This window comes from Psychrobacter sp., assembly GCF_049295055.1.
Lineage (GTDB): Bacteria > Pseudomonadota > Gammaproteobacteria > Pseudomonadales > Moraxellaceae > Psychrobacter.
In genome coordinates this window covers 1-40,421 of record NZ_JBAQQF010000069.1, presented here as the reverse complement: position 1 = coordinate 40,421, position 40,421 = coordinate 1, and the positions used below count along the sequence as shown (strand labels likewise).

Sequence of the window (40,421 nt, the reverse complement as noted above, 5' to 3'; positions counted from 1 at the left end):
CTGATTTAAACCCTATTGAAAAAAAATGGGCACAGGCTAAGTTTCTACGACAAGGGTGGATGGAGAATAATTTACCTAAACTGTTTCATGATATGGGTTGTACCAATTTTATTTTGGATTGACTATACTGGTATCAATTTTTCTTGCTTACTGTGCCTACGCAGACAGAGGCTGCGAATAATTAATCCCAGTAGCACTGTATTCTTTTAAAAGTGGATCAATTATATCCAGAAACATACTATCGAAAATTATGCTATAAAAATTATTAATAAAAACTATTGATTAACATCAGTTGCAAAAGCTGACGTTACGTTACAAAGTAGTTATAGAGGGTAAGTTACTTTGCACCCTATACTGTCCACAGTAAACAATAGACGGTACTGCAGAGATACTCTTGAGTTCAGATCTTAAGTTCAGTTGTCATTAGGATTTAAGTCTTATTTATGATCGACAGCGGTATCGTTATAAATGCCTACTGTATTTTGAGCCTCGATAATCGAATAAAACCGGTTCAAAAGGTTAGCAATCAACACTACTATAATTAATATTAATACACTGAGGATTAGATAATGAAAAAATTAGCACTTGCAGCATTGATGGCGACTTTTGTTTTATCAGGTTGTTCTACTATGGACGTGGATAATGAACGTACTATGGTAGTGGAAGGTGAAGCTATGAATGTTAAAGTTGTCAACATTCCAAGTTTTAAAATAGAAATAGCACCACTCAAAGCAGTCTGTGAGCTTCAAGCGTCTAATGGCACGATGGTCGAATCAGAATGCCTACAGTATCGTCAAACTTATCAGAAAAACTACACACCTTTGAACGGTAATATCCAAGGCTTCACGTATGAGCCAAATTACCGCTATATTCTAGATGTTCGTCAAGAAGTGGTCATGAATGAACTCACTAACGTCGCTAAGCCAGTTTGGATTTTAAATGAAGTTGTGTCAAAAACAGCTGAATAAATTGTTAATTGATTACTGATTAATGACATTTAGCGCAAACAAAAAAGACCTCTAATTCGTTAGAGGTCTTTTTTATGGATAGCTATATTATTAAAGGCTATATCAATAAAGGCTATATCAACCAACACTATATTAGCACTGACTATATTTTACACTGACACCATGAGTCGCGGTTGGTATACGGTTATCCGCATAAACTGCCAATCCACCACGTGAGGTTTCTTTATATTTATCCAGCATATCAGCACCCGTCACTTTCATGGTTTCAATAACTTTATCCAAAGAGACAAAGTGTTGTCCGTTACCACGGCAAGCAAGTCGTGCTGCATTGACGGCTTTCACAGCGCCCATCGCATTGCGTTCGATACAGGGTACTTGTACCAAGCCGCCAACAGGATCGCAGGTAAGGCCTAAGTTGTGCTCAATACCAATCTCGGCAGCATTGAGGCATTTAGCAGGATCGCCACCTAATATTTCCGCCAATGCAGAAGCTGCCATCGCGCAAGCAGAACCAACTTCACCTTGGCAGCCAACTTCAGCACCAGAGATAGAGGCATTTTGTTTGATGAGACTACCGATAGCAGTGGCATTTAACAAAAATTTGCGCGCACCATCGATGCTGTAGCTTGATAAAAAATCACGATAATAATGCATGACTGCAGGAATAATGCCTGCCGCGCCATTAGTAGGCGCGGTTACCACATTACCGCCATTGGCATTTTCTTCATTGACTGCCAAGGCGTATAGATCAATCCAATCCATCGCGGCAAGTTTATCATTCTTGGTACTAGGTTGGTTTTTCTCAGCGCACAGTTGCAAATGTAAGGCTTGGGCACGACGCTTAACATCTAAACCACCGGGTAATATGCCACTGTTTTGGCAGCCTCTGGTCACACAATCTTGCATTGACTCCCAAATAGAGTCTAAATAGGCAAATACTTCTGCTTGTTTGCGATAATGGCATTCATTAGCCAGTACCAATTCGCTGACGCTTAAATGGTGTTGACGGCATTGCTCTAGCAGCTCTGCGGCACTATTAAAGGGATAAGGAATAATATCAATCGTTGGCGCGGCATGATCTTCATCCGGATTTGTCGCATCTTCTTCATTGATAACAAAACCACCGCCAACGGAATAGTAGGTTTGCTGATAATGACTGTCGTCAGTCAATAATACGCGGATGGTTAAAGCGTTTGGGTGATAGGGTAGGACGGTCTCATCATACCAGTGAATATCACGCTCAATATCAAAAGCAATAACATGCTCACCTGCTATATGGAGCTGTTTTTCTGAAAAAATCGGTGACAGATATTGACTGGTCAAACGTGTATCGATAGTACTGGGAGCATGCCCAAGTAAGCCTAGTAGTATGGCCGTATCGGTTGCATGACCTTTGCCTGTTGCAGCTAGGGAGCCGTATAGCTCAACTTCTAAAGCTTTTATATTTTTTATGTCAGTTTGTTTAAGTAGTGACTCTACAAACAAGTTAGCCGCTATCATTGGACCAACAGTATGAGAGCTTGAAGGGCCAATGCCGATTTTAAATAAATCAAATACACTAATCATAATTAATTACCAAAAAAGTGAGATAGAGTCAACATAACCGCATAGCAGAACTATAGCGCCCACATAAAAACATGATAGGCAGCAGAAAATCACAGGTACCGTTAATCGGTAAATTTAGAGCGTTGTCTATGGGAATGTGGCAGTTCGAGTGACGGGTAAATAATAGCTGTTGTTTATTATTAAATTCCGTTATGATGCTTGGCATCAACGCTTATGTAACATCCTGTAAGTTAGCCGTCGCTGTAGCATACAGTAAGGTGCGAGCAGCTGCAGCAGTGTATTTAGTAGAACATATCTACCTGCGTACATCTAGCAAAATATAGCTTTTTTATAAAACAACCTACTTTATCTGCTTTTTTCCAAACAAGTGATTGGACGAAGCACAATATCTCGAATAATTGAGTATAAGTATTATGAATTTTACTATTTATAGATAAACAGTGCTGTTTGTTATAAATGCTTCTATTTGTGATAGGTCTTGTTTGAATTATCCTTTTTTAAAATAGTCCTATTTATTATCTTTTATTTATCCTAGCTAGTATCAGGCTGTTACTATTAGCTTAGGCCTCATAGGACAATCGCGCATGGCAAACCCTCCAGAGAACTCTTTCCAATCAGAGAAAAACAGTCAAGCAGAACCTCTAGTGCCAACAGCGCTAGACGCTGCGTCTATCGATTCAGCTACGATGAGCTTACCTTATGATCCAGACTTTGAAAATGGGCGCTGGTTCCCTACATGGCGACCATTTAAAGGCGACTTAGATCGCATGCCAGTCGGTATAAATGAGTATTTGCCGCCATCGAAAAGTATGCTGCTGGGTGTACAACATACCTTTGCCATGTTTGGCTCGACCGTACTTGCGCCTTTACTCATGGGTTTTGATCCTAACTTAGCTATTTTGATGTCCGGTATCTGTACGGTGATGTTTTTTATCATCACTGGTGGGCGTATGCCAAGTTATTTGGGTTCAAGCTTTGCCTTTATCGGCCCAGTTATCGCTGTGACGGCTTATGCTGGCGTAGGGTTTAATGCGAATCTGAATGTTGCTTTGGGCGGTATCATGGCATGCGGTATTATTTATGCTTTGATAGGATTATTGGTGATGAAAACCGGTACAGGATGGATTGAGCGTCTGATGCCGCCTATTGTTACCGGTGCTATTGTGATGATTATCGGTCTTAACTTAGCGCCAGTGACTATCCAAGGGGTATCTGCCAATCAGTTTGATGCGTGGATGGCAGCCTTAACGGTACTGTTAATCAGCGGCGTAGCTGTATTTACGCGCGGTATGCTACGTCGTTTGTTGTTGCTAGTTGGCTTGATACTGTCTTATGTCGCCTATTATGTGATGACTAATATCATAGGTTTTGGTATTCCCATTGATTTTAGTGGCGTGTCTACCGCTTCATGGTTTGGTCTACCGAGCACTCATGCGCCAAAATTTGAGCTAAGTGCGATTATTTTGATTGCGCCGGTAGCATTTATTTTGGTCGCCGAAAACTTAGGGCATTTTAAAGCGGTCGAAGGTATGACGAAAGCTCGCGTGACGCCTTATATGGGGCGTGCATTCTTTGCTGATGGCTTGGCAACGACTTTTTCAGCGGGCTTTGGTGGCACCGGTGTCACTACTTATGCTGAAAATATTGGCGTCATGGCAGTGACTAAAGTTTATAGCACGACTATATTCGTCATCGCTGGCTTGGTCGCCATCATACTTGGATTGTCACCGAAGTTTGGTGCGATCATTCAAACCATTCCACCAGCTTTATTAGGTGGCGCGTCTATCGTCGTCTTTGGTTTGATTGCCATTGCTGGTGCGAAAATCTGGATAGACAGTCATATCGACTTTAGCAAAAACAGCAATCTGATCATTGCTGCTGTGACAATTATTATGGGTACTGGTAACTTTAGCCTGCACTTAGGTGGCTTTGATTTGGGCGGTATTGGTACCGCTACCTTGACAGCAATTGTCCTTAACGCTCTGTTTAACCGTCAAAAAGATTAAATTTTTAATCATCATAAGATTAAAGAATTTAATATATCAATCAATAAAAGCCACAATAATTATTGTGGCTTTTATCTGTTATGATATTTACTTATAGCTGCTGTTAGTCTATGCGAGCTTTATTTATAATCGCGCTTATAAAATCTTGCAAAAAACCGATAACGTCGTAGGGCGCGCGGCTTAGGTTTGAGTGAACCTAAGTAGATGGCAAACATAGTCAGTAGCGCGCCGCTCCATTGCAGGGTATTAATGGGTTTATCCAGCCAGCTATAGTCAATCACCAATGCGGCAATAGGTTCAGTCAATAACAGCAGTCCAGTTAATGCGAGCGACAGTTTTGGAATAGAGTAGGCGATTAGACCCCAAGCTAAGCACTGCATCACCGTCCCGTAAATCAATATCCAGCCAATCTCAGACCAAGTATTGGGTAGAATATTACCCATATCAAAGACGAACATCGGTACAATCATTGCCAGTACGCCGCCGATACTGATTAGCTGCATCAATACAAATATTGGTGTTGGTTCAGTATCGTGTGTTTTGCGTATAAAAGTCATCGACGCGGCAAGCATCGCCCCTGATATAATACCAGTGACAAAACCCCAAGTAGCCGCCTTGTTTTGCGCAAACTCGGGACTGCCAATCATCGCCACGCCTAACATTGCTAAAACTAAACTGACCAATTGTAGGATAGATTGACGCTCGTTAAAATATAAAAATCCGATGGCCGCTAAAAAGAAAATCTGCAAACTGTTGAGTAAGGTTGAAATACCGGGGCCAACCGCATAGATACTCTCGTGCCACAGTGCTAAATCCAATCCTAAAAATACGCCGGATAATAAACCGTAAACAATAGCCCGCCTTGACTGCGGCAAGCGTTGCCCCATTATTTTAGCCAGTATCGTAAAGATAATACCTGAAATAGCCAAACGCCAAAAAGCCATTGCCCAACCGCCAATAGCGACATGAGCCACAATTAGGCTACCCAAGCCAAAGATAACACAACCAATGACCAAGCCAGTTGCTGCGGAGCGTGAGGAGGCAATAGCCATGGATTATCCTTATATCATTACTATTTTATTTTTTAAATCGTCGTATGCTAAATAGTTCGCTAAAACAAGCCACATTGTCGATGTTCTGAGCTTAAATTGGAATGGCTTAGTCTTATTTATTTTACGGTCACAGAGTATGTGGCTATAGCTTATCCAATTTAAAAGCGGTAGCTGATAGTCATACGATATAAAAGATGACCTTTTGCTATTTTAAACAGACTATATATAAGCAAGTCACACTCTTACAGGAATGGCATTGGCGCAAACGCTGCTATTTGTTACTCTGTTTGCCAGTTATATGGTTAAATATCATCATCTTAAAAAATATACGCTGTTAAAATACTTAAATAGCTGTTACTACTTTTAGCCTAGGTTTGTTTATGCTTCAACGTTCCTTATCAAAACGAAATGTGTCATTAATATCAGCATCTGGAATATCAGCATCTTGGTTAAAGCCACAGTTGATGCGCTGCTGTTTTATTGCCAGCACTTTAGTAACGGCACTATTTATTGTACCAAGCGCACAAGCAGCCAGCTGTAAAATTCCAAAAAGTTATTATAAAAACGTCTCTTGTACGGCGAGTAGCAGTTATTTTCTGGCAGTAAAAGACTTTGGTGCACCAGTAGCGCTCATCAATAATCAAGGTAAGAGTCTCGTCGATTTATCGCGCTATCAAAAAGTCGATGCTGATAGAATATCGAGCGGCTTATTGCCTGTCATGCGTAATGGTCATGTCGGCTATCTCAATATGCAGGGTCGTGAAGTGATTCCTGTGATGTACGATGCGCTAAGTGATGGTCAAGGCTGGGCGCGCCCTGTATCTGAAGGTCGCATTGTGGTCAAACAGGGTGGTCATTATGGCGTTATCGACACTGCTAATAAGACTATTGTGCCGTTTTCAGCATCCATTAGTGACATTGATAATTATCGTGGCGGTATGGCTCGTGTGCGTAAAAATAAAGCGATCAGCTGGTTAGATAAAAACGGCAACACCAAGAGCGACGCAAACAGCAGCGTTAATAATCAGTCGCATGTCAAAAAATCAGCTGTTAATAATGTTGATAAAATCAATTCATTAGAGCAGAAATCGGCGCCAGCAAGTCTTTTTACCACTCTACAGCCGCGTCAGCAAGACGGTAAATGGGGCTTTATTGACGATAATAACGTCACTATGATTACCTATTCATTCGATGAGGCACGTGAGTTTTCAGAAGGATTGGCTGGCGTACTTATCAATGGGGAATGGGGTTTTATTAATCTGGGCGGCGAGCTTGTAATTCCTTTTAGCTTTGATAGTAATGGTGCAAACACTGACGATAACTATCAAGACAAACCCTCATTTGTATTTGTAAATGGCAAAGCTTGGATTGGCAGTTTAAAAAATGGCGATAAAATGTGTATTGATAAAGAAAGTGCTGCTGTTGGTTGTGACTAGATTTTATCAGCAGGCTTTAGCTTCCGTATAAAAATAATCATAAAAACGATCATAAAAATGAGCAACAAAAAAGAGTGGCTAGCCTATAAATTAACGATAGGTTTGCCACTCTTTTTTTATTATTAGTTAGCTAATAAGTTTGGAATATAAAACCTATTTGTCTAATAAGTGATTGCTAATCAGATCGACCATGTAAGGCTGATAATATTCAGGAATATCGTGAGCCATGCCTTCTATTAAATGAAATTTAGCATTAGGAATAGTCTTGGCAACGACTCTTCCTTGTGAGGAAGGCAGCAACCCATCTGCACTGCCATGCAGCACAATCGTTGGTGCTTTGACTTGCTTACTAAATCGGCTGATAGAGCCTGACGCCAAAATAGCATTCAGCTGTTGTACAGTACCGAGCGGATGGAAGTTACGTTGATAGCGTAGTTTGGCAATATCACGCACCATTTTTACATTCACGTGTCCTGGCGTGCCAACGGTTTTCATAAACCAGACGCTATGACGTACAATATCGCGCTCAGAATGGCTCTCAGGACGATTGATAAGCGTATACAACTGTTTGGGCTTGGGCGGTTTCAAAAAAGCACGGTTGGTGGTGGTAAACATCAATGCCATCCGCTGCACCAAACTTGGATAGCGCGCCGCTACGATTTGCGCAATCATACCGCCCATAGAAGCGCCAAGTAAGTGAGTTTTGCCAAGTTGTAATGCTTTAATTAAACGCGATGTATCTTCTGCCATATCGGTTAAGTTATAAGCAACCTGTGTACTCTTATTGGATAATCCAGTTTGCATACGCATCATCATTTTGATCTGGCTGATACGAGGCAGCCCATCAATTTGTACTTTAGAGGACAAACCAATATCACGATTGTCAAAACGAATCACAAAAAAACCGGCATCAATAAGGCGCTTAATAAAATGGTTTGGCCAGAATATCATTTGCGAGCCAAGGCCCATAATCATGAGTAATGGCGGATTATTAGGATTGCCACCAGCCTCAACGCAGAGCTCGATGCCATCACCAATATCTATCATTGCTTGATAAAGATGCTCGCTGAGGTCTGAGGCGCTCCACTGGTGCTCGCCAAATTGTTGCCATTCAGGAGTAGGGTAGCTGCCTAGACTTCCAACTGACGTTTCAGGTAAGTCAGCACTACTGTTGATGTCGTTTGATTCTGTCATGAATTGTCCTATTTAAAAGGTCATTGGCTTAAAATTCAAGCATCTCAAAATCAAGTTTGCCAACGCCGCATTCTGGGCACGTCCAGTCATCAGGGATATCTTCCCATTTGGTGCCCGGTGCGATACCTTCTTCAGGACAGCCGAGCGCTTCGTCATATATCCAGCCGCAGACAATACATTCATAACGTTTCATAAATAGTCCTATCGATTATTACCAGTGTTACCGTACGTTTTTAAGCTGATATTAATGGTATATCAAGAATGACTACCGTCAATATTTAGACCGTAAAAACGCAGCTAGTTTAGCATATAATCGTTATTTTCATAGTTAAGTTTACACTTGTATATTGAGATTAACCAGCTTTTATCAAGTCATTACACCAAACTTTATTTATCTAAGCAGTGGTATTTTTGCCCATCGCAGCGGACTGTTAAAATCGATTATGATATAATTGTCGCCGCTAATTTTATAGATTTATACATCGTTGATTACGGTTATATCATTATCTACGTCATACAAGCTAAGGGTCATTATGAGCGCTAACACCGCCGCTACATCAGTCAATACCGCAACCGAATCATCTAATACACTCAATATGGATCATCCATTTTGGCAAATCATTCGTACAGTAGCAGACTTCCCAAAAGCTGGCATTGATTTTTATGATATTACACCGTTACTGCGCAGTCATATTAATGAAGTGATTGATGCGTTGCTTGCTGTACTACCTAAAGGGCTAATGGACGAGGTAGATTGTTTGGGTGCTGTTGAAGCGCGTGGGTTTGTCTTTGCAAGTTTGTTGGCGGGTCGACTGGGGAAAGGGATGATTTTGCTACGTAAACCCGGTAAGCTGCCACCACCAGTCGCTAATAAAGCCTATGCTCTCGAATATGGTAAAGACACTCTTGAGATGCAAAACAATCTGCCACCTGAGCGCGTTTTATTGGTTGATGATATCTTGGCGACGGGCGGTACACTGACCACCGCTTATGAGCTGTGTCAATCAGCTGGGCATACGGTAGTGGGTGCGTTGATGTTATTGGATTTGGTCGCTTTACATGGCGAGTTTCCAGTACCCGTTTATACGGTATTAAAGGCGTAAATGACGGGCATTTTTACTTATAGTCAGTGAAAAGTAATAAAGTAATATCGATACATTATATACTGCTGCTATTAATTTTTCTTGCTGTGCCTACACAGGAAGAGGCTGCAAAAAAACCATACCAGCAGTACCGTAGCGTTTTAGGGTATTTTGACTATAAGTCATGCGTGATAAAAGCCAGTTTTCTATGGCTTTAAAATGATATAACTAACGCGCTTTTTTATGCCAGTCAATTTTAAACCGTTTACTTAGCTTGTTCGTAAGTTTTACAAGACTGTTCAACTAGTAGACGATTAATTGTTTTTGGCGTCGTGACTTTGAAATCTTTGGTAGTCAGTATCGGCTTTTCTGACTGCCAAGATTTTATGACCTTACCATCAGCAGCGTAGTTGACGTAGGCGCGCCTATAGTAGCTGGCGTCCTTACAAGAGATGAGTAATTGCTGATCGCTATGATGAATAGCCGCTTCTTTGCTTTCTTTCGTCACGCCCTTAGTTGCATTAGCCACAGTTGCATTAGCCACATTTTTTTGTGCAGGATACGTTCTGCGAATAGACACGATGATATTATCGACATGTTTTTCATCGATGATATTGATATCGGAGCTTTCAATAGAATCCAAATCTAAGCTAAAAATAGATCCAGTCTGACTTTCTGATACTTTTGACCAGTTCACTGCATGGGCACTAAGCGCAAGCGTACTACCTGCTAATATCACTGCTAGCCGTTTCATAATTCAGCCTTATTTCTTATCCTATTTGGGCGCTTATAATAGCCAACTTAACATTAGCAGGCAAATTTCTTTTATGACCTGCTGTTTACAGTATTATAAAATTAATGATATTAATGATCGTTTATATTGATTAACACTCAAGCTAGCTATGCGCTCAGATCAACATTTAGTCTATTAAATCTGGTTTCTATTAGGTCCAGTCTCTATTAGGCTTAGTCACGCATAGTTGCTAACATTGCCGCCAGCTCATCACGGGCACTGATAAAGCCATCAATACCTTTTGGTAATAAATCTTGGGTCACTGTATCTTGCTGATAGGCTGTACTGAACTCTTCTTGAGTCAAGCTCACACGAGTCATGCTGTCCATGTCCATTGACAGGCTTGGTGATAGCTGACGAATCACCTCTACATCCATCGCCGCCAGCTCATCAATAAGGTTGGGCGCTATGGTCAATAAATCGCAGCCTGCTAATGCCAGTATCTGTTCAACAGAACGAAAGCTTGCACCCATCACCTGCGTCTTATAGCCATGCTGCTTAAAATACTGATAAATGAGCTTCACTGATTGCACGCCCATATCATCAGACACTGGCACGTTTTGGCGATTCTGTTGGCGTTTTTGCCAATCTAATATGCGTCCAACAAAAGGTGAGATCAGGGTCACGCCAGCATCAGCACAGGCGATGGCTTGATGCTGACCGAATAACAAGGTCAAATTACAGTGGATATTCTGAGTTTCCAGATAGCGTGCGGCCTCAATGCCTTGCCACGTTGCTGCCATCTTAATCAATACGCGCTCTGAGTCGATACCTGCTTTTTGATAAGCGTCCATAAATGCTAAGGCTTTATCAATCGTCGCTTGCGTGTCATAAGACAAACGCGCATCGACTTCCGTTGAGACGCGGCCTTCAATTAGAGCTAGAATATCGCAGCCAATCTGAATGGTCAGCTCATCAATCACCGCATCGATGTCATCTCGATGGCGACTCATGGCTTCTGACAGCAATGCTTCATTATCAGGATTAATGAGGGCTTTGGTTATTAGGCTAGGATTGGTGGTAGCATCGATAGGTTTTAGGCGAGCAATGGCGGTAAGGTCGCCCGTGTCAGCGACAATGGTAGTCATGGTACGAAGCTGTTGTAATGCGCTCATCAGGTATCCTTGATATAGTCAATTAACGTTATTATTTTCTTATTAATGGTCGTACTGGTGCATAAAATTAAGGATGCTATTAAACTGTAACATAGATTTGAGCCTATGTTAGCCGATAGTTTTAGGGTGCTAAGCCATCATAATGTTGAATTGTGCTCAGTTTTATAGCGATTTATAGATTTACGCGCATTTACAAATGGGCACTGTGCATAGTTTTTGCTATAGTAGAGCGGGCAAGTTATATGGCTGCTTCATTTACTTATTAAAGTAGTGTCAGATCGTTTCAATCAATTATACTATTGATTACCATAGCACTCTTACTAGCAGCGTCGAAATATAACGTAGTGATTTAATATAGCAATTATAAAATTCAGTAATAATATAAAAAAAGGATGGGCGGTAATGAGTGAGCAGTCAGCAGAGCAAAACGTGGACAATCTAAATCAAAGCAGCGTAGGCACTAGCGATACCGCAAACGAAAAAGAGTTTTTGGATAATATCCGCCAAAATATTGACGCAGTAGACTGTGAAATTCAGACGCTTATTAATAACCGTGCCAAGCTGGCTCAGCAAGTAGCAGTGGTAAAGAAAAGCCATATTGCCAATAATCCAACTGCTGATAATAGCAATCCTATTTTTTATCGTCCTGAGCGTGAAGCGCAAGTTTTAAAGGCAGTAATGGCGCGTAATACTGGACCAATCGCCGATGAAAAAATGGCGCGCCTATTCCGTGAGATTATGTCGGTCTGTTTAGATTTAGAAGCACCGCAACGTATTGCTTTCTTGGGCCCAGTCGGCACCTTTACTCATGCGGCTGCACTTAAGCATTTTGGTAAAGCTGCCGATACCGTACCATTGACGACCATCACAGACGTATTCCGTGAAGTCGAAGCGGGTACAGCGATGTATGGTGTGGTGCCCGTTGAAAACTCATCAGAAGGCGTTGTCAATCATACGTTAGATGGCTTTTTATCTTCGACCTTAAAAATAATTGGTGAAGTTGAGCTACCTATTCATCAAAATTTCTTAGTTGCTGAACATACCAAAATTGACGGTCTCAGCCGTATTTATTCGCATCAGCAATCGTTGGCGCAGTGTCGTCATTGGCTTGATGTGAATTATCCTAATGTTGAGCGTGTGGCGGTATCAAGCAACGGTGAAGCGGCGCGTCGCTTGAAAAACGAGTGGCATTCGGCGGCGATTGCAGGTGATGTAGCGGCTGCAGAATATGATCTGCATAAGCTTTATTCAAATATCGAAGACAATCCAAGCAATACCACGCGTTTCTTAATTATTGGTCACGAAGCGGTTGCGCCATCAGGTCAAGATAAAACCTCGATTATGGTTTCAGCTCATGACAAAGCTGGCGCACTGATCGAGATATTAAAACCATTATCATATCACGGCGTATCAATGACCAGTATTGAAACGCGACCAGAGCGTCCTAATAAGTGGGCGTATGTATTCTTTATTGATATGGACGGGCATATTGAAGATCCCAATGTGAGCGCCGCTATCGCTGATATCCGTCCATTGGTCAAGGATTTGCGGATATTAGGTTCTTATCCAAAAGCAGTATTATAGGTACAAGATACAGATACAGATACAGATATAGATATAGATATCGTAAATAGTAATGCTGACTAAGTTCATCATCTGAGCCAATAATAGATGCGTCAACTCATCTAAGGATAAAATATGCCGTCTATACCATCGACAGAGTTAGATTTATCGCCGCTCGTGCCTGCCTATGACAGTATTTTAGAGTTGGCGCCTTATCAGACGGGAAAGCCGGTTGAGGAGTTAACGCGTGAGTATGGTGTCTCAGATGTGGTCATGCTTGCCAGTAATGAAAATCCGATAGGCTGCTCACCAAAAGTAACGCTGGCGATTACTGAACAGTTGGGTCAGCTGGCACGCTATCCTGATGGTAATGGTTGTTATCTTAAACAAGCATTGGCGGACTTTAATGAGGTCAACGTCGATCAGATTACCTTGGGTAATGGCTCTAATGATTTGCTTGATATTTTAGCGCGTAGCTTTGCTAGTGCTGATGATGCGATTGTTTATAGCCAGTATGGGTTTATTATTTATCCGATGCTCGCTAAAATGCAAGGCGCAATGGCTATTGAGGTACCTGCCAATCGCTTTGGTCATGATCTAAGTGCTATGAGTGACGCAGTTCAAAACAATCCTGATACTAAGGTAGTGTTTATCGCCAACCCTAATAATCCAACGGGCACACAGCTTGAGCAGGAAGAGCTGCGTGAGTTTGTCGCCAGTATTCCAAGTTCAGTTTTAGTCGTGTTAGATGAGGCTTATATCGAATACAGCCCTGAGAGTAATAATCGGGCACTATTAGATGAGTTTGACAATGTGGTCATTGTACGTACTTTCTCAAAAGCTTATGGGCTGGCAGGTCTGCGTATTGGTTATGCGCTAAGCTCAGTGCCAGTAGCCGATTTACTCAATCGCATCCGTCAGCCATTTAACGTTAGTAGAATAGCTTTAGCTGCGGCAACAGCCGCACTTGCTGACCAAGATTTTATTGAAAAAGTTAGGCTCATTAACCAAGGACAAATGCGCTGGTTAGAGAAGCAATTTGATGCGTTAGGCTTGGGCTTTGTTAAATCACATGCCAACTTTATGATGGTCGAAATCGAAGTTGAGATGGAAGACGTAACCGCTGCTTCTATTTATCAAGCATTACTTGAGCAAGGCGTGATAGTGCGTCCGCTGGATAATTACGGTTTACCTAACTGGTTAAGAATGACTGTTGGGGTCGCAGAAGACAATACACGTCTCATTGATACGCTGCGCTCTATATTAACGGATGATTAAGACCATACTTTTTACGTGAAATGATAATTAAAATAATATGCAAAAAATAAGTCGAACGGCAAGTCGCCAAGCAGCCATGCCAAACACATCTACTCTACAACCACTATTCAATCAAGTTTGTATCATTGGTCTGGGGTTGATTGGTGCTAGCTTAGCGCAAGCGATTAAAGACAATGGTTTGAGTGAACGTTTGGTTGCGGTAGACAGACATCTGCCCAGTATAGAAGAAGCGATTGCGCAAGGCTTACTTGATGCGGGCAGCGCTGTGCTTAAGGATGTTATATCCGGTAGTGATTTAATCGTCATCGCCGTACCAGTACAAGCGGTGCAAGCCGTATTTGCCGATATCAAAACGGTGATGGATAATGGACAGCTTGCTACTGATTGCATCATTACTGATGTTTGCAGTACCAAGGTTAATATCATTGAAGCCGCCAAAAACGTATTCAGCTCGTTGCCGGTCGGGCTAGTGCCGGCACATCCGATTGCTGGTGCTGAAAATTCAGGCTATCATGCTCGCCGTGCTGAATTATTTGTTAATCATAGCGTCATTATTTGTGAGTTGCCTACTACCAATTATATGGCAATTATCAAGTTGCGTCAGCTATGGGAAGCCGTGGGCGCGAGTGTCATGACAATGGAAGCTAGTCATCATGATTCAATACTGGCGCATACTAGCCATTTGCCACATCTATTAGCGTTCAATTTGGTTGAGCAATTGGCCAGCCACGATGATAATTTAGATATGTTTCGTTATGCTGCTGGCGGGTTTCGGGATTTTACCCGTATTGCCGCCAGCGATCCGAAAATGTGGCACGATATATTTTTTGCCAATCAGAGCGCGATTGTGAGCGCCCTTGATGAGTATAGCGTTTACTTACAAGACATCCGCCAACTTATTATTGATAAAGATTCAACCGCCCTGATGGGAATTTTGGGCCGCGCGCAAGCCGCACGGCGACATTTTGGCCATATGTTAGCCAGCACTCCTTATACGGATACCTCTGCTATGTCAGCTTCTTATAATATTTCACCTAGCAACACCGTTGTCGGCACTATCTCTATTCCTGGTGATAAATCAATCTCTCACCGTAGTATCATGCTTGGTAGTCTTGCTGAAGGCGTGACGCAGGTTACTGGATTTTTGGAAGGAGAAGATGCGTTAGCAACCTTGCAAGCTTTTCGTGATATGGGCGTGACTATTGAAGGCCCTGATAACGGTAAGCTAACCATTCACGGTGTTGGTATGAATGGTCTAAAGCCCAGTAAAACGCCTCTATATATGGGCAACTCTGGTACTAGTATGCGTCTGTTGGCGGGTATCTTAGCCGCGCAAGCATTTGATAGTGTATTAATAGGTGATGCCAGTCTCAATAAACGTCCAATGGAACGCGTTGCTGCGCCACTTCGCGCCATGGGTGCCGTCATTCAAAGCACCGGTCATAACGGTACATCACCGCTTAGCATTACGGGTCGTGATAATGTCGGCAAGCCATTACATGGTATTGATTATAATATGCCTGTCGCTTCAGCACAGATTAAATCTTGCTTATTGCTAGCTGGACTATGGGCAGAGGGAACCACAACGGTCACTCAGCCAGAAGTGAGTCGCGACCATACTGAGCGTATGTTATCTGCCTTTGGCTATCCTGTTACAGTTGAGGGTAATCGCATCAGCGTTGAAGGCGGCGGTAAGCTAACAGGTGGTAATATTGCGGTACCAGCTGATATCTCATCGGCGGCATTTTTTATGGTGGCCGCTGCCATTAGTCAGGATAGTGAGCTGACCTTAACGCAAGTCGGCGTTAATCCTACGCGTACTGGCATTATTGATATTTTAAAACTGATGAATGCTGATATCAGCTTGAGTAATGAGACGCATGTTGGTGGTGAGCCAGTCGCTGATGTTACTATCCGTTCTTCTAACTTAGTTGGTATTGAGATCCCAGAAGCATTAGTGCCTTTAGCGATTGATGAGTTTCCAGTACTGTTTATCGCAGCTAGCTGTGCACAAGGTCGCACGGTTCTAACCGGCGCTAAAGAGCTACGCGTTAAAGAGTCAGATCGCATTGCGGTAATGGCAGAAGGATTACAAGAACTTGGTATCGATTGTACTGTCACTGATGATGGTTTGATTATTGAAGGCAAGGGCAGTAGAGGCGATAACAGTGAAGTGAACAACAGCCAACCTGTATTTGGTGGCGGACATATCGTCTCACATCATGATCACCGTATTGCGATGAGTTTTGCTGTTGCCAGTCTGCGTGCATCTAAGCAAATTAGCATTGAAGGCGTTGAAACGGTTAATACCAGTTTCCCAGGGTTTGCTGAGCTTGCTAATCAAATCGGTATGGCTATCCAAGTTGATAAAGGTGCTGATAATAGTATCGATAACGCTTAACTTTTATTAAAGAGGGGTTATAATAAGCCCTTACTTTAAATTTGTTTTTGAAATTGTTTTTAGCAATGTATGAGTGTCGCTGTTGGCATTGATACATTGCTTTTCTATTTTAATTTCACTTAATCTTTTCACCTAGTGAACCTAACATCTTTACCATTTTTTATTGTTGAGTAAAAAATGGCAAGGGTGTACTTTGCTCCAAAAAGTTGTTTTATCTTATGACCACTCAGAACGTCGTCAAAAAACAAGTAACCCCTATCAAAACAACCAGACGTGGCATTGTTACCGCGCTGATCGCTTTTTCTATTTGGGGTATATTCCCATTATACTTTAAGCAGCTGTCTGCCTATGACGCGACTGAGATTATTGGTCACCGTATTATCTGGACATTTTTATGCCTGCTTGTTGTACTTATTGTTAGTAAGCGCTGGCAATGGATTAATACACTTAGACAAAATCCAAAATGGATAGCAATCACCTTTGTATCGGGTATCATTATTGCAATTAACTGGCTGACCTACGTTTGGGCGGTTAATGATGATCGTATCCTTGAAGCCAGTTTAGGATATTTTATCGGGCCACTGGTCGGTGTGGCATTATCGATGATTTTGTTTAAAGAGCGCTTACGTACCCTACAATGGGTAGCAATTGGTTTTGCACTATTATCTGTTGTTATCCAAGTGGTCATGATTGGTAGCTTGCCGTGGATATCTTTAATACTGGCGTTTAGCTTTAGTACTTACGGCACTATTCAACGGCAAACACCTTTGACCGCTGTCGATGCAATGTTTGTCGAAACGGCGATGCTCGTACCTATTTGTTTTTGGTGGTTTTGGCAGGCGGATGTCGTGAGTAGTCAGCTTAGTTTTTGGTTCACCCCTAATATCTGGCTACTGATGCTCGCAGGTCCGATCACTTTGATACCGTTATTGCTATTTAATAAATCTACCAAAATGGTCGCTTATAGTATTCTGAGCTTTATGAACTACTTAACGCCGACCTTTATTTTCTTCTTAGCCATATTTTATTATAAAGAGCCGTTTGATTTACACCGTTTAGCAGTATTTGGTTTAATTTGGTTTGGCCTGCTATTATTCAGTATTGACTTGTGGCGTCATCGTCCAAGTAAGCAGCTAAAAGCAGCACACTTGCGTGATGAAGCTTTGTAGAGTCGTTAAGTGTAATAGAGTCATTGAGTGTAAAGTCTAATTATAAAATGTAGTCAACAAGGATAAAATGATGTTGCATACTGAGTCTGATGTGGTATTTGTAAAAGGTTTAAAAGTAGAGGCAGTGATTGGCGTTTACGAGTGGGAGCGCGCGATTACCCAGCCAATATTGATTGATATTGCGCTTGAAACAGATATTAGTAAGGCTGCTGCGTCTGATGACGTGAATGACGCGCTTAATTATAAAGCCGTCTGCGATGATGTTAGTGCCTGGTGTCAAGAAATCAAAGCAGAGTTGCTTGAGCATTTAGCGGGGCAAATTGCAGATAGATTGCTAACAAACTATGCTTGTCATAAATTGACGTTGAGCGTTGCTAAACCGACCGCTATTAAACAGGCTGATGCGGTTGGTGTCCAAATTACTCGCTATGCTAAAACAGCTGACAATGAAGTTGTTGATAGTCAGTCTACTGATGCATAAAGGTTCACTAAATATGAATCTGGAGACGTTAAAAAAAATTGCTCCTGAACAATTGCAACAGCAACCGGTGACGGCAGTACTATTGGCTTTGGGTAGTAATTACCAAGCTGAATATTATTTATCTCACGTGCGTAAAAACTTACAAGGGCTTGGTAATACACAGCTATCTACGGCTTTTAAAAATCCAGATTTTACAGCCACTTTAGAGCACCCAAAGCCTGATTATATCAATCAATGTGTTTATCTATCCTTGACCACGCCAATAATACTACGACAGCTACAACAAACATTTAAAGGGTTTGAGAGTGATTGTGATAGACAGCGGCTAGCAGAATTGCAGACGGCTATTAAACAAGTGACAATGGATATCGATATTTTGCTGATAAAGTTATCTAATAATAAGAATAGCCTAAGCAATAAATATATATCAGAATGGATAGTGATGGTAGATCGTTATCCGTTTAAGGCGCATGAGAAAGCAGGGATAGAGGAATTGATAGAAGGAAGTGGAACTAATTGTTAGAAAATAAGCTAGGCAAATGCTTAGCTTATATATCGCCACTTTTAAAGCTCCGAAGAGCGTACATAGATAAAGTAAAAACTCAGCTTGAGAAACATAATGTCACCTTTATTTATGGCGCAAAAGATGAAAAACATAATCAAGTAGTGGTATTAAAAGCATGGGTTGAAGAAAAATTAAATGAATAAAGATGTTTTTCTATTAAAAAGACGCTTCTATTATCATTAAAAAAATCCCTAAGCCATTACATCAATTGGCTTCGGGATTTTTAGTTTTATTAAGGGTAAGGTTGCATGTAAGTGCAACTCATTAACTATACGCCTATTTCTGCTCAGCACCTGCTTGATCCATATCCTTTTGGCCAATCACATCCAAATCCTCTAAGCAAAGTTTGTCATATTCTTTTTTACAAAAATCAGGATCGATTTTGCACATTGCTGCCTGTAGTTGATCCAAACGGTTTTCTGATTGCTGAATATGCTCGAGCATTTTAGCAAAGGCTTCAGCGACCGGATCTTGTGAGTAGGGGTCGATACCATAGGCCTGAAAAGCAGTGTCACGGGCTGAGCTTGATGTGCTTGTCTTTGACTCGTTTTTAGATATGTTGCTTTGCTCTTGATTATCATTTGAAGCAGCTGCGTTTATGGTGCTTTCTTGTTGTTTGGCATCATTTGCTTTAGTGACGATTGGGTTGCCTTTTTCATCATGATGATCGGATATCATGCGAGCAGCACTGCCGACCATGGTTGCGCCTGCTGGTACAGGTTTAACAACTACCGCATTTGAACCGATTTTAGCGCCTTTACCGACAGTGAATGGCCCCAATACTTTTGCACCCGCACCGACGATGACGCCATCTTCCAAAGTAGGGTGGCGTTTGCCATTATTCCAAGAGACGCCGCCAAGCGTGACACCATGATAAAGGGTCACATCATTGCCAATCTCTGCCGTTTCACCAATAACAATCCCCATACCATGGTCAATAAAAAAGCGTCTGCCGATCTTCGCAGCTGGATGAATCTCAATGCCAGTGATGATACGCGAACCATAAGAGATAACACGGGCAGCAAGTTTTTGTTCGTTTTGCCAAAGACAATGGGCGCCGCGATGCAAAATAAGGGCGTGGATACCAGGGTAGGTCAAGATAACTTCTAGACTATTACGCGCAGCAGGATCGCGAGTAAACACCGCATCGATATCTTCTTTTAGGTCTTTTTTAATACTGGCAAGCGATTTTAAAAACTTGGTTGGCAATGACATAAATCATCCTATCGTATTTTTGATTACAATCTCTTTAGTTATAGCAGTTTTGCAGTACAAAATATAGCCATGCGCTATAAATAAAAAATCGCCTGTAGATAAAACGCCAATAATTAGCGCTTCATCTACAGGCGATTACCATTATCCTTTAGCTATCACTGACAACATATTTGAGCAGTTCAACAACCTGCTCTGGCGTTTGCGCCCACGCCATCGCAGCGGCATCAACTTCTTTTAGCGGATGGATGATATCTTCAGCATGCAACGTGATATAAGGCTTACCCAAGGCGGCGCAGTAACCGGCGTCGAATGCGGCGTTCCACTGCTTGTATTTATCACCAAAACGAATGATAGCAATGTCGCACTTTTGGATCATGTTTTTGGTGCGAATGGCATTTACCTTTGACGATTTATAGTCACGCCAAAATCCATTGTCATCTTTACCGAGGACATCACCGGCGGCGTCGCTAGCTTCGTGCTCAGTCACTGCTGATGTGAATTTGATCGCAAGGCCATGTTCTTTAGCGCCTTGCATGATTTTTTGGCGCCAGTCGCTGTGTATTTCTCCAGATAAATAGACGTTCCAATTCATTGTAAATTCCTTTTTAGTATTAAGTTATATGCGTAGCGTGCAGCAGTATATCAGACACAGCCAATGACACAAAAAAGCTTGGCTTCTTAGTATAAAGTGTATTTTGTAGCGTTCGAGCTGCGCCTTGTAGGTGAGTGTTAGTCTTTTAGAAGTTTGGCAATTAACGCGCTTAGTAGCTGATACTCTTTTTGATCAAGCTGGAGTCGTGAGCCAAGTCGAGACAAACGCGATGGCAATGATTTTAGGTTCTCATTGTCTGCAAGTTTTTGTTGCACCATCAAGGCGGTGGTGCGCTCGGTTAGCTGTTGCAGTTGTTGCTGAGTAATCGCAGGCTCATCCCATTGCTGACGTAGATAGGTATTAAGCATAGGCTGCTCGGTCGTCTCTACGTTGTCATTTACCTTTGCTATATCGTTACTAACTTTGCTATCAGATTGGGTATGTGTTTGGGTATAAGCATAAATAAAGCTCGCAATTACTTGCACGGCTGAGGCGACATTGAGCACCGGATAAGCAGGATTAGCATCTATTTGAATATGATAGTCAGCATAAGCCAATTCTTCATTGGTCAAGCCGCGATCTTCACGCCCAAATAAAATAGCAATATTGGGCGCTGTATTTATACCGTCTTGCCCATTAATCGCGCTTTGTTTATCAATAAAGTCCAGCATGATTTTGGCAGCTTGTGTCGGTGTGACCACGGGACGTGGCAGATGACGACTGCGACTACTAGCAGCAAAGACCAATTGACAGTTTTTGATAGCAGATTCAAGGGTTGGCGCTATGATTGCTGATGATAATAACTCGCTACCACCAGCAGCATGGGAAACGCTGGTCTCATCAATCGGTAGTTTTGGGTCAACGACCGTCAGTTTAGAGAGCCCCATAGTATGCATCGCTCTCGCTGCTGAACCGATATTAGCGGGCAGGGTAGTATTAACCATCACTATTTGTATGCAAGAAAGATAATCTCTAACGGTTGTAGAGGATATATTCACTATTGTCGTTAAAGATGAGGGTGTATCGTTACTCATTATTGCCCCAAGCGCTGGTTGATGTTTTGCTCAGCACTGTCTAATGAAATTGCGATAACTTCAATAAGTTGAGCGCTCTCACTAATACGCTGCTCACGGCATAACTCTTGTAATTGACTGCTAAGATTCATCAGTTGCGTCGTACCCAAATTGGCACTGGCACCTTTTAAAGCATGGGCAAGCTCATAACCATTCGCGTTGTCTTCTTCTTGCTGAGCTTGTCTGAGCTTGGTAATACGTTGCTGAGCGTCAGTAAAGTAGACTTGTACTAAGTCAGCAAAGTCTTCTTCTAGCAAGTTACGCATGTCTTCAAACTGCTCGGTATTGACAATCTCGTCATTATTGTTGGCAGTCATATTGTTATTTGTAGTCTCGGCCATGATTATATGTCCAATAGAGTAAAAGCTAACGCAGAAACGTTAACTATAAAGAATTTTTTGCTACTAATTACGATGGTAACTCTAATCGATTGATCAGCTGTAATGAAAGTGTAAATTATCCTCACTAATCATAGTCTTTAGCTGTTGTAAATTATCATCATTGGGATAAACGCGCCAATGCTCTGATAGTCCTACATTGGCAATACCGTATTCTTCATAAATACTAAGTCCAAGTGGCAAGCAGTTATCGTTAATAGAAGCGTCTGTGTTACTCAGGCTATTATTGGCGTAACTGCTGCCATTTTGATCAAGGGTATCCTGTGCCATATCGTTTTCTAGCGCTAATAAATCATTACCATTTTCATCATACAGGCTGCCGCCAATCGCAGCATCGTAGCCATTATTAGCAGTCGTGTTGAAGTTGCCACTTTGCTCGTCTTGATCATTGTCATAAGACAGTTTTGGTGCCGGAATGATGCTGGCTTGTGCAGACTTGAGTAAAGGTTGCATACGATTAAGCAGGTCTATATCGCTACCATGAATTTTAATACTGATTTTCTTCATCCATCTTAGGCGGGCGTCAACCATACTCATCGCGTTATCAAGACGCGCAAAAAGTCTTCCGTCACGCTCGCGTATACTGCCTTTAATAATCACAACTTCATCAACTTTTAACTGCTCTTTGACACGGTTAAAACGCTCAGCGTAGCAGCTAACTTCCAGTCTAGAAGTACCATCATCTAAGGTAATGACGTTGCGATTGCCAAAGTTAGCCATATCGATAATCAAGCCAGCAAAATAGCAGCTGCCATTGTAGCCAGTATCTGTGAGCTTGTCTAAGCGCGCTCCCGAGGTATAGCGTTTTAGCTCGTCTAAATATTCATTAATTGGATGACCAGTTAAATATAGCCCCAAGGTATTTTTTTCAGCTTTTAGACGGTGCTTATCACCCCAAATCAGCTCTGGGGTCATGACGAGTGGCGGAGCCGCAACCACGCCATCCATCTCGCCAAACAAATCCATCATACCGATTTCTTTGTTTTGACGGTCTTGCTCAGCAGCTTGTACGGCGCTTGGCAACTGACTCATCAGCGCCCCACGAATCTCGTAAGCTTCATCGGCTGGCAAGTCTGGCCGCAGGGTGGCTGCAAAGTCATCAAAACAACCCGCGTTTATCAGTCCTTCAAGCGTGCGCTTATTGACTTTTTTGATATCGACTCGGCGACAAAAGTCATATAAGTCTTTGAAATATCCATCACGGCGGCGTGCTTCAACAATAGACTCAACGGCGCCTTCACCGACACCTTTAATCGCACCCAATCCATAAATAATATTGGTCGGTGTATCGGCAACAAAATGCCATTCACTGCGGTTAACGGATGGGTTAACCACTGTCAAAGCAAAGTTTTCACGGCAATCATTGATAAAGAAAACGACGTTATCCGTGTTGTTCATGTCCGAAGTTAGAACGGCTGCCATAAATTCAGCAGGGTAGTATTGCTTAAGGTAAGCGGTCTGATAAGCCAGTACACCATAAGCAGCAGAATGTGAGCGGTTAAAGCCGTAACCGGCAAATTTTTCCATCAAATCAAACACGCCACCTGATGTCGCTTCATCAATACCTTGCGAAGTTGCACCAGTAATAAAGATATCGCGCTGCTTGGCCATCTCTTCAGGTTTTTTCTTACCCATAGCACGGCGTAGCATATCAGCACCGCCTAAACTATAACCGGCCATAACCTGCGAGATTTGCATGACCTGTTCTTGATAGACGATAACGCCATTGGTATTTTCTAAAATTGGCTCAAGATTGGGATGGTCATAGATAACCTCTTCACGACCATGCTTACGGTCAATATACATCTCGACCATACCAGCATCGAGCGGACCTGGGCGATAGAGTGCGCACATGGCAATCACGTCTTCGATATTGGTGGGTTGCAATTTAGCGAGGTATTTTTTCATGCCCATACTTTCTAACTGAAAAACGGCAGTGGTCTTAGCATCTTGTAATAGCTTATAGGCTTTGCTGTCATCTAATGGCAAGTCTTCTAGTACCAGTGCGTCTTTGCCTTCTTTAGCGCGGCGCTTATTGATGTTTTTAACCGCCGCACTAATCACCGTTAGGTTACGTAGACCCAAAAAGTCAAATTTTACTAGACCGACCGCTTCAACGTCATCTTTATCAAACTGACTGACACGGTGACCTTCATCATCACAATAAATGGCACTAAAATCAGTAATTTTGTGCGGCGCAATCAATACGCCACCAGCATGTTTACCAACGTTCCGGCAAATACCTTCAAGCTTAATGGCCATTTCCCACACTTCGGTGGCGTCTTCATAATCCATGTTGTCAGGATTAGAAATCAAATCTTTCAGCTGAGGCTCTTGCTCAAGCGCCTGACTTAGAGTAATCCCCGGTGTCTTAGGAATAAGTTTCGACATTTTGCTAGCGAGGAAGTAGGATTTACTTTGCGCACGCGCGACATCTCGTACTACCGCTTTTGCTGCCATCGTACCAAAGGTGATAATTTGCGAGACTGCTTCGCGACCATAAGTTTGGGCAACATAATCAATGACCCGATCACGACCTTCAATGCAAAAGTCAATATCAAAATCGGGCATAGATACACGCTCAGGATTTAAGAAGCGCTCAAATAATAAGTCGTAATGTATGGGGTCAAGGTCAGTGATGTTCAGCGCATAGGCGACAAGCGAGCCTGCACCGGAACCACGACCCGGACCAACAGGCACGCCATTAGCTTTTGCCCAGCGGATAAAGTCCATAACGATTAAGAAGTAACCGGGAAAGCCCATTGATAGAATAACTTTAAGTTCATACTCTAGACGATCATCATATCTTTGCCGGATATCACTCCAATTATCACTGCGCGCGTCAACTGGGAAGAGTTTGTCTAAACGATTTTCAAGCCCGCGCTGCGATTCCAATCGAAAGAAAGATTCAGTCGTCTCACCCTCAGGTACTGGAAACTCTGGTAGCACGTTAATACCAAGTGTCAAACTTACATTACAGCGAGTCGCTAAGCGCAAAGTATTGTCGATAACCTGTGGAATATCAGCAAATAGCTGCTGCATTTGCGCTTGGGTTTTGAGATATTGCGCATCTGAGTAAGTCTGCGGGCGATTGAGGTCGGCAAGTACGTACGAGCCAGCGATACAAACGCGTGCTTCGTGAGCATCAAAATCGTCTTGCTCTAAAAATCTCACATCGTTATGCGCAATGATAGGAATATGGTGCTTGGCGCCTGAATGAATAGCAGCTTTAATAAAAGCGTCTTCGCCTGAGCGATTGGTACGTTTAATAGCAAAGTATAAGCGGTCGTCAAACTGTGCTTGCCACTCTAATAGCAATTCATCTGCTTTTTCTGGCATAGAGCCGACTAACGCTTGACCAACATCTGACTTTTCAGTAAATAAGACGATGACACCAGCAGCGTGCTCTAAAATATGGCTGCGCTTTATAACAGGAGTGCCATGATTGCTAGGGTCGGCGCGACCTTCAGTAAAGCCAAGCGATACGATACGGGTAATGTTTTGATAACCTTCGTTATCCATCGCCAAGAGAGTCAACCGCGTGTCTTCATTCTCCATGATGACTTCACTACCGATAATTGGCTTAATACCAGCACCTAAGCAGGCACGATAAAACTTTACGGTGGCATAAAGGTTGGATAAATCGGTCAAGGCAAGCGCGCTTTGATTGTCTGCCGTTGCTGCTTTAATCAACGGCTTAATACGGACGATAGAATCGGTAATGGAATATTCGCTGTGGATGCCAAGGTGTACAAATGCCATAGGAGACTCTTACTGATGCAATCAAAAAGGAGGGTGTGCGAATGAGCGTTAGAGAAAATGCTAAATTATTTAGAATTCATGGCTGATAATATCTACTATATCAATGGCCTACATTTTATTTTTAAAGAATAGGACGTGCATAACCCTATGTCATACTCTTAGTCTCAGCCGGTAATAATAGCATTATTTGCTGATGACAGCCACCGATTAGAGCCTATAAGAATAATTGATAGGGCTTAGATAATGGTTTTTTCTGCGATGAAAATAAAGTAATAAGCCAAGCTTTTTTATATAAAATCTATTAGAAGAAGCTTTGTTATAAACAAACATACTTTAACTCATTGCAGCCATATATATAACCATCCATACCATACTAATAGCGCGGCTGACTGTTGAATAGCCTTGCCGAAGCGTAAACCATGCAAAAATAATGGATACTAGAAAAATGCCTATACCCAGCATGAAGCTGACTTGTTTTTGAATGGATTCAATATCGTATATTGAATGAGAAGGCAGGGGCTTAGAAGGCGGGTTGTTGTTTTGGATAAGCGCAGGTAATATCAGGATATTGACCAGTTATTTGATGCAGCTTGGCAAGATTTAGCCATTTTTAGCCCATTTAATCGCTTTCGTTCAGATTGAGGACACGCCCTAATTAAGATTAATTTTTATTAACTTTATATATCTACTATTTTTGGAGAAGAGTATGTTTTCAATTTGCAAAGCAAGCCAAGAGGATTTTTCGGATATTGCTAATATTCATTTTATAAGTTGGAATGCTGCTTACTTAAAACTTCTCCCTGAATCTTATATAAATAAAGAAAACAACTTATTTGAAAAGGTAGAGATGTGGGAGAAAATAATAGCTCATCCTGACGTCACTGTTTGGGTAGCTTATGAGAGTAGTAATGACGACTATGATAAGCATAATAGTGTAGGATTTATTGGGTATTTCAATAAAGGCAGTGAATACGAAATTACCACTTTATATGTCTTGCCTGAATATCACAGCTTAGGTATTGGTACTCAACTAATGAGCACAGCTTTGACCAGTATATTGGATACTACTCATAAGCCCCGTTTATACTTATGGGTACTAAAGGATAACCTATCGGCCATTCATTTTTATAAAAAGCACGGTTTTACATCTAGTGGAGAAATTAGTGAGACGTTATATGAGGACGCTAAAATAGTCGATATTAAGATGACTATAGAGATGGCTCTTTAAGTCATTTTAAATAACAATTAATGAGGTCGTATTTTTATAAACGATTTATTGGGTATGTGTTAGCACCAAAAAAGCCCTCTACACTATAAAGGATAGAGGGCGTTACTATATGAGTTTAATACTTTTGCTATTAATAACCAACGACCGCTGCATCGACAATACGCGGATCAGACGACCCATAAACACCATTTGGCGTCATCATAATCGACTGTGTCGAACCCATGGCTGATTTTGGAATGATGGTATGTCCCATTGATTCAAGTTTTTTAACGGTATCAATATTCAGTGCTTTTTCAACGCGAATCTCATCAGGTAGCCATTGGTCATGAATACGCGGTGCGTGAGTGGCCTCAGCGATATTCATGTCATGATCGATGACGTTTGAGATGATTTGTGTGACGGTGGTAATGATGCGGCTACCACCTGGGCTACCAGTGACGATATAAGGTTTGCTGTCTTTGAATACCAGTGTTGGACTCATGGAAGATAGTGGCCGCTTATTGGCTGCAACGGCATTTGCTTCACCGCCAAGTAGACCGTAGCCATTAGGGACACCAGGCTTGGCAGAAAAATCGTCCATCTCATTATTGAGCAATATTCCCGTACCTTCAGCGACCAGCCCAGTGCCATAAGAGAAGTTCAAGGTATAAGTATTGGCGACTGCATTGCCGTCTTTATCGACAATAGAGAAGTGCGTGGTTTGATCGCTCTCGTAGGGTAGAGGATTATTAGCCTTAATGGTCGCCGCTGGCGTGGCTTTATTTGGATTGATTAAGGTACGTAATTTATCAGCATAAGCTTGTGACGTTAAGCCACTGGCAGGTACATCGATAAAGTCAGAATCACCCAAATACTCAGCACGATCTGCATAAGCCAATTGCATCGCCTCAGCCATTAAGTGAATGGTTTGCGCGCTATTTTGCCCGTAGTCTTTTAGTGGATAGCCTTCTAAAATATTTAAAATCTGTACGATGTGTATACCACCAGAGGAGGGTGGTGGCATAGAAACAATCTCATAGCCACGATAATTACCCTTTACAGGTTGGCGGGCGATGGCTTCATAATTTTCCAAATCCTTTAAGCTCATACTACCGCCAACTTCATTGACAGCCTTGACCAATTTACGGGCAGTTTCGCCTTTATAAAATCCATCGGCACCTTTTGCCGCAATCAGTTTTAGCGAGTGGGCAAGCTCAGGCTGTTTTAGACGTTCTCCAGGTTGATAAGCGCTGCCGTCAGGTTTAAAAAATATCTTTTTGGTACTTGGCCATTTTTGCATGCGATCGCTCAATGCCGTGAGTGACTCGGACAACCCAGCAGTGACTTCGATACCATTTTCAGCCAGTCCAATCGCTGGTGCCATGACTTGCCCGCGGCTCATGGTGCCGTGATCTTCTAACGCTTTGAGTAAGCCTGCGACCGTACCCGGCACACCAACGGCTAAGCCATGATACTGAGATAAGTCGCTGACGGCATTGCCATCCTTATCGAGATACATGTCACGCGAGGCACTACTTGGTGCTTTTTCGCGGTAATCGAGTGCTACGGTTTTGCCTTGCTTGGCGTCATAAACCATCATAAATCCACCGCCACCGATATTACCTGCGCGCGGCAAAGTAACCGCTAAGGCAAAGCCAACGGCCACAGCGGCATCGACCGCATTACCACCGTCTTTTAAAATTTTAAGTCCGATATCAGAAGCCAGCGCTTCTTGGGTAGCGACCATGCCGTTCTTCGCCCAGATAGGATGATGAATAGCGTCCTCAGAATAGATGGCTTGATCTGTTTTGGCTTGAGCGGTCTTAGCTTGGGTGGTTTTGGGTGTGAGTGTATTGGTTTTCGCTCGTGTCACGCGCTGCGTCTCAGACAATACTGTAGGATTTTCCGCCATGATGGCAAGATTAATCGCACTGGTATTAATTGCACTGATATTAACTGACATTGGATTGATTGAAGTCGAGTTGATGGTGTTTTTTGTATTGCTCATCGGCTCAGCAGCATGAGCGGATAATGATACTAAAAACGTACTACTGATTAATAAGATAGCCGCTTTAATCTTAGCTTTACTTTGAAGGTTGTTATGAAGGACGTCCATTTTATTTTTTAATACTGAGTGTTGCATCGCAAAGTCCTTTTTACGAGTGGGTGAGAAGTAAAATCACATAGTGATAATGTGTGATGAGCCAATTTTGTTGACTGTTTTTCTAAAAACTGTCACATTGCATAAAATAACAAGATAGCATGAGAATCAAGTTATATCACTTACATATGTTTATCATAACGATGGAGATGACTATGAAAAAGTTAATGGCTGTGAGCGTTGGTTTAGCTTTTGCGTTTGGTGCTGCCCAAGTACAAGCTTCGCCGACTATAGAAGAGTTTATGTCTGCTGAAAATGGGTCAGGTTATTTCAATTGTGCCTATAAGCTTAAAATTGCCAGCAAAAAGTGCTTGGTAACAACCTCAAATATTAATTCTTCAAAGGATTCTAGGGCTAGAAAGATTTTTGGTGTTGATGAATACCTACCATTACTAACTATCAAATGGCCGGATGGTGACAGTAGCCGTTATGTAGATATAGGTGGCGATGTAGTGTATGAGCTCATCAATTTAGCAGACCGTAAAAGCTATAACTATAAAACGATTAAAAACGCTCGCCAAAGTATAGATTTTACAAAAGGCTTGGTCATTATCAATGATGACGATAAAGAACATATCCGCCTATGGTAAATGTTTTTAATGCTTAGTTAATAGGAAGCGCTATCTTATTAGATAGCGCTTTTTTATTTTTTTAAATATAAGAGTAATTATAAAAATTTCATGAATTTTACTAAAATATGTCTGTATCCTTCCTAAAATGTAATCTTTTATGTTATAAATAACAGAATAATGACTAAAGTTATCATTGCCTGTTTTTATCAAATAAAGGGATTTTTATGGGGCAGCTTACTTCTCAAAAACGCACCTTAGCGCATGGCTCTCAAGCGTCAGTTGTACAGTCATCGTTTATCTATAAAAATAGTCCTATAAAGCTTGCTATTTATGCGCTTGCTGCTGCTAGTGCCACGACGATTTTGATAGGCTGTCAGACAAATGCAGGCTTATCGCAATCAAACGCTCTATCTGCTACGGCAATGGATTTTAGTATTACAGATAGCAAGAAGAGTCAAAACCAAGCTCAGACCTTTACTGCCAGCTTAAATGCTAATGCTGAACGCTATCAACAGCTGTTTGATCAAACTAAAAATCCCAATATGGAAACGCACGCTAAGACACGGTTGCTTAGTGCTATTCAAAAACATTTAGCCAATGAGCATGTCGCTGTTTCGCAAGCCAATTATCACTCTGTTCCTTATGTTAAAGCTGACAGTATTGATGCAGGCTCAAGTAGTTTTTTTAGAACGCTGCTTGAGCTTTATCTCTCTAAAAATACAGAAACAGAGGATTATAGTGAATACGAAGAAGCGGCTGATGCGGCTGAAGAAGATAGTGAGGTAGATAATGCTACAGATAGCTATTCTGAAGAAGACAGCTATGCAGCGGAATATAGTGCAGTCGAAGTAGAAGAGGCTGCTGCGACTGAAGCATTTGAAGTATTGTCATATGATGAGCTTGGCTATGACCAACATGGTTACGACGAATATGGCTATGATGAAAACGGTTATGATAGAGATGGCTACGATGAATATGGCAATTCTCAAGATAGTGGTGATGACAGCGACGATGACTACAATAACAGAGATTTATCATCGAGAATCCGTAGCATGGACTTTCGCGGTTTACTCAATGATTATGAGAATATGCAAGCCAGCAAAGTGGCAAACGGTACTCAAGATGAGAACGTCACCCGTACTTATCCTGGAATGCTAACCCAGCTGGTTAATATATTTATCCAAACTCCTGAGCAAGTTGAGGCAATGAATGCTTACCAATACCAGTATCTAACTATCAATAGCGTCAGCCACTATAAACCCAAAGAGAAACAGCTACAGAGTGTTTATAGCTATGATTATTTGTCACCAACGATGAGCTCGTCTGTACAGATTCCTCTTGCTCTCGATTTTGACAAAAGCGCAATCACTATCGACCCATCAGCATTGATGCCTATCTTGGCATTGGGCAATCCTGAACATACCCCATTACCAGCACAAATGACCTCACATACAGTAAATTTTGGTTTGCCTGAAGCTATTACTTCGAAAATACCCTCAGCAGTGATTTATGATGCGGTTATTAGTGCTATAGAAAACAGCATGGCAGAGCTACAGCCCGAGTATTTCAGCGCTGTTGATATTCGTGATGATAATTTTGCTAAGCAAGTCGGTGCTGATAGGGCAGTCAAAGTTTACTTTGGTAGTAGGCAAAGTGGTGAGATGATAGGGAAAATGGTTAAAAATATCTCACGCTCACTACAAAAGCATATTGATGAAAATCCTAATAGTTATCCTGATGATACGGTGCTAAAAACAGCAATTGCCAAAATTGAGCTATACAATAAAGGCTATCAAAGTGCCGATATAGGGGCGTTACTACAGCTGATAGAAGCGGTTAGCCCTATCTCTTTTAATCATATCAATTACTATTATTTAGATGGCTCAGATCGTCTACTTGCCAAGCAGCAAAGAGTCAACATTGGTAGTGATTTCTTTGGCTCGCAAAATACAGTTTTGAATCAGACGCGCTACGACAGTGCCAGTTTTAATAAAAATCCGTTAACGCCGTTATTGGCGCAGTCATTTGGCGCAAAAGCACCTGCGGCTATAGATGGTAATACTTGGCTTGCAAAACAGCGCCGGCAAGAAGAGAGGCTTGAGAAGGCGCGTTATGCACGTTATGACTATGTAGAAGAAGATGCAGAGGCAGCAGAAGCAAGTGTTGATTATACAGAAGATGTGGTTAGTTTTAGTCGTGATACGACAGACGTAGCATCAGATATGGACGACTCGGATTACGTGGATGCTGAGGCTTCATCGTTTGAGGGTGACGACTAAAAATACAGTCGTTTCTAACTGCATCTTATATAACGCTATAGTGCCTTTTAAGGATAAAAAATGAAAAATCTGAATGTAGCATTGCCTAATATCAAAACAATAAAATACAGAAGCTCAGCGTCTTCTAAATCTATATTGACGGTCAGCGCGTTGCTAGCAAGTACGTTATTAATCAGTGCCTGCCAATCTACCGGTATTATTCAAGCAAACCATGTAAGTGCCAACACGACGCCGACCGCCGCAAAAACAGCGTTGGCAACAGCGCTACAGCAACAGCGTCGCCAGTCTTTTGCTTATCATAGTAATATTGAGATTGTAAATCAGCAGCAGTTTACAGACATTGATAGCACGCAATTGGTGGTAGCAGAAGAGATTGAAAGCTATTGTGACGACACCCATGACAACGCTTATTCTGGGTTGCTACTCAAAGCAGAAGCAGAAAATAAAGATATTGCAGCGCTTGATTATGATGCACAGCGTGATGCCCTTAAACAGTCTTACTTAGTATGTGCTGACGCTTATCAGGCATGGAGAGACACTCATGATGACAGCACCGCTTATAGCGTTGATGAAGCGGCTGAGGATATTGTAGATGCGATAGCAGCGGAGGCAATGGTAGAATCAGTGCCAGTGTCTGATAGGGACGCCGCTAGCGTTGCTAATGTTTCCGTTAATACCGTCTCGCCCTACTATGAAAAGCTGTTTAATGAATATGACAGCAAGCAAACTAAGTTAGATGTCAAAAAATCACAATTATTAGATGCTTATTTGCTACAGCCATTGTCTATGAATGCTCAGGGCGTTTATCAGCCGCTAGCGGGCAAGTTTACCCTGTTGGGTAGTGTGCAGTATTCAGCGCGCAACCATCATAGCAGTATTAATCAGCCTATTTATGTCGATTTTAAAACGGGTAGCATCTACCTATGGGCAGATAATTTTGCCTTACTGACATCGAAGCTTGCCGATGATAAATTAGGTACCAAATGGCAAAATAAATGGCTAAAAATCCCTCTTGATGACGGTACGTTACCCAAAGGCTTTGGTAAAACAGTGATAAAGAGCCATATTGAGGCAGGAGATAGTGTGTACGCTAAGGCTGCGGTGAGCCAATTTGATTTTATTGCGCCAAACATGCTGACGGCACTTTCACCTAAATTACCTGAACAACAATTAGCCCCTATGCTAAATAGCGCACAAATCATCCGCCGTGTACGAAGTAACGCTGAAGATGAGCAAGCCTATAAAGACTATATGGGTACTTTTTATCAGCTTATTACTCAGCAATATCCTGAGCTCATCACAAAAACCCCTTCAGATACGCCAGAAGATGCTACACCTATGGATAGTAAAATCACCAGTAAACGGTTGGTACAGCAAGGTTTATTAAAAATGAAAGATTTTGCTGATGATAAAATGGCACAAACTCAAGATAGCTCATTAACTGAACTGACGTCACCTGTGCTAAATTCGCGCCTACCTGTGCAAGAGCTATATGGCTTTAGTAAAGGTGGTCAATTGCAATGGCAGCACAGCCGTCATTATCTGCCTACCAAAGAAGGGATTGAAGCCACGGCAAAAAACAGCCTCATCGTCGATGCGCTCAATCAATATATGCCTATCCGAGCGCAAGATAAGACATTTCCTAATTTACCTAGCGACAGTCAGGTGCCAAATGCCAGCAATAGCGTTGATCTAAAAGAATATAGTGCTGAGCTTGCAGAGTATTATCGTCAAGGCAATGGCACGGCGATGGGTAAAATGCTATTTAATATGCTACCAATGTATAAACAGCGATTTGGCTCGATAGAGTGATAAAACAGGTTTTATAAAATAGGTTTGTAATCGTCTTATATATTTGTTCTATACAAGCCATTAAGCCATTAAACCTTTGAAAGACTGAACGATTAAACCACTAGATAAATCAGCAAAAAAGCGCAGCGGTTAACCGATGCGCTTTTTTAAATGCTCATATTTTAATTAAGTAATAACAGTCAATTACAGACTTTGCTCTTGATACTTGCCATGCATCTTACGATTCTTTGAACTATGATGACCTTTTGCTTTTCTTTCTGATTTTAATTGTGCCATCTTCTCACGCTGTTCAACAGTCAATACCTGTGAGATTGCATGTTGCGTTTCGATACGTTCAATAAAGCGCTGCTTGGTTTTAGCAGCTTGTTGATTAGCCAAACGATTGACAGCGGCGTTATTTAAAATTTTTGCATTGGTCAACGCTTGCGTTTGTTCTTGGATTTGCTTGCGTTCTGCTTGATATTTTGTACGGTCAGCTTTACGGTCGCCGTATTGTGCTTGCATGATAGCTTTAATTTGCGCCTGCTGCGTCGCTGTTAGATCCAATTGCGCCATTGGTCCTCTCATGCCGTCTTTGCTCATGCTTTTATGCTGCATTTTGCTAGTCGTTGGCGCAGTATCGGTAGTCGCATTGACACTGGTACAAGCAGTAACTGTAAATACGCTAGATATCGCTAATACTGAGCCCATTAATAATTTTTTCATCATCATTACCTTAATTGATTGTGCAAACGTTATTTGTTTTGCGGAAACTGGATTTATTATCTAACAAGTATGAATGATTAAGTGTTTCTCGATAAGTGTTGAAGAAAGCTACTATTACTCATTACTTGTTGCTGATAGCAGCTATCATACGACAGCTAGAAGTTACGAACATTTATGAAACATTAAGAAAGGTAACGTTTGTGGCTTATCGATGGGTGCTTGGCTGATAATATGAATAATAATGCGATTGAGCTGCAAAGGAATAAGGTGACAAAAATGCCAAATATTTTATTGGGTGACGATGACGAAGAGTTGACCCAGTTATTGCAAGAGTATTTGCATAATCATGGTATTCGCTGTGACTGTGCACACGATGGTGAGGCTGTCATAGAGCGCTTAAAAACAGCGATGCATGATGGGTTACCTTATGATCTATTGGTACTGGATATTATGATGCCAAAAATAGATGGTCTCAGCGTGTTACGTCAGCTGCCAACTATTAGCGATATACCCGTCATTATGTTGACCGCAAAAGGCGAGGAGATTGATCGTATTATCGGGCTAGAGCTTGGTGCTGATGATTATATTACCAAACCTTGTAATCCGCGCGAGCTGCTGGCACGTATTAATGCCGTGATTAAGCGTACCAATGCGGCTGCATCAGAGCATAGTCCGCTACCAGATAGCCGTTTGCGTCTGGACCAAAATCAGCGCTTGTGTGAGATAGATGGCGTAGAGCTACAAGTCACTGGCACAGAGTTTGATTTATTGGTGGCTTTATTGAGACAAAAAGGAGAAGTGGTGAGTAAAGCGTGGTTATCACAACACGTCTTGCAGCGTGAATTACAACCGTTCGACCGTAGCCTCGATGTGCATGTTTCACGCCTACGTAAAAAACTACAACCTTTTCATGATGAGCCAATCAAGGCGATTCGTGGTAAAGGTTATCAGTTGGTACTTTAATGACAGACATAAATGACCAAAATAACATGACCAATATGACAAACTCATCAGTAAAAAAATCAAGATTTAATATACCTATGCCACTGTTTTGGCGACTCTTTTTGAGTTTGCTGTCTATGATTCTTATCACCTCCATATTATCTATTTCGGTTGAGCGCTGGCTTAATGAACAAGAGCTGGCGACACGCATGGATTCTCAAATTGAAAAGCTATTGACTCAGCGTGAGCGGCTAGTGACATCGTTGCAAGCAGGTGACTTATCTACTGTTAAGCAGATTTATAACGAAGACCGCAGGCTAATGAGTCAGATAAGAATATATGATGAGCAAGGCGCTATCATATTTCCTAGATATCGTTTTAGGGAAAATCGGGGAGAGCGAGTTCAAGGCCAAGGCCAAGCAATAGACTCGCAAACATTTGCGTCAGATAATCGTGGCTCTGTGAATGATGCTTTTGATAATAAAGAATCTGATTACAGTAAATACAGTAATAAAGCGCGTGCCGATAGAAACCCTTATAGTCGTTATGGCTTAAACAATGATGGCGTAAACAATGATGGCTTAAATAGTGATAAGTCAGGCGATAAACCTTTTATCTTTAATGATATCTTGCAGCCTATGCCATCTCATAAAGCCATTACTGATGTCGATAGTCGCCCTGAGTTGGCTGAGGTGACAGTGATGATGCCGAATGATGAAAGCGTTATCATACAGCTACGTCCGCACTTATTGTTCAAAGACGTCTTAGAGCTACAACGGGGTAATTTCACACTGCGGCTGCTATTAATTATTATATTTAGTATTTTAGTCTGCTTTTGGCTCAGTCGTACCTTGACTCGCCGTATTGGTCGAGTGCAGGATACGGTACATCGTATGATTGATGGTGATTATCAGGCCAATCCACAATTATCAGACTTGGGGTCTGATGAGTTAGGTTTGCTGGCAAAAGACGTGGCCCAATTATCAACTCGACTAGCGGATAGTGAGCTGGCACGCAGACAGATGTTAAGTGATATCTCCCATGAGTTACGCTCGCCATTGGCACGTCTCGATGTTGCCACTGAATTAACACGAGATTTCGCTCCCAATGCCAGTCGCTATTTAGATCGCATTGATAAAGAATCTACACGAATGAATGAGCTGATTGAGCAAATCATTCATATTCAGTCTCTACAGATGCAGCAATATACTATCGATAATGTAGAAAATGAAACAGTGGATATCTCAGCCATCATTACTGAGATTGGTCAAGATGTTTGTTTCGAGTTTCAGCATAAAAATATCAATTGGCAATGGCAGCTGAGCAATTCTTTATTGGCAGATTCTTGGAGAGTGTCTGGCAATCAAGAGCAGTTGTATAGCGCACTTGAAAACATCATTCGTAATGCTTTTATGCATACGCCAGCCGATTCAAACGTCATAGTTGAAATGATAAAAATACAGATGGCTAACAAGCTACCTGCGATTCAAATCAGTACAACAGATGAGGGTGGCGGCGTAGCCGATAAAGATTTACAGCGTATTTTTCAACCTTTTGTCCGGCTTGATACTGCGCGTCATCGCGAAACCGGTGGATATGGGCTGGGCTTAGCAATCGTGCATGCAGTTATTATGGCGCATAAAGGTCAAATAGCTATTTATAATCACAAAGACGGTATCCAAGGTTTGGTAGTGGAGATGATATTGCCGGTTGAGTAGTTGCTCGATGTTAAATAGGTAATTGCAATTTCTGAAGTTTGAGATGAGTATTGATTATGTGAGTGCTGTCAGAAAATATGAGTTTCTAATTGTTTTTACATACTAAAATCCCTTAGCAAATTTTAAGAGTAATTAATATTTCTGTATGTAAAAAAACAGCTATTTTAGTAAAATCTCTAGATGATATTAGCATGATAATATCAATTTTTAGGAAAGGATTATCAAAAATCCTGCATAAATCAATAACATATTCATATTTTAAAAGCTTTTCGAAACATATCAGACGAACAGTAGTGAATAGCTGATAAACGGTATTGATAAATCTTTTATATCCTTATACATATATATATATATATATACAGTATCAATACGAGATGAAACGAATAGTTTCTTAAAAACTAATAATAGTTACATTATGGTATAAAAACGCTATTTATGTAAGCTAATAGATTATTCCGTTTAAACTTCGCAACACTGCTGTTAATTTTCTCATGAGTTTCTAAAGGAGTATTCATTATGAATCGTAAGCCTAAAACCGTATTGCAATGCTCAATTGACTGTTTTGCCACTTTAGAAGAATATGCCAAGAGTCGGGGTAAGTCCTCAAGCAGCGTAGTGAATGCTAACTCGAGCGCTTCAGCAGCGGTATCGAAAGGCGCACGATTATTGCGCTTAAGCGCACTATGTGCAGGATTAGCAGCGGCTGGTCTAAGTATGCAGGCGACAGCAGCGGATACTTATAATGGGGATGCGGGTGGTCCTGCCTTTGCTGGTGAAGGGGAGAGACTCATCGTTAAGGGTGGTGCAAATATTGGTAACTTAAGCGACAACAATATTGGTGTGATCGTTACTGATACTGTTAAAGCTACTAATCAAGATACTCTAACGATAAAGCTATCTAAAACTCTTACTGGTCTTGAGAGCGCTACTTTTGGTGGCGTTACAATCTCAACTACAGGTATTAATAATGGCGGCCAAAGGATTACCAATGTAGCCGCTGGTGTTACTGATGTAGATGCAGTTAACGTTAGGCAGTTGAATGCTCAAGGCAGCGGTGTAGCAAATATCATTGGCGGCACTACAACCTATAACCCAGCAGCAGGTACTTTTACTAACGCTAATATCGGTGGTACTGGTAAATCTACTATTAACGATGCCATTGGGTTTAACACAACTAACATCGCTGACTTGACTAGTGGTAGAACTGGTGTCGTTCGTGAAGGTACTGCCGCTACTAATAATGAAGGTGCGCTTAGTGTTGGTTCTAATGCAAGTGCAACCAGAAGTAATTCAATTGCAATGGGCGTAGGCGCAATAGCATCCGGTAACTCTAGCATCAGTATCGGTACTGGCAATGACGTCTCCGGCAATAACTCTGGCGCTATCGGCGACCCTTCTACTGTCACAGGAAATAACAGTTACTCGTTAGGCAACAATAACAACATCAGTGGTAATAGAGCCTTTACAGTAGGTAACAACAATAATATTAGCAATAATAATTCCGCTACACTGGGTAACAGCAATATTATCAATGGTAATAGATCGTTTGCATTGGGTAATAATAACGAAATTAATTCCAATAACGCTTTTGCACTAGGCAACGATATCATTATTGATGCTAATCTAAACGGTGCAGTAGGGATTGGTAACGACACTACTGTGGCTGCATCTAATATAGCGAGCTTTGATCCTACTAGCCTAGGTGGCATTGTGGGAACAGGCACAGGTAGTAATGTAGTGAGTATCGGTAGTGTAGATATCAAACGTCGCTTGACCAATGTAGCCGCTGGTGGCGCTGATACAGATGCGGTTAATGTCAGCCAACTTAGAGCGGTTGATGGAAAAGTTAACACTCAAGGTACTAATACTGCAACTGCTTTGGGTGGTGGTTCTACTTATGATGCAAATACTGGTACGATAAGTGCACCAACGTATACACTTAACAATGGGCAGAACGTCTTTAACAACGTTGGTGGTGCACTAGGTAACCTTGATGGTCGTACTATTAGTAACACCAACAATATTGCGATTAATGCTAGCAATATTGCTACCAACGCAACTAATATCACTAACAATAGAAATGCTATCAGTGATTTAACTATTGGTAAGACTGGTATCGTTCAACAAAATCCTGTTGGTAATGACAATATCACGATAGGTGCTGCAACAGGTGGCACTGAAGTTAGCTTTGCTGGTACACAGGGTGATCGTGTATTAACCAATGTCGCTGATGGTATGGCACCGAGGGATGCTGTCAACTTCGGTCAGTTAAATGGCGTGGAGAGAAGACTTGGCAATAGTATTAACGAGCTGGGTTACAGAATTGACGATGTTGAAGATGATGCGAACGCTGGTGTCTCAGCAGCAATGGCAATGTCTTCATTACCACAGTCTAATATGGCAGGTAGATCTATGATAGGTGGCGGTATCGCGACTTATAATGGTGAAAGCGCAGTAGCAGTCGGTATCTCAAGAGTCTCTGATAACGGACGTTGGGCAATGAAGATAAACGGTACTGCGGACACGCAAGGTAACGCTGGTGGTGCCATCGGTGCAGGCTTCCATTTCTAATATAGCTAAATTGTTTTTATGACAACGTCTGTTTTTTAACAGACGTTGTCAAATTATTAATGACGTATTAAGGCTTTTCTAATGAATTTATCAGTATATCGTAATGGGTTACTGGCTGCTACTTTACTATTAACTGTAACTGGCTGTACTTGGCACGTAAGTCCTGGTGCTCAGTATGGATCGGTTAGCGCTAATGATTTAGTATTCCCTGATGAAAGTAAAGCGTGGCAAAAAGAGGGTAAACTCGTTGATCGAAGTGACATGGCCAAAATTAAAGTTAGCACCACTAAAAGCAAGATTTATGAGTTAATTGGTACGCCACATTTCCAAGAAGGGTTTAACGCTCGCGAATGGGATTATATTCTTAAGTTTTCTGATGCAGATAAGAATATAGAAACCTGCCGCTATAAAGTTATTTTTGATAATACCTACGAAGGAAGACTGCTTGGTGATGAATTTTTTGTCACAGAGATCTATTGGCAGCCCGCATCATGCCCAGGCGACTCGATAGTCTGGATTATACTGTAATGTTCTAAATAAAAAAGCAAGGCATCACATGCCTTGCTTTTTTAATGGGTGAGCGCTAAAAATGTACGAGATACTAACTAAATCTATTACTATAGTCAATCCCACTTAAAAGTGTTATAAACTAATTATCAAATCTAATTGTTATTATAAAGACCATGACTTACTCACTAGATTTTCGTAGACAAGTTCTCAAAAGTATAGATGACGGCATGACCTA

At 41.7% G+C, this 40,421-nt stretch carries 32 protein-coding genes; 19 read left to right on the top strand and 13 right to left on the bottom strand.

Translation table 11 applies throughout. From position 1 onward, the window contains the following. The first annotated feature begins 569 nt into the window (after positions 1–569). The gene (locus WAZ74_RS10515) at positions 570–968 is read left to right on the top strand and encodes a DUF4377 domain-containing protein (protein ID WP_422308250.1); all 399 of its coding nucleotides are present in this window, start codon (positions 570–572) and stop codon (positions 966–968) included. Between the two features lie 132 nt (positions 969–1,100). On the opposite strand, the gene WAZ74_RS10510 is transcribed toward WAZ74_RS10515, so the two are convergent. Beyond that, a complete protein-coding gene (locus tag WAZ74_RS10510; protein ID WP_422308249.1) occupies positions 1,101–2,534 on the bottom strand; it encodes an L-serine ammonia-lyase in 1,434 nt (477 codons plus the stop codon). Between the two features lie 584 nt (positions 2,535–3,118). Here WAZ74_RS10510 and WAZ74_RS10505 point away from each other — a divergent pair. Further along, positions 3,119–4,540 carry a solute carrier family 23 protein gene (locus tag WAZ74_RS10505; protein WP_422308248.1) on the top strand — a complete coding sequence of 474 codons (1,422 nt, stop codon included), beginning with the start codon at positions 3,119–3,121 and terminating at the stop codon, positions 4,538–4,540. A 119-nt stretch (positions 4,541–4,659) separates the two neighbouring features. Here WAZ74_RS10505 and WAZ74_RS10500 read toward each other — a convergent pair whose 3' ends face one another. After that, positions 4,660–5,592, bottom strand: coding sequence for a DMT family transporter (locus WAZ74_RS10500; protein ID WP_422308247.1), 933 nt, complete (start codon positions 5,590–5,592; stop codon positions 4,660–4,662). Between the two features lie 380 nt (positions 5,593–5,972). Here WAZ74_RS10500 and WAZ74_RS10495 point away from each other — a divergent pair, with 380 nt between their 5' ends. Beyond that, positions 5,973–7,028 carry a WG repeat-containing protein gene (locus tag WAZ74_RS10495; RefSeq protein ID WP_422308246.1) on the top strand — a complete coding sequence of 352 codons (1,056 nt, stop codon included), beginning with the start codon at positions 5,973–5,975 and terminating at the stop codon, positions 7,026–7,028. A gap of 153 nt (positions 7,029–7,181) precedes the next feature. Here the strand turns inward: WAZ74_RS10495 and WAZ74_RS10490 are convergent, their stop codons facing one another. Continuing rightward, a complete protein-coding gene (locus WAZ74_RS10490; RefSeq protein WP_422308245.1) occupies positions 7,182–8,222 on the bottom strand; it encodes an alpha/beta fold hydrolase in 1,041 nt (346 codons plus the stop codon). 28 nt (positions 8,223–8,250) lie between these two features. Next, the gene (gene rubA / locus WAZ74_RS10485) at positions 8,251–8,415 is read right to left on the bottom strand and encodes a rubredoxin RubA (RefSeq protein WP_201609864.1); all 165 of its coding nucleotides are present in this window, start codon (positions 8,413–8,415) and stop codon (positions 8,251–8,253) included. Between the two features lie 340 nt (positions 8,416–8,755). On the opposite strand from rubA, the gene WAZ74_RS10480 reads away from it, so the two are divergent. Then, positions 8,756–9,325 carry an adenine phosphoribosyltransferase gene (locus tag WAZ74_RS10480; RefSeq protein WP_422308244.1) on the top strand — a complete coding sequence of 190 codons (570 nt, stop codon included), beginning with the start codon at positions 8,756–8,758 and terminating at the stop codon, positions 9,323–9,325. A gap of 244 nt (positions 9,326–9,569) precedes the next feature. Here the strand turns inward: WAZ74_RS10480 and WAZ74_RS10475 are convergent, their stop codons facing one another. Then, on the bottom strand, positions 9,570–10,058 hold the full coding sequence (locus WAZ74_RS10475; RefSeq protein WP_422308243.1) for a hypothetical protein: 489 nt from the start codon (positions 10,056–10,058) through the stop codon (positions 9,570–9,572). A 212-nt stretch (positions 10,059–10,270) separates the two neighbouring features. Continuing rightward, complete coding sequence (locus WAZ74_RS10470) at positions 10,271–11,212, bottom strand: transaldolase (protein ID WP_422308242.1); 942 nt, start codon at positions 11,210–11,212, stop codon at positions 10,271–10,273. A 402-nt stretch (positions 11,213–11,614) separates the two neighbouring features. On the opposite strand from WAZ74_RS10470, the gene pheA reads away from it, so the two are divergent. The 7 genes from pheA (at position 11,615) to WAZ74_RS10435 (ending at position 18,812) form a co-directional block, all read left to right on the top strand. After that, positions 11,615–12,796: a prephenate dehydratase gene (gene pheA / locus WAZ74_RS10465; protein WP_422308241.1), complete on the top strand. Its 1,182-nt coding sequence runs from the start codon at positions 11,615–11,617 to the stop codon at positions 12,794–12,796. A 114-nt stretch (positions 12,797–12,910) separates the two neighbouring features. Beyond that, positions 12,911–14,053: a histidinol-phosphate transaminase gene (hisC, locus tag WAZ74_RS10460; RefSeq protein WP_422308240.1), complete on the top strand. Its 1,143-nt coding sequence runs from the start codon at positions 12,911–12,913 to the stop codon at positions 14,051–14,053. A 76-nt stretch (positions 14,054–14,129) separates the two neighbouring features. After that, positions 14,130–16,454, top strand: a complete 2,325-nt coding sequence (locus tag WAZ74_RS10455) for a bifunctional prephenate dehydrogenase/3-phosphoshikimate 1-carboxyvinyltransferase (RefSeq protein WP_422308254.1) — start codon at positions 14,130–14,132, stop codon at positions 16,452–16,454. A gap of 218 nt (positions 16,455–16,672) precedes the next feature. Beyond that, positions 16,673–17,623: an EamA family transporter RarD gene (rarD, locus tag WAZ74_RS10450; RefSeq protein ID WP_422308239.1), complete on the top strand. Its 951-nt coding sequence runs from the start codon at positions 16,673–16,675 to the stop codon at positions 17,621–17,623. A gap of 70 nt (positions 17,624–17,693) precedes the next feature. Beyond that, on the top strand, positions 17,694–18,104 hold the full coding sequence (gene folB / locus WAZ74_RS10445; RefSeq protein ID WP_422308253.1) for a dihydroneopterin aldolase: 411 nt from the start codon (positions 17,694–17,696) through the stop codon (positions 18,102–18,104). A gap of 13 nt (positions 18,105–18,117) precedes the next feature. Then, entirely contained in the window at positions 18,118–18,627 is a 510-nt protein-coding gene (locus WAZ74_RS10440) for a 2-amino-4-hydroxy-6-hydroxymethyldihydropteridine diphosphokinase (protein WP_422308238.1), read from the top strand. After that, positions 18,621–18,812 carry a DUF488 family protein gene (locus tag WAZ74_RS10435; RefSeq protein WP_422308237.1) on the top strand — a complete coding sequence of 64 codons (192 nt, stop codon included), beginning with the start codon at positions 18,621–18,623 and terminating at the stop codon, positions 18,810–18,812. Before WAZ74_RS10440 ends, WAZ74_RS10435 begins: the two co-directional genes overlap by 7 nt. A gap of 133 nt (positions 18,813–18,945) precedes the next feature. Here the strand turns inward: WAZ74_RS10435 and cysE are convergent, their stop codons facing one another. From cysE to dnaE, 5 genes are all read right to left on the bottom strand, one after another. After that, positions 18,946–19,845 carry a serine O-acetyltransferase gene (gene cysE / locus WAZ74_RS10430; protein WP_422308252.1) on the bottom strand — a complete coding sequence of 300 codons (900 nt, stop codon included), beginning with the start codon at positions 19,843–19,845 and terminating at the stop codon, positions 18,946–18,948. Between the two features lie 187 nt (positions 19,846–20,032). Continuing rightward, positions 20,033–20,476, bottom strand: coding sequence for a YtoQ family protein (locus WAZ74_RS10425; RefSeq protein WP_422308236.1), 444 nt, complete (start codon positions 20,474–20,476; stop codon positions 20,033–20,035). Between the two features lie 137 nt (positions 20,477–20,613). Next, positions 20,614–21,510 carry an RNA methyltransferase gene (locus WAZ74_RS10420; RefSeq protein ID WP_422308235.1) on the bottom strand — a complete coding sequence of 299 codons (897 nt, stop codon included), beginning with the start codon at positions 21,508–21,510 and terminating at the stop codon, positions 20,614–20,616. Then, entirely contained in the window at positions 21,510–21,890 is a 381-nt protein-coding gene (locus WAZ74_RS10415; RefSeq protein WP_422308234.1) for an Hpt domain-containing protein, read from the bottom strand. Before WAZ74_RS10415 ends, WAZ74_RS10420 begins: the two co-directional genes overlap by 1 nt. Positions 21,891–21,983: 93 nt before the next feature. After that, positions 21,984–25,709, bottom strand: coding sequence for a DNA polymerase III subunit alpha (gene dnaE, locus WAZ74_RS10410; protein ID WP_422308233.1), 3,726 nt, complete (start codon positions 25,707–25,709; stop codon positions 21,984–21,986). Positions 25,710–26,415: 706 nt separating this feature from the next. Here dnaE and WAZ74_RS10405 point away from each other — a divergent pair. Then, entirely contained in the window at positions 26,416–26,937 is a 522-nt protein-coding gene (locus WAZ74_RS10405) for a GNAT family N-acetyltransferase (RefSeq protein ID WP_422308232.1), read from the top strand. 130 nt (positions 26,938–27,067) lie between these two features. Here the strand turns inward: WAZ74_RS10405 and ggt are convergent, their stop codons facing one another. Beyond that, positions 27,068–28,924, bottom strand: a complete 1,857-nt coding sequence (ggt, locus tag WAZ74_RS10400) for a gamma-glutamyltransferase (protein ID WP_422308251.1) — start codon at positions 28,922–28,924, stop codon at positions 27,068–27,070. Between the two features lie 308 nt (positions 28,925–29,232). Between ggt and WAZ74_RS10395 the strand changes: the two genes are divergently transcribed. The 3 genes from WAZ74_RS10395 to WAZ74_RS10385 all read left to right on the top strand — a co-directional run bounded on the left by WAZ74_RS10395 (position 29,233) and on the right by WAZ74_RS10385 (position 33,740). Continuing rightward, the gene (locus WAZ74_RS10395) at positions 29,233–29,667 is read left to right on the top strand and encodes a hypothetical protein (protein WP_422308231.1); all 435 of its coding nucleotides are present in this window, start codon (positions 29,233–29,235) and stop codon (positions 29,665–29,667) included. 206 nt (positions 29,668–29,873) lie between these two features. Continuing rightward, positions 29,874–31,928, top strand: coding sequence for a hypothetical protein (locus tag WAZ74_RS10390; protein WP_422308230.1), 2,055 nt, complete (start codon positions 29,874–29,876; stop codon positions 31,926–31,928). Positions 31,929–31,988: 60 nt separating this feature from the next. Beyond that, positions 31,989–33,740, top strand: a complete 1,752-nt coding sequence (locus WAZ74_RS10385; protein WP_422308229.1) for a hypothetical protein — start codon at positions 31,989–31,991, stop codon at positions 33,738–33,740. A gap of 183 nt (positions 33,741–33,923) precedes the next feature. On the opposite strand, the gene WAZ74_RS10380 is transcribed toward WAZ74_RS10385, so the two are convergent. Then, positions 33,924–34,445, bottom strand: a complete 522-nt coding sequence (locus tag WAZ74_RS10380) for a Spy/CpxP family protein refolding chaperone (RefSeq protein ID WP_422308228.1) — start codon at positions 34,443–34,445, stop codon at positions 33,924–33,926. A gap of 276 nt (positions 34,446–34,721) precedes the next feature. Here WAZ74_RS10380 and WAZ74_RS10375 point away from each other — a divergent pair, with 276 nt between their 5' ends. The 4 genes from WAZ74_RS10375 to WAZ74_RS10360 all read left to right on the top strand — a co-directional run bounded on the left by WAZ74_RS10375 (position 34,722) and on the right by WAZ74_RS10360 (position 40,204). Then, complete coding sequence (locus WAZ74_RS10375) at positions 34,722–35,408, top strand: response regulator transcription factor (RefSeq protein WP_422308227.1); 687 nt, start codon at positions 34,722–34,724, stop codon at positions 35,406–35,408. A 26-nt stretch (positions 35,409–35,434) separates the two neighbouring features. Beyond that, the gene (locus WAZ74_RS10370; protein ID WP_422308226.1) at positions 35,435–37,105 is read left to right on the top strand and encodes a sensor histidine kinase; all 1,671 of its coding nucleotides are present in this window, start codon (positions 35,435–35,437) and stop codon (positions 37,103–37,105) included. Between the two features lie 516 nt (positions 37,106–37,621). Continuing rightward, entirely contained in the window at positions 37,622–39,676 is a 2,055-nt protein-coding gene (locus WAZ74_RS10365; RefSeq protein ID WP_422308225.1) for a YadA family autotransporter adhesin, read from the top strand. 81 nt (positions 39,677–39,757) lie between these two features. Continuing rightward, positions 39,758–40,204, top strand: coding sequence for an outer membrane protein assembly factor BamE (locus WAZ74_RS10360; RefSeq protein ID WP_422308224.1), 447 nt, complete (start codon positions 39,758–39,760; stop codon positions 40,202–40,204). Positions 40,205–40,421 lie beyond the last annotated feature (217 nt).

Bases quoted from the DNA above. Each gene is read 5' to 3' on its own strand.
- WAZ74_RS10515 (WP_422308250.1), top strand. From the start codon at position 570: ATGAAAAAATTAGCACTTGCAGCATTGATGGCGACTTTTGTTTTATCA.
- WAZ74_RS10510 (WP_422308249.1), bottom strand. From the start codon at position 2,534: ATGATTAGTGTATTTGATTTATTTAAAATCGGCATTGGCCCTTCAAGC.
- WAZ74_RS10505 (WP_422308248.1), top strand. From the start codon at position 3,119: ATGGCAAACCCTCCAGAGAACTCTTTCCAATCAGAGAAAAACAGTCAA.
- WAZ74_RS10500 (WP_422308247.1), bottom strand. From the start codon at position 5,592: ATGGCTATTGCCTCCTCACGCTCCGCAGCAACTGGCTTGGTCATTGGT.
- WAZ74_RS10495 (WP_422308246.1), top strand. From the start codon at position 5,973: ATGCTTCAACGTTCCTTATCAAAACGAAATGTGTCATTAATATCAGCA.
- WAZ74_RS10490 (WP_422308245.1), bottom strand. From the start codon at position 8,222: ATGACAGAATCAAACGACATCAACAGTAGTGCTGACTTACCTGAAACG.
- rubA (WP_201609864.1), bottom strand. From the start codon at position 8,415: ATGAAACGTTATGAATGTATTGTCTGCGGCTGGATATATGACGAAGCG.
- WAZ74_RS10480 (WP_422308244.1), top strand. From the start codon at position 8,756: ATGAGCGCTAACACCGCCGCTACATCAGTCAATACCGCAACCGAATCA.
- WAZ74_RS10475 (WP_422308243.1), bottom strand. From the start codon at position 10,058: ATGAAACGGCTAGCAGTGATATTAGCAGGTAGTACGCTTGCGCTTAGT.
- WAZ74_RS10470 (WP_422308242.1), bottom strand. From the start codon at position 11,212: ATGAGCGCATTACAACAGCTTCGTACCATGACTACCATTGTCGCTGAC.
- pheA (WP_422308241.1), top strand. From the start codon at position 11,615: ATGAGTGAGCAGTCAGCAGAGCAAAACGTGGACAATCTAAATCAAAGC.
- hisC (WP_422308240.1), top strand. From the start codon at position 12,911: ATGCCGTCTATACCATCGACAGAGTTAGATTTATCGCCGCTCGTGCCT.
- WAZ74_RS10455 (WP_422308254.1), top strand. From the start codon at position 14,130: ATGCCAAACACATCTACTCTACAACCACTATTCAATCAAGTTTGTATC.
- rarD (WP_422308239.1), top strand. From the start codon at position 16,673: ATGACCACTCAGAACGTCGTCAAAAAACAAGTAACCCCTATCAAAACA.
- folB (WP_422308253.1), top strand. From the start codon at position 17,694: ATGTTGCATACTGAGTCTGATGTGGTATTTGTAAAAGGTTTAAAAGTA.
- WAZ74_RS10440 (WP_422308238.1), top strand. From the start codon at position 18,118: ATGAATCTGGAGACGTTAAAAAAAATTGCTCCTGAACAATTGCAACAG.
- WAZ74_RS10425 (WP_422308236.1), bottom strand. From the start codon at position 20,476: ATGAATTGGAACGTCTATTTATCTGGAGAAATACACAGCGACTGGCGC.
- WAZ74_RS10420 (WP_422308235.1), bottom strand. From the start codon at position 21,510: ATGAGTAACGATACACCCTCATCTTTAACGACAATAGTGAATATATCC.
- WAZ74_RS10415 (WP_422308234.1), bottom strand. From the start codon at position 21,890: ATGGCCGAGACTACAAATAACAATATGACTGCCAACAATAATGACGAG.
- dnaE (WP_422308233.1), bottom strand. From the start codon at position 25,709: ATGGCATTTGTACACCTTGGCATCCACAGCGAATATTCCATTACCGAT.
- WAZ74_RS10405 (WP_422308232.1), top strand. From the start codon at position 26,416: ATGTTTTCAATTTGCAAAGCAAGCCAAGAGGATTTTTCGGATATTGCT.
- ggt (WP_422308251.1), bottom strand. From the start codon at position 28,924: ATGAGCAATACAAAAAACACCATCAACTCGACTTCAATCAATCCAATG.
- WAZ74_RS10395 (WP_422308231.1), top strand. From the start codon at position 29,233: ATGAAAAAGTTAATGGCTGTGAGCGTTGGTTTAGCTTTTGCGTTTGGT.
- WAZ74_RS10390 (WP_422308230.1), top strand. From the start codon at position 29,874: ATGGGGCAGCTTACTTCTCAAAAACGCACCTTAGCGCATGGCTCTCAA.
- WAZ74_RS10385 (WP_422308229.1), top strand. From the start codon at position 31,989: ATGAAAAATCTGAATGTAGCATTGCCTAATATCAAAACAATAAAATAC.
- WAZ74_RS10380 (WP_422308228.1), bottom strand. From the start codon at position 34,445: ATGAAAAAATTATTAATGGGCTCAGTATTAGCGATATCTAGCGTATTT.
- WAZ74_RS10375 (WP_422308227.1), top strand. From the start codon at position 34,722: ATGCCAAATATTTTATTGGGTGACGATGACGAAGAGTTGACCCAGTTA.
- WAZ74_RS10370 (WP_422308226.1), top strand. From the start codon at position 35,435: ATGACCAATATGACAAACTCATCAGTAAAAAAATCAAGATTTAATATA.
- WAZ74_RS10365 (WP_422308225.1), top strand. From the start codon at position 37,622: ATGAATCGTAAGCCTAAAACCGTATTGCAATGCTCAATTGACTGTTTT.
- WAZ74_RS10360 (WP_422308224.1), top strand. From the start codon at position 39,758: ATGAATTTATCAGTATATCGTAATGGGTTACTGGCTGCTACTTTACTA.